Annotated in this window: 35 protein-coding genes and 1 tRNA gene (1 of these 36 running past the window's edge); 9 read left to right on the top strand and 27 right to left on the bottom strand. The window is 48.7% G+C overall.

Features of this window, described 5'->3' with window-relative positions:
• Positions 1 to 411 precede the first annotated feature (411 nt).
• Complete coding sequence (locus McpCs1_RS07925) at positions 412 to 2,769, top strand: U32 family peptidase (protein ID WP_338096722.1); 2,358 nt, start codon at positions 412 to 414, stop codon at positions 2,767 to 2,769.
• An 8-nt stretch (positions 2,770 to 2,777) separates the two neighbouring features.
• Here McpCs1_RS07925 and McpCs1_RS07920 read toward each other — a convergent pair whose 3' ends face one another.
• Positions 2,778 to 4,430, bottom strand: a complete 1,653-nt coding sequence (locus McpCs1_RS07920) for a cache domain-containing protein (protein WP_338096721.1) — start codon at positions 4,428 to 4,430, stop codon at positions 2,778 to 2,780.
• A gap of 285 nt (positions 4,431 to 4,715) precedes the next feature.
• Here McpCs1_RS07920 and McpCs1_RS07915 point away from each other — a divergent pair, with 285 nt between their 5' ends.
• The 3 genes from McpCs1_RS07915 (at position 4,716) to McpCs1_RS07905 (ending at position 8,187) form a co-directional block, all read left to right on the top strand.
• Positions 4,716 to 6,110 (top strand): MFS transporter, encoded by a 1,395-nt coding sequence (locus McpCs1_RS07915; RefSeq protein WP_338096720.1) that lies wholly within the window; start codon positions 4,716 to 4,718, stop codon positions 6,108 to 6,110.
• A gap of 241 nt (positions 6,111 to 6,351) precedes the next feature.
• Positions 6,352 to 7,749, top strand: a complete 1,398-nt coding sequence (locus McpCs1_RS07910; protein WP_338096719.1) for an MFS transporter — start codon at positions 6,352 to 6,354, stop codon at positions 7,747 to 7,749.
• Positions 7,750 to 7,779: 30 nt separating this feature from the next.
• Entirely contained in the window at positions 7,780 to 8,187 is a 408-nt protein-coding gene (locus McpCs1_RS07905) for a hypothetical protein (protein ID WP_338096718.1), read from the top strand.
• 49 nt (positions 8,188 to 8,236) lie between these two features.
• Here the strand turns inward: McpCs1_RS07905 and McpCs1_RS07900 are convergent, their stop codons facing one another.
• From McpCs1_RS07900 to McpCs1_RS07790, 23 genes are all read right to left on the bottom strand, one after another.
• Positions 8,237 to 9,337, bottom strand: coding sequence for a TIGR04013 family B12-binding domain/radical SAM domain-containing protein (locus tag McpCs1_RS07900; RefSeq protein ID WP_338096717.1), 1,101 nt, complete (start codon positions 9,335 to 9,337; stop codon positions 8,237 to 8,239).
• Positions 9,334 to 9,726: a DUF126 domain-containing protein gene (locus tag McpCs1_RS07895; RefSeq protein WP_338096716.1), complete on the bottom strand. Its 393-nt coding sequence runs from the start codon at positions 9,724 to 9,726 to the stop codon at positions 9,334 to 9,336. Before McpCs1_RS07895 ends, McpCs1_RS07900 begins: the two co-directional genes overlap by 4 nt.
• Before the next feature lie 393 nt (positions 9,727 to 10,119).
• On the bottom strand, positions 10,120 to 11,853 hold the full coding sequence (locus McpCs1_RS07890) for a DUF2070 family protein (RefSeq protein ID WP_338096715.1): 1,734 nt from the start codon (positions 11,851 to 11,853) through the stop codon (positions 10,120 to 10,122).
• 8 nt (positions 11,854 to 11,861) lie between these two features.
• Positions 11,862 to 12,518 (bottom strand): diphthine--ammonia ligase, encoded by a 657-nt coding sequence (locus McpCs1_RS07885; RefSeq protein ID WP_338096714.1) that lies wholly within the window; start codon positions 12,516 to 12,518, stop codon positions 11,862 to 11,864.
• A 2-nt stretch (positions 12,519 to 12,520) separates the two neighbouring features.
• The gene (locus tag McpCs1_RS07880; RefSeq protein ID WP_338096713.1) at positions 12,521 to 13,420 is read right to left on the bottom strand and encodes a carbohydrate kinase family protein; all 900 of its coding nucleotides are present in this window, start codon (positions 13,418 to 13,420) and stop codon (positions 12,521 to 12,523) included.
• Positions 13,413 to 13,769 carry a DUF555 domain-containing protein gene (locus tag McpCs1_RS07875; RefSeq protein WP_338096712.1) on the bottom strand — a complete coding sequence of 119 codons (357 nt, stop codon included), beginning with the start codon at positions 13,767 to 13,769 and terminating at the stop codon, positions 13,413 to 13,415. The genes McpCs1_RS07880 and McpCs1_RS07875 overlap by 8 nt, the downstream gene beginning before the upstream one ends.
• A 5-nt stretch (positions 13,770 to 13,774) precedes the next feature.
• The gene (locus McpCs1_RS07870; RefSeq protein ID WP_338096711.1) at positions 13,775 to 14,320 is read right to left on the bottom strand and encodes a nitroreductase family protein; all 546 of its coding nucleotides are present in this window, start codon (positions 14,318 to 14,320) and stop codon (positions 13,775 to 13,777) included.
• Positions 14,307 to 14,669, bottom strand: coding sequence for a hypothetical protein (locus tag McpCs1_RS07865; RefSeq protein WP_338096710.1), 363 nt, complete (start codon positions 14,667 to 14,669; stop codon positions 14,307 to 14,309). The genes McpCs1_RS07870 and McpCs1_RS07865 overlap by 14 nt, the downstream gene beginning before the upstream one ends.
• A gap of 158 nt (positions 14,670 to 14,827) precedes the next feature.
• Positions 14,828 to 14,899 (bottom strand) — tRNA-Arg (locus McpCs1_RS07860).
• Positions 14,900 to 14,981: 82 nt separating this feature from the next.
• Positions 14,982 to 16,391 (bottom strand): aldehyde dehydrogenase family protein, encoded by a 1,410-nt coding sequence (locus tag McpCs1_RS07855; RefSeq protein WP_338096709.1) that lies wholly within the window; start codon positions 16,389 to 16,391, stop codon positions 14,982 to 14,984.
• A 58-nt stretch (positions 16,392 to 16,449) separates the two neighbouring features.
• A complete protein-coding gene (locus McpCs1_RS07850) occupies positions 16,450 to 16,983 on the bottom strand; it encodes a hypothetical protein (protein ID WP_338096708.1) in 534 nt (177 codons plus the stop codon).
• Between the two features lie 53 nt (positions 16,984 to 17,036).
• The gene (gene ade, locus McpCs1_RS07845) at positions 17,037 to 18,644 is read right to left on the bottom strand and encodes an adenine deaminase (RefSeq protein ID WP_338096707.1); all 1,608 of its coding nucleotides are present in this window, start codon (positions 18,642 to 18,644) and stop codon (positions 17,037 to 17,039) included.
• Complete coding sequence (locus McpCs1_RS07840; RefSeq protein WP_338096706.1) at positions 18,641 to 19,018, bottom strand: hypothetical protein; 378 nt, start codon at positions 19,016 to 19,018, stop codon at positions 18,641 to 18,643. The genes ade and McpCs1_RS07840 overlap by 4 nt, the downstream gene beginning before the upstream one ends.
• Positions 19,019 to 19,039: 21 nt before the next feature.
• The gene (locus McpCs1_RS07835) at positions 19,040 to 19,219 is read right to left on the bottom strand and encodes a hypothetical protein (RefSeq protein ID WP_338096705.1); all 180 of its coding nucleotides are present in this window, start codon (positions 19,217 to 19,219) and stop codon (positions 19,040 to 19,042) included.
• Between the two features lie 22 nt (positions 19,220 to 19,241).
• A complete protein-coding gene (locus McpCs1_RS07830) occupies positions 19,242 to 19,502 on the bottom strand; it encodes a DUF7123 family protein (RefSeq protein WP_338096704.1) in 261 nt (86 codons plus the stop codon).
• Between the two features lie 166 nt (positions 19,503 to 19,668).
• Positions 19,669 to 19,923, bottom strand: coding sequence for a DUF7123 family protein (locus McpCs1_RS07825; protein ID WP_338096703.1), 255 nt, complete (start codon positions 19,921 to 19,923; stop codon positions 19,669 to 19,671).
• A 131-nt stretch (positions 19,924 to 20,054) separates the two neighbouring features.
• Positions 20,055 to 21,899 (bottom strand): DHH family phosphoesterase, encoded by a 1,845-nt coding sequence (locus tag McpCs1_RS07820; RefSeq protein ID WP_338096702.1) that lies wholly within the window; start codon positions 21,897 to 21,899, stop codon positions 20,055 to 20,057.
• Between the two features lie 7 nt (positions 21,900 to 21,906).
• Positions 21,907 to 23,121: a potassium channel family protein gene (locus McpCs1_RS07815; protein ID WP_338096701.1), complete on the bottom strand. Its 1,215-nt coding sequence runs from the start codon at positions 23,119 to 23,121 to the stop codon at positions 21,907 to 21,909.
• Positions 23,122 to 23,966: 845 nt separating this feature from the next.
• Positions 23,967 to 25,655, bottom strand: coding sequence for a dihydroxy-acid dehydratase (ilvD, locus tag McpCs1_RS07810; protein WP_338096700.1), 1,689 nt, complete (start codon positions 25,653 to 25,655; stop codon positions 23,967 to 23,969).
• Positions 25,637 to 26,632, bottom strand: a complete 996-nt coding sequence (ilvC, locus tag McpCs1_RS07805; RefSeq protein ID WP_338096699.1) for a ketol-acid reductoisomerase — start codon at positions 26,630 to 26,632, stop codon at positions 25,637 to 25,639. The genes ilvD and ilvC overlap by 19 nt, the downstream gene beginning before the upstream one ends.
• 10 nt (positions 26,633 to 26,642) lie before the next feature.
• Positions 26,643 to 27,131 (bottom strand): acetolactate synthase small subunit, encoded by a 489-nt coding sequence (ilvN, locus tag McpCs1_RS07800; RefSeq protein WP_338096698.1) that lies wholly within the window; start codon positions 27,129 to 27,131, stop codon positions 26,643 to 26,645.
• A gap of 5 nt (positions 27,132 to 27,136) precedes the next feature.
• Complete coding sequence (ilvB, locus tag McpCs1_RS07795) at positions 27,137 to 28,798, bottom strand: biosynthetic-type acetolactate synthase large subunit (protein WP_338096697.1); 1,662 nt, start codon at positions 28,796 to 28,798, stop codon at positions 27,137 to 27,139.
• A gap of 189 nt (positions 28,799 to 28,987) precedes the next feature.
• Positions 28,988 to 30,163: an ATP-binding protein gene (locus McpCs1_RS07790; protein ID WP_338096696.1), complete on the bottom strand. Its 1,176-nt coding sequence runs from the start codon at positions 30,161 to 30,163 to the stop codon at positions 28,988 to 28,990.
• Positions 30,164 to 30,261: 98 nt separating this feature from the next.
• Here McpCs1_RS07790 and ilvA point away from each other — a divergent pair, with 98 nt between their 5' ends.
• From ilvA to McpCs1_RS07765, 5 genes are all read left to right on the top strand, one after another.
• Positions 30,262 to 31,455: a threonine ammonia-lyase gene (gene ilvA, locus McpCs1_RS07785; protein ID WP_338096695.1), complete on the top strand. Its 1,194-nt coding sequence runs from the start codon at positions 30,262 to 30,264 to the stop codon at positions 31,453 to 31,455.
• A 393-nt stretch (positions 31,456 to 31,848) separates the two neighbouring features.
• On the top strand, positions 31,849 to 32,367 hold the full coding sequence (locus McpCs1_RS07780) for a hypothetical protein (RefSeq protein WP_338096694.1): 519 nt from the start codon (positions 31,849 to 31,851) through the stop codon (positions 32,365 to 32,367).
• A 675-nt stretch (positions 32,368 to 33,042) separates the two neighbouring features.
• Positions 33,043 to 34,083, top strand: a complete 1,041-nt coding sequence (locus McpCs1_RS07775; RefSeq protein WP_338096693.1) for a DNA cytosine methyltransferase — start codon at positions 33,043 to 33,045, stop codon at positions 34,081 to 34,083.
• On the top strand, positions 34,073 to 35,293 hold the full coding sequence (locus tag McpCs1_RS07770; protein ID WP_338096692.1) for a hypothetical protein: 1,221 nt from the start codon (positions 34,073 to 34,075) through the stop codon (positions 35,291 to 35,293). Before McpCs1_RS07775 ends, McpCs1_RS07770 begins: the two co-directional genes overlap by 11 nt.
• Positions 35,286 to 39,119, top strand: coding sequence for an ORC-CDC6 family AAA ATPase (locus tag McpCs1_RS07765; RefSeq protein WP_338096691.1), 3,834 nt, complete (start codon positions 35,286 to 35,288; stop codon positions 39,117 to 39,119). Before McpCs1_RS07770 ends, McpCs1_RS07765 begins: the two co-directional genes overlap by 8 nt.
• Positions 39,120 to 39,206: 87 nt before the next feature.
• Here the strand turns inward: McpCs1_RS07765 and McpCs1_RS07760 are convergent, their stop codons facing one another.
• The 3 genes from McpCs1_RS07760 to McpCs1_RS07750 all read right to left on the bottom strand — a co-directional run.
• Positions 39,207 to 40,004: a tyrosine-type recombinase/integrase gene (locus tag McpCs1_RS07760; RefSeq protein WP_338096690.1), complete on the bottom strand. Its 798-nt coding sequence runs from the start codon at positions 40,002 to 40,004 to the stop codon at positions 39,207 to 39,209.
• Between the two features lie 385 nt (positions 40,005 to 40,389).
• Positions 40,390 to 41,571: a DUF373 family protein gene (locus McpCs1_RS07755; protein WP_338096689.1), complete on the bottom strand. Its 1,182-nt coding sequence runs from the start codon at positions 41,569 to 41,571 to the stop codon at positions 40,390 to 40,392.
• A 78-nt stretch (positions 41,572 to 41,649) separates the two neighbouring features.
• Positions 41,650 to 41,914, bottom strand: the final stretch of a protein-coding gene (locus McpCs1_RS07750; protein WP_338096688.1) for a coiled-coil protein. Its footprint extends 617 nt past the window's final position; only the last 265 of its 882 coding nucleotides appear in the window; its start codon lies off the right edge, out of view — the gene reads right to left on this strand; the stop codon is at positions 41,650 to 41,652.

Raw genomic sequence — 41,914 nt, 5'->3', positions numbered from 1 at the left:
TCCGGCGGGATGAGAGCGACGAAATAGCAAACGCGATTTGCGGAGCGAGCATCAGCGAGCGAGATTTGCGTGGATTTGCGGTTTTTTTTCAAGCGAAGCCACGCTCACCACTGATCCGCTTACTTTTCCCAAAAAAAGCGGCTAAATCTTTTCGTGGAATTCCGTGTGTTCAGTGTGTTCCCGCGAAGCGGTGAGCAGGCCAAAGGCATGCGATACGTGGTTACTCCAAACGAGACCACCTACAAAAAATTCCTTTTCCTTATGCTAGTTCATACCGCGTAACTTCTATCATAATGCAAAACATTCGCTACCGCGTAACTTCGATTAGAAAAAATAACTAAATCTTTTTCAGGTATCATACAACCCCGGCAGAGTCCTTAACCTCTCGCACAACCAATATATCTGTCATCTATGCCCCATGTCCCTGAACTTCTTGCCCCCGCGGGTTCTCCCGCTGCCCTCAGAGCCGCAGTCTCCGCAGGAGCGGACGCCGTATATCTCGGAGGCAAGACATTTGGGGCACGCCAGTACGCAGCAAACTTCTCCCGCGAGGAACTTACTGACGCCGTCACCTATGCACACCAGAACGGTGTGAAAATCTATGTCACCGTCAACACACTCGCAGACGATGAGGAACTTCCGGGAGTCGCCGAGTATCTGATCTTTCTCTCGAAAATCGGTGTTGACGCAGTCCTTGTGCAGGATCAGGGAGTGCTTGCAGCAGCATGCGAGGTTGCCCCGGACCTTCCGCTGCACGCATCAACCCAGATGACCATTCACAACACCGCAGGCATCAGGTTCGCAGCAGAACACGGCATCTCCCGCGTGGTGCTCGCCCGGGAACTGCCGATCGAAGACATCAAAGCTATCGGAGAAGTGGCAAAAGAGTACGGCGTTGAGCTTGAAGTCTTCTGTCACGGCGCAATCTGTTACGCATACTCAGGCCAGTGTCTCTTCTCTTCTGTCATCGGCGGTAGAAGCGGCAACCGCGGCATGTGTGCGCAGCCGTGCAGAAAACCCTACACACTTCTTGCAGACGGAGACGTCATCGCTGCACAGGGAAACTATCCGCTCTCGCCCCGCGACCTCTGCCTCTACCCGTACTTAGAACAACTCTGCGACGCCCCGATCGCCGCACTCAAAATTGAAGGACGGATGAAAACCCCTGAGTATGTTGCGCTCGTCACCGACGCATACCGCCATGCGCTTGACACCATCGCCGCAGGAGAAGAGTTTCATCCCGAGACCGAGGTCATGGAAGACCTCGCTTTCGCCTTCAACCGCGGCTTCACCAAAGGCTACCTGCTTGGCGACAAAGGACCGGCGTTCATCAACACCAAAAAGCCGGACAACCGCGGAGTGTATGCCGGAGTCGTCAACGGTATTGACGACAGCCGCGGCAAAGTTATCGTAAAAATCGACGGCCCGATTCCTGACACCGGCGACGGTCTCGTCTTCCGGTTCGCCGGCCGCGACATAGGATTTGCCTTAAACAAAGAGCCGTACATTTTTCCGGAAGGAGATGCCTACAAAATTCCGGCACCGCCGGATGTGGTCGTCGGCAGCGAGCTGTGGATCACGCGCCGCATGAGGACCGAACGAAGGGCGGCCTCGATCATCTCCCGCCAGCGACAGGGACGAATACCGCTCGACATCACGGTCGGCATCAATGACGAAGGACACCTCGCGATCATCGGCCACGGCGCTGCTGCGGTCAGCGAAACTCCGATGCAGGATGCACAGACGCGGCCGGTCACGGCTGATGCCCTCGCGCAACAATTGGAGAAGACCGGCGGCACACCGTTTGTCATCCGCAGCATTGCAATGAACTATGACGGGTCAAAGTTCCTGCCGATGGGAGCAATCAACGATCTCCGGAGGAGATACCTCGCCGCATGTGAAAGTCTGCTTGCAGCACCGCCGGCCCGCAACCACCGACCCTTCACCGACAAAGGAGCCGCGGTTGTTTCAAAGACTACACCGATTCTTCAGGTGTACACCGACAGCGTTGTCGGCGCAAAAACCGCCTGCTCAGCAGGGGCTGCCCAAGTGGTCTACGAAGGATTTGATGAGATCTATGATCATGCGATCATCTACAAACTTCCGCGAATCCTTCACGAGGAACAGCTGGCAAAAGCCCTGGCAAAAATTCCTGCGTCAGCCGCAGGGGTCATGGTTGACGGCATCGGTATTGCCGAAGAGATCAAAGGGATGCAAAAGTACGGCGGTGCCGGACTCAACATCACCAACGCCCGTGCAGCAATGGTCTACGGCAAAACCTGCCGACAGCTCTGCCTCTCCCCTGAACTTTCAGGAAAACAGATCAAAACCCTCATTGAACATCTCGCCGCGTACTCCCATCCGCCCAAGACCGAAGTGATTGTGCAGGGCAATCTCGAAGTGATGATTACTCAGAACTGTATCCCGGCGACCGCTCTCGGGTGTCGGAGCTGCAACCAGTCATGGGCGCTCAAGGACAGCACCGGTCGTATTTTCCGTGCCCGGACTGATGCAGACTGCCGCGGACATATTCTGAACGCAGTAGAAATCTGTCTGATCGATCATGTCGGAAGACTCGCAGCAGCTGGAGTGGACGTCATCTCAATCGATGCCCGCGGCAGATCACCTGAGTACATCAGGAGAATGGTCGCAGTCTACACCGCAGTGATGGAAGGGGAAAATCCGAAAGATCTCAAAGAACAGATCAAAGAGATAGCTTCCGGCGGCGTGACCGCTGCCCACTATCTCCGTGGTGTCGAAAAACAGTAAAAGAAAGGTTACGCGATCGTAACCGCACCAAGAATCAGCCAGTCGTCACCAGCAGGAAGAATATACTCCAGCCTGAGTTCATATGCTCCTCCAGTGGTCTCTTTGGGCGTGTAGACATACTGTTTGCCTCCCCCATCCTTTGCAAGAATAATTGCGTCTCTAGTGATGGAGCCGCCGAGAATATCTGTCATACCCAGATAATTTTCACCGACAAACTGGGGATATTGGGGATCTGCAAGAGTGGTTCCGTTATAATCCATCGCAAAAAACCTCATGTTGTTCCTCGGAGCATACGAACCGACAGGATCATTGAGCGTTGCAATCGCCGTATCTTTATCGACCGACTGAGCATAGGTCTGAACCGACCGGAGATAACTGGTGATGTTTTCCCGGACCTCGGCTGGGACGTGCAGGTTGGAGTAGTTGCCAAAGGAACCTGCTGCGATGTACCAGTCATCATCCACTTGTACAATATAACTCAGCTTCAGCTGCTCAGTCATGTTCTCGGCAGGATTTGGATACAGATACGCAACGTATCCTCCGCCCTGCATCGCCCGTTTGTGGATGAGATCTCCTGCTTCAACGCCGTTGCTGTCAACAGCATAGCTGATCGGATTTCCGAGGAGAGAGTGATCATAGGCATCGGCAAGCATGGTTTTGTTGCGGTCAAAGGCGAAGATGCTGTACTCCTGTGTCGTGAACCGACCGTTCGGATCGGAAAATTCGGCGAGAGCTGCGTCTTTACCGACTTCATCGACAAAAATCAGTGCTGAGTGGACAAACTCTTCCAGCGTCTGATCGGTTGACGGCACCGCACGGACCAAGTTTTGCCTGCTGTTCTGTTTGGCAGTGATCATCACAAGCAATTTCTGATCGCCGGTGTGACCGATTGGAACCGTATCCCAAGTGACCACATAGTTCATCGGTTTGAGATCACTGTAGCTGTAGCCGGTGTAAACAGCCATGCCCGAGGTGTTTCCAAGAGCTTGTCCAAACACACGATACAGCCCTGCCCTGTCGGGCGTGTTCAGATCACGCATGTTTTTGCCGGACAACTCCGAGTACGGACTGTGGAGGATAAATCCGTCATCAGCGACCAGCCAGTACTGCCAGTCAGCCGCGTCCGCATACTCAGATCTGACCTCTCCAAAGTAATGGGAAGTATCAATCAGTGCGGTGACATAGCCCGTGGTTTCCGGCCCTGAATGAATCACAATTCCCGGCACCGAATGATTTCTGAGATTGAATTTATCAAATGTGATTGTCTGGTCGGTATGGTACCTGTTCAAATGATCTGTCCAGTTGCCAATCACGATGTCGCGGTAGTTTGCCGGAAAAACCGTGGTCACATGACCGGTCTCGTTCACGAACGCCACAACGCTGAAAGAAGGCATGGATGAGTAAATTTCTGAAAGAATAGCAGTTGTCTGAGTCGTGTTATCCGGGTCGCCTGCAATGCGCTCGGCACCCGGTTGGATCATATCCAGATACGACAGCTGAATTTTTGTCATGGAGTCGGCAAGAGAACGGGTAGCTTCCATCTGCTTCGCATACTTTTGTTCGAATGCCTCATCACTCTCCGGCAGAATGCAGGCGGCAGAAAATACCGCGACAACTGCGAGGAGGGCAACTTCAAGTCCAATAACAATTTTCCGATTCATGTATCTCTTTGCACCTCACTCCACAGACAACTTTTATCATAAATATCGTTTTGAGGATTTATAATATAACCCATACAGTACTCTATAATTGGCTATCGAAATACTATGATTATGATGAAAACTGCCGAATAAACAAAGATAATATGCCGCTAAAATTAAATTCAAAGCACAGAGCTAAAAGAAATACAGATATAACCAGAACAGAAATATAATACACAAATCGCAGATCAGTTTTGATCGCAGTCTAAAACACAGCATCACCGGATTTTTTTCACCCTTTTCGCTGTGCGGCAGGCAAAGGATGTGATAATGATGCACAAAAATACCCATACCAGCTATGAACTTGCGGTTATTCTTCTTGCCGTAACCCTTGCATCGTTTCTGATTCCGATATTTGTGGCGATGGTGAACATCGCGCTTCCGGCGATAGGGGCAGCGTTTGCTGTTCCCTCAGAGACGCTCGCGATACTTTCGACTACGTATCTCGTCAGCTCGGTGATTTTTCTTGTGCCGGCAGCACGGCTCGCCGACATTGTGGGTCTGAAGAAGATATGCGTCACCGGTCTTTGTATTACGGCTCTGGCGACGGTTGTTGCGCCGTTTTCGTCATCGATCGGTATGCTGCTGGTCTGCCATGCAGTGGCAGGCATCGGACTTGCATGCGTTATCAGCAACACGATTGCGATTCTTTCGGTTGCCTATCCGCCGATGAGGAGAGGGGCTGCGATCGGTATCGCAGTTGCCGGAGTCTATCTCGGACTTACCGCAGGACCGCTGATTGGAGGGGCGCTGACGCAAGTGTTCGGTTGGACAAGCATCTACTTCTTTGTCTTTGCTCTGTGCCTCGCGACTGCGGTGATGATCAAAGTGTCGGTAAAATCTGAAATAGTTACAACACCGGGCCAGCCGTTTGATCTCCGCGGATCGATTCTCTACGGAGTAACGATTCTGTTTCTGATGTCAGGTCTCATCAGAATCCCGGATCCCGCGGCAATTGTAAGTCTGGTGATCGGGGCAGTCCTTCTGGTGATGTTTGTTTGGTTCGAGAAGAAAACTCCGTATCCGGTGTTTGCGATCCGACTGTTTACCGAGAACAAGGTGTTCGCCAGAGCGAATCTGACGACGATGATTAACTATGGCGCAACCTTTGCCGTGAGCTTTTTCATGAGTCTCTACCTGCAGCAGATCGGTGCGTTAACACCGATGGAGGCAGGTTTTGTTATGATGGCAATGCCGATTGTGCAGATGATATTCTCCCCGATCACGGGAAAACTCTCTGACAAAATCGATGGCAGAATCATTATGACCGCAGGTCTTATTGTGACCGGTATCGGAATGGCGCTGTTCGGATTTATCGGGACTGATTACAATCAGACCGCCATCATCATCAATCTGGCAGTGGTCGGCTTTGGTATTGCACTGTTTGGCGCACCAAACACGAATCTTATTCTCGGTTCGGTGGAGAGAAAGGACAACGGCAGTGCGAACAGTATTCTTGCGACCACGCGTCAGATGGGAATGGTGGTCTCAATGGCAATTGCAACCTGCATTATTCTGCTGTTCTACAGCAACACCTCGGGCGCAGGACTGGTTGCTGCAATGCATGCGACGTTTGCCGTGAGTGCGGTTCTGTCGTTTGCGGCGGCAGTGGTCGGGTGGACGGCGAAGAAGAGTTCGTGAGAACGATTTGGATCTGAAACGCGAAGAACGCGAATAAAAAATCGCCAATGGCGATTTTTCAAAAAATATTTCTGAGCAAAGAGAGTTGTCCAAAAATAATCAATATAAATAATATTTTTATTCGCGCTATTCCGCGAAGCTGCGAAGCAGTGAGCATGCCTTCGGCATGCGACTCGCGTTTCGGACATTTCCTTTCATGCCCATTCATAACTATTATACGAGCCCGCGTCGATAACAAAGTATGCAGGCGGCTTACCAGTACACCATTCGGGAGATGCGAATGGTGCTGATTGCTGCTGCGCTTGCCTCGTTCCTCAGTCCGTTTCTTGGTTCGATGGTGAACGTCGCAATCCCTGCGATAGGAATAACCTACACCGCAACCGCTGAGTCGCTCGCGATGCTCTCAACAGCGTACCTGATAAGTTCCGTCGTGTTCATGGTGCCTGCCGCCCGGGTTGCAGATCTCATCGGTCGCAAAAAAATATTTCTCGCAGGAATTTTTATTCTCGCCGTCTCCTCAATCCTCGCGCCTCACTCACCGACCATTGAAGTCCTGATCCTTTGCAGAATATTGGAGGGAATCGGCGTTGCCGCGATCACCAGCAACTCAATAGCCCTTCTCTCTGCAGTCTACCCGCCGCAGAAACGCGGAGCGGTAATCGGGTATGCGGTATCCGCCGTGTTCCTCGGCCTGTCCGCAGGCCCGATCCTCGGCGGCTTTATGACACAGATGTTTGACTGGCACAGCATCTTTTACTTTGTTGTCGTGCTCTGCATAGTTGCGTTTATCGCGGTCTGGTTCTCCATCTCGCATGATATCAGAGAAAGTGCCGGCGAGCCGTATGACTATCTGGGCACGTTTGTTTACATGCTTTTGATCATCTCAATCGTGCTCGGTTTGATCAATCTGCCTGAGCTTTGGGCAGTCGGATTGTTTGCCGTAGGCGTGTGCATTTTCCTGCCGCTGTTTTTCTTCACAGAGAAGAGAACCGCATATCCGGTGTTTGCAATCCGGCTGTTCGACAAAAATCCGGTGTTCACCCGCGGCAACATTGCAACGGTGATAAACTTCGGAGCAACATATGCGATCAGTTTTTTCCTGAGCATGTATCTCCAGTTCGCAGGACTTTTAACACCGGTTCAGGCAGGGGTTGTGCTTGTTGCGATGCCGTTTACCCAGATGATCTTTTCCCCGCTGGCAGGAAAAATCTCTGATAAGATAGAACCGCGATATCTCACGACCGCAGGAATGCTGGTGATGTCGGTTGGCTTATGTGTTCTTCTCCAGCTTGGAGAGGTACCCAACCTGCCAGCACTTATTGCAACGCTTATGGTGATGGGCTTTGCCGTGGCGCTTTTTGCATCCCCGAACAACAATATGATCTTAGGGTCGGTGCAGCGTCATGATTACGGCAGTGCAAACAGCATTATCGGAACGATGCGGCAAATGGGCATGGTTCTCTCCATGGGTCTTGCGACCTGTTTCATCTCGATTTATCTGGGAACCACCACCAACATGGCGGGAAATCTTGATGCGTTTCTTGATGCGATGCACTGGTCGTTCTTCTGCGGAATGATTTTTTGTCTGATCGCTGCCGTATTGTCGTTCACCTGTAAGACAGGGACCGCATCCAAATAATTATCCGTGCAAAAATCAATCTGATTCGTAATGAAGAGACTGTGGATTGTAGTTCTGATTGTATGTGCGGGGCTGGTGTTTTCTGCCGGATGCGTTTCAACGCCTGAGACAACGAATCCAACGGCGACTCCTACCCCCACAGCGACGCCGACGTTTTCACCGACCGGTATGACCGATGACGATACACTGAACGCCGCAGGATATGGGACGCACGAATACCAGCGAGTACTGATGAAAAAGGGACCAACAACGTTCCATGCAACCTTTGATGGTCCCGGAACGTTTACGATGGACATCACGCTGCATGGTGCGGATGTGGTGCAACCGTTCTACAAACGCGGGGCGTTTGATGAGACGGTGACGGTGGATATCGGTTCAACGCAGTACTATTATGTGACCGTGACCGGTCTTGGCAACTGGACGCTTGTCCAGAGCTGAGAATATTTTTCTTTTTTAGGTTTGATGGTGCTCTTTACAGAGCAAAAATTCACGCATCACCAAACTTATCATGCCATGTTCCCGTGACGCGGCCGCCAAGCGCAAGTTTCCCGAGCGCCCGGTCAACCGCAGGAAGTACGCCGCGTGGCTGAACACCGGAAAAAGGCGTTCCCGGCAGCGGTGTTAAGTAATGAACATGGACTTTGCCGAATCTGACAACATCCTTCACGAGCGAAAGTGTTGCCTCCTCATCCTCATCCGTCTCAAAAGGAAACCCGAAGATAACATCGACGACCGGCTCAAGACCAACACTCCTGCACACATCAAGCGCCGCATACACGTCGGCAAGTGTGTGGCCGCGTCCCATTTTTTCGAGGACCGCGTTTGAGCCAGACTGGGCACCGAAGTGAAGCTTCGTATTCGCACAGTACCGGACCACGAGCTCAGCAGTCTCGCGGCTCACAAACTCAGGCCGCACCTCGCAGGGAAACGTTCCGAAGTAGAGATGATTCTTCGGCATCGAAGAGAGCAGCCGTTCCAGCTTCTCCACGTCAGGCGTTCTGCCGTCGGGTGATCCGTAGGCAAACGCGTTCGGCGTTACAAATCGTGCGTCGCGGTAATGGCTCGCCGCCTCCACAATAGATTCGCGGGACCGGTGCCGCATTTTTGCTCCGTGAAGGCGTGGCGTCTGGCAGTAGCCGCAGTGGAACGGACAGCCGCGGGAGATCTCCATGTAACCTTTCATCCGAGTAAAGCAGGGAAACCCGTCAAGACGAACTGAGTGATCGATAGGAGTGAGGCCCGCCCTCGTCGCAACGCCCGGAATTCCTGCACCGGAATTTCCTGAAAAAAGTGCCGAGAGCAGACGCGACAGCGTCCGTTCTCCTTCGCCGACTATGACATAGTCGGCGACTTCGGCAACCTCCTCCCACTCAGCAGAAGCATGAGGACCGCCTGCAATCGTAATCTGATCAGCAGACGCGATTTCATCCCGACAGCGGGAAAACTCCACACTGTTCAGACTGTAGCAGACGATGTCGCCTTCCGGCGCATCGACCGGCTCAAGAATGAAACCGTACTGTTCGCAGGCCGCATACAAAGCCGCGTAGCTGTTTCGTGACGCAGGAATATATCGCCAGACCGCAATCATTGTGCAGCAGACACTTCGCCTGTGTCGCCGTTAACCGTAACGACTCCGGAAAGTTGTGCTGCATCACCGTTCAGCCGGTCAACCATCGGAATGCCGGAGATGATTGCACCAATCGCAATGATCGTCTCGCACTCGGTGTTGATGATCGCTGCCGGCGCGACATTATTTTTCGCCAGACCATACATCACATACGATCCAACCGTCGAACCTTTTCCGTACGGGAAGGCAAGAACTTTTCCTGCGACGGTTTTGCCGTGCAGAGGATGTTTCTGATCGATGATAACACCGGTTTTTGCATCGACACCGCCAAGGAAGGAGATCGGCGTATCAGTATAGAGAAGTTCGCCGGTACCGACACCTTTGGAAATGCTGCGGCCTGTAAGAGTCATACTCTACTATTGGTAATAATCCAACATAAAGCCCCGCAAAATCTTTATTCATAGCTGCCTGAGAAAAACACTGAACATCCATGCGGCATCACAAAATATCACGAAATTTTGTGTGCCCAGTGTTTTGGTGTGGAAATCAAATACCGATTCCATTTTCATTGGGGAGTTAAGATTTCTGTGGTTACTTCAAGCGAAGTCGCACACAAAAAATTCCCACTAACGAAAATTATTTTTTTCATGCGAAAGCCAGAACATTTTTTCAAATAGAAAGTACGCGGTGAATATTTTCAAACACGAGCCGCATGCCTTTGGTCTGTTGTTCGTGTTTCAAAAAAATTCTTGATCAAAATCTGTACCGCGCAAAGTACCAAGAAAAAAATTTCAAAAAAAATATCAGATGCAGATCATAAAGATCAGCAGCGTCACCAGAAACGAAACCAACAACAGCAGCACTGAGAGCGGCAGAAGATTCGTCACCATCGCATTCACTGTTGAAGACAACTGAACAGTTCTGGTCGTGCCGAACACCTCCACATCGCGGCAGAGACCGGTTGCAACCGCGGCCTCAGCAGGAGAAAGATCCGCGATCGCCTCAAGAACCGCCTCCAGCAGATGGGGAAGAATCTGTTCCGGAGATACCGCCATGCCGACCGGGTTTCTGCCGGAGATCGTATTCACCACATGCGAGTCGGTCGTAAGAATCTCAGCTTCATTGAGGCCCAGGCCAATCACAGCATTTCGCAGCACTTCCCGGACACCCATGTGAACATTGTTCCCGTCAAACAACACATACGCAGTCTTTGCACCGAGAACTTCGGTGACCATCACTAAAACACCCATGTCCCCAAAACCCTCCTCGCGGGAGAACGGCAGAATCTTATGGGACACGCCGACCGAAAACTCCGCAAGCTCAGCATCAGACTGAAGCTCCATCGCATTTCGCGACGCAGTGATGTACTCAGCCCCGGTTTTGGAAGCAGGCAGCACGACAGATGTCACCTCAACCATACAGTTGTGCGCATCCACAAACCCGATATTCTCATACCAGTGATGACCCTCTGCCATCACAATCGCCCCGACCGAGTAATCAAGATCCTCGGTCATCTCAGGAGACCGGGTGGTGACCAGAAGAATTGAGTTGCCAAACCGCTGGGAAAGAACCGACACCGTTCCAAAGTTCGTCCGCATCGGCAGAGTTGCGACAGGAGTGTAGGCAAGACTCTTTCGCGTCTCATTAATCGCGTCGGCAATTTTTTCGCACTCGTCTTCAGAGACCAAGTTAAAATCATGCGTCGCACAGCCGTGCGAGATGAACACCGTCTCGTTCTCGGAAAACTCATCATGAAGATGTTTTGGATAGTTGCCGCCGCCAACCTCAGACAAGGGTCCAGGGTGAAGATTTGGAACAACAAACAAAATATCCTTCTTGCCCTGACGGCGGAAGAAGAAACTTGTCTCCGGCACTGTTACTGCCTCGCCGATTGTGCGGAAGTAATCCTCTAAAGATTTTGAACCGTCCGTCAGATGCGCAAGAAATGCATTGATGAACTGCATCGCAGAAATGCCATGGGCTTTTCTGAGTGGTCGGTCGAACAGGATCAAGAAACTGATAATGCCGATCGAAAAGATCACAATCGAAAGAACCGCAGGAAGAAGATACGAAGTCCCAAACAGATACACCCCGAGAATTACGCCGGCAATTGTCTGAACGGCCGCTGGCAGATACATTCGCACAATCCGGTAATCTGAAATTGCGGTTAGGACCAGCAGACGAATCGCAAGAATAAATCCGAGGCCGAACACATAGGCAAGCGCTGCGTCCAGCACAAGACCGATCAGCATCCAGAACAGGGAAAAGATCATGCCGGCAAGAGCTACAAGAGCCGACCGGTTCCAGGTAAGCTTCTCGGTTCCCAGCAGATCCACCAGAGGTTTCGTGAGAAACAGTGCAATAACTGCGGCAACCGCAAAGACCGTACCGTACATCATCCCTCCCGGGACACGGACGAGATAGCCGACCGCGTCCACAAGAGCGCCGATCACGAGAATTATTATCAGCGACTGCCACCAGACCGGCGCTGAGAAAAGATATTTTGAAAGATTTTCCGTTTTTGCTTCAGTAGCCATGTGTAGTTTCACCAGAATTTTTCTATATGGACGATTCCTCTGCCGCAGGAGAGTTCGGTTGTACATCCTGCATACAGAACAGGCGAGGAGAAACAGGGTGCCGCAAGAGTCAGCGACTCATACTCCCCGCCTTCCCCTGCAATGTGAATTCTCCGCTTCGCAGAAATTTTGCAGAGCACATCGATCAAATCATCGTCGATGCGTTTGCCAAGAACATTTTCTCCAAGACCGTCAGCCGCGGTTACCACAATCCGCACATCCATACGGTCGGCAACCTCGCGGAGAAGAGCGAGAGGATCCATCTTCCACAGCGGAGCAAAGAGAGCGATCCCAAGTTCATCACAGATTGCCGCAACCCGTGATCTCTGGTACTCAGACTCAATTGCCCCGACAATCACTCCCTCGATCTGAAGAGCGGCAAGGCCGTTCTTCAGATCCAGCAGCTCGGCCTCCTTCTCGCCGTCACTCGGGATGCCGACATAGGTAAGGCCGCACCGTTCGGCAATTACCGGAACCGCAGAAAGGTTTGCCGAGTGAAACATATAGGAGTCAGGATTTTTCGGGACGACCGTGACCATGTAGGTGACATCCATCCCGGCATCGAGTGCTTTCTGCAAAGCAAGTATGGAATCTTTTCCTCCGGATGTCAGCGCTGCCCAGGTCATGGTTACTCATTCTTTTTCAGTGTGCCGAAATGCTCGGCATACCGCTGTTCCATTTCTGTCCAGTCAGGAAGATTGGTCTGTGTTCCAACTTTTTCCACCGCAAACGAGGAAGTGACAGCACCAATCTTACAGCATACCGGAAGGGCGAAGCCCTTGCGGTATGCGGTGAGAAGTCCGGCACGATATGCGTCTCCTGCTCCGGTCGGGTCCACCAGCGTCACCGGACACGCAGGGATTGCAATCGCATCACCGTTTCGGTGAAGGACACTGCCATCCTTTCCCTTCGTGAGAATCGCGGTGGGGACTGCTGCGATCAGATCACTTTCGGTCCAGCCGAGTTTTTCACACATGATCTCAACCTCGAAGTTGTTGCAGATGAGAATATCAATCGACGCAAACAGCGATTCAAGATGATCTGCTTCATAATATTTGACGTCCTGGCCCGGATCAAAGGTGGCAAACTCTGCCTGCTCGGCAATTCTCACATTGAACGCTGCGTCTCCTGTCGCCATGTGAACGAAAGAAAGAGCAGGAGCAACCGCTGTCCCGAACAGTTCGCCGGCCCCCCACTCAAAGTAGGTGATCTGGTTGCCGTCGCAGTCATTGACCATGAAGGCGGTTGAACAGTTCTGGGAATCGGTTGCAAAAAGTCTGGTCGCAACACCGATCTCTTTGAGATGGCGTTCGTAGCTGCTGCCCGGATAATCCCTGCCGACCGCTGCGATCAGTTCAGAAGAGCCGCCGAGTTTTGCAATGCCGACCGCGATGTTTGCGGCCCCTCCGCCATAGTAGTTTCTGCGGTCGAGGACTCTGCATGAAGTGCCGAGCTTTGGATACTCGGCAATGGAGAGAATATAGTCATTGCAGAGATGGCCGGTGACGGAGATGAGCTGGTCAGGCATGGTTTTCTCCTTCGATTGCATCGATACAGTAGGTCGCAAGCGGAATGTCGCGGACAGCTTTGCCGATGACGGATTTTGCAATCCGCTCTGCATGGTCCTCGCCTTCTGCGTTGAAGACTTTCATGGACAAAAGAAGTCCGACCATTCCGGTCCGGGCAACAACTAAGGCACTGTTGATCTCATCTCCGCAGTAAGGACACGGCATGACCATGACGTCAACATCCACAAACTTTGCCGAAGGGTGCAGACGTTTTCCTGCTTCACTCACGGCAATGCCGATGACGTCCTGTGTGGTCGTCACATCCTTTACCGTCCAGGCTGCTTCCAGTGTCACTCGATAGTCCGGCATAATTATTATGGTACTATTGGTGCCTGCCAGATATCATAGTGAGTATGACCCGAGGGGGCCATCCGCTCTGGTCCGCGAGCCGGAGCTTCACCTTTTCCGACGCAGAGGAGAGTGACCGGGCGGATGTGTGCAGGGAGATCAAGGATTCCTTTGACTTCGTTGTCATCGAATGCTCCGATCCAGCAGGTGTGAAGACGCCTGGCGTGGGCTGCGAGCATCATGTAGGTCGCGGCAATTGTTGCGTCTTCGACGGCAAACATAATTCCCCGGTCGCCATACCGCGACATGGAGCGGACATAGTTTGCACATACGCAGAATACGCAGCCTGAGTCTCTGATCTGATGCTGGTTTCCTGCGGCATCGGAGAGCATCTCAAGTTGGCCCGGGTCAGTTACGATCACGACATCCCATGCTTCGAGGTTTCCTGCTGACGGGGCTTTGGATGCGGCAGTGAGGAGATACTCTGCGTCTTCTTCGCTGATGCAGTCTCCGTCGTACTCGCGGACCGAGACGCGGGTTGCGAGGAAGTGGAGGAACTCAGAGGAGTCCATGGCTGTGGAGTACTTCCCATGCGGTGGCGGCGGCAGTGGTGATGGGGACCATTGCTTCTCCCGCTTTTTCAGATGCAAGACCGAACTGGTTGGACTCGGCAAGGCTGATGACTTCGTACAGGACATCAGCGGCTTTGCCGAACTCTTCGCTGCCGGTGAAGGAGGCGGCAGCTTTTGAGTCTGCTGCGAGTGCTTCGGTGATATTGATGAGCATGCGTTTTGCGCCGGCTTTTTCTTCTTTTTTGAGGGAGGGGATGGTGAGGAACTGGTGGGCAAGCATCATGATGTCGAGCTTGAGCCGCTCGGCAAAGTGATACTGGGTCAGGGCGTCCTTCGCTTGAAGTGTCATGCCATATAGTTAGGAGGGGCGATTCAATAAAAATGTGGTATTGGATAGGGTGTGTATGAGCTGAGATTTTTCGAGTAATGAAAATGATTTTCGTTAATTGGGGATTCAGGATATGCGGCTTAAGTTTGATATTTTTGTGAACAGAAAAAAAACAACGACGTCCCGGCTGGGACTTGAACCCAGGTCAAAAGCTCCGCAGGCTTCTAGGATATCCTCTACCCTACCGGGACATTACACCTTTGTGCTCTAATACATTAGAGCAGCAGTGATATAAACCCACCGTTTCGCATTCTAACCCCGTCTAAGAAAAAATTAGATGCCGATCAGGATACTCTTCGGCTCGGTAAATTCGTAGATAAAATCAGTACCATTTTCCCGACCATAGCCGGAATCTTTGGTGCCGCCGAAGGGAATTTCCGGCGGAAGGATCAGATGCTTGTTCACCCAGACCACGCCTGATCGGATCATGTCAGCCGCGGTGTAGGCGGTCGTAATATCCTTGGTCCATATCGACGCGCCAAGTCCGTAAGGAGTACTGTTGGCAATCTCCACAGCATCATCCAGCGTCTCAAACAAAATCACCGGCATTACAGGACCAAAGATCTCTTCACGCACCGCATCATGAGCTACATTCGTGAGCAGTGTTGGAGCATAGAAATTTCCTGCTCCATCCATCTTTCTTCCGCCGCACACGAGCGTTCCACTCTGATCTTCAACAATTTTGTCCACCGCAGACGCGACTGCATCACGTTGAATTGGATTATTCAGCGGCCCCATGTTCACCTTTTCAAGTCCGTTGCCGACTGACAGTTTCTCAATTGCTGCCTTCGCTTTCCTCACAAACTCGTCCGCAACTTTTGCATCAACCAGAACCCGCTTCGCCGATGTACATACCTGACCGCAGTTGTAGAACCGGTTGCGAACGGCGCCGGTAACAGCCGCGTCGATGTCTGCGTCAGCAGCAACGATGAACGCATCATTTCCTCCAAGCTCAAGCGTCAGCCTCTTGAGTTTCGGCGCTGCCGCAAGAGCGACCGAACGACCCGTCGCAACAGAGCCGGTGAAAGAAACATGCCTGATGTCAGGATTTCGGACAATTGCATCGCCGACGACTGAGCCGGGACCGGTCACCACATTCATCGCACCGCCGAAAACTCCGGCACGAACCAAAATCTCGGCGAGCCTGAGAATGGTCAGCGGAGCAGTATCTGACGGCTTTGCCACAACCGCATTACCGCAGGCAAGAGCGGCTCCCGCTTTCCATGCAAAAATCATCGCCGGCATGTTCCAGGGAACGATCGCACCACAGATGCCGATCGGTTTTCTGACAACATTCATGTACCCGTACTTCGGAAGAACCGCTGCATCACCGCGAACGCTGCCGGTCATCGACGCATAATACTCAAACACATGAGCGGTGCCAAGGATCTCATCCTTGGATTCGCGAAGCGGCTTTCCCTGCTCGGTGGTCAGAAGTGTTGCAAGCGAATCAGCCTCGGCACGGATTTGTGCTCCGGCATTTATCAGAACGCGGGCTTTGTCCGCGGGACTGATGCTTGCCCATTTCAGCTGATCAACTCCCGCCACATCAACCACTGCGGCAACATCGTCTGCGGTTCCGGCAGGAATGGTGTCAATAACGCTTCCCGTCGCCGGATTAACAACCTGAACACTTTTGCCCGAGAGACTCTCGGTCGCCCTGCCGCCTACAAACATCTGCATAGTACTGGTAATGTATTACGGGAAGATGTTTAGAGGTGATCATCACGGCAAAAAAGTATTAGTAATACCCAAATCCGCGCTGGATAATGCGGGTATCATTGAATGTTTTGGTGAAGGATGAGTGGAACTCGATTTTGGGAACCGTCACCGCAAACTCATGCTCAGGATACCAGTAGGTTTTGTCGCCATAGCTCATGCCAACGTTCGAGACAGAAATTTTCGCCATATCATTGTCCACGTACTGAAAGACTATCTCCTGAGTCTGTCCGCTGCCTGATGCAGGCGGGTTCAGAATTTTGAGCAGCCGGCTTTTGAGATCCTGTTTACCGAACAAAAACACGAGAAACGCAATCCAGGGATCGATCGAGTAGTTGATGGTATAGACTGCGTCCACTCCTTTACTCAGGTCCACATCAACCGAGTCCACAGTGATGTATCCATAGTGGTTGGTGAGGGCGGCATTCTGCAGCAGGATGAGTTTTGGCCCTGCATCCTCCGTATCATTGTCTGCCGCAGCTGCAGCGCCCGCAAATAACGGCAAAAGCAAAAATGCCGCAATTAAACAGATGGCAACACTACGCTGTAGCTTCATGATAATTCTTTATTGCACTCTTTCTCAATATCTTTTCCTATACAAATAAAATTTCAGAGAAAGAGAGAAACATCTCTGAAAGCATCAACATCGAAGAGTCCACGCGGAGTTATCTTCAGATGAGGAGCTACCGTCAGCGACAGGAACGACAGATGCGCAAAAGCGCGGGGAAAAGTACCGGTGTGTGTCAGATGTGAGGTGAGTGCATCGAGTTTTTCGAGGAGAACCTCAACCGGCTCGGCCGTCATCAGCCCTGCAATCGGAAGAGGAAGAACGGTTGCTTCATCTCCGGTCACAACAGCCATTCCGCCGCCGGCATCTGCAACCGCATGAATGGCTGCGAGAATCTCTTCGTCGGTTGCGCCAACCGCGATGATGTTGTGGGCGTCATGGGAGATGGAGGCAGCGATTGCTCCGGTCTGAATCTCAAATCCCTTCACGAGTCCCACGGAAAATCCGCGGGATGCATACCGGTCGACACAGACGACCTTCTGAACGCCGTCAGCTCCTACTTGTGCATGGATGTTCTGCGTCACAATCTCACCAAGGATCAGACCGATGACTCTGGCAACTCCTGAGGTTGGCAGAATAAGGTCTGCCGGAATTGGGAACCGGCAGTCAAACTTTGGCGAGACAAACGCTGATGATGCCTGTGGGGTCAGGATCTCGGATGATAAGACGCCGCGCTTGTAGACTGCGGCGATGCTAAACTCATCAGAGTCAGCAAGCACACAAAAGTCGGCGATACGGCCCGGTGCTATTAGACCGCGGTCGGTTAAGCCGAAGCATTCCGCGGCAGAAAGCGTTGCCATCCTGAGCGCCAGCTCAAGCGGCATGCCGGACGCTACTGCAACGCGGATGCAGTGATCGATCGAGCCTTCCCGGACAAGGGAGTCCACATGACGATCATCGGTACAGAAACAGCAGCGGGAAACCGTGAGCGGGGTCACAACAGACGACAGGACCGCCACATCCTTCGCCGCATCGCCTTCGCGCAGGAAAATGTACATGCCGTGTCTGAGTTTTTCCCGCGCTTCTTCAGCAGCGGTGCACTCGTGATCGGTTTTGATGCCGTGCGAGACGTACTTACAGAGATCAGCTCCGGTCACGCCAGGAGCATGGCCGTCAACATGGTCGAAGAGTTTGAGTTTTGCGAGAACCTCAGGGTCGTCATGAATAACTCCCGGGAAGTTCATCATCTCGCCAAGCCCGAGGATGCGGGGGCTGCCCACATATTTTTTCAGATCTGCTGCGGTTATTACCGCTCCGCCAATGTCAGCAGGAGTTGCCGGAACACAGGAAGGGGCCATGAAAAAAATATCACTCGGCGCGCCTTCGGCGTCATGAATCATGAAGTCAATGCCAGCGCAGCCAGCGACGTTTGCAATCTCATGCGGGTCGGCGATGACGGTCGTCACTCCATGGGAGAGAACCGCACGACCGAACTCGCGGGGAACAAGCAGCGTGCTCTCAATATGTGCATGCGCATCGATGAGGCCGGGAACCACCCGCGCGCCTTTCAGATCAGTGATTTTATCACCGGTGAGCTGGTTGCGGACGCCAACCATTGCCACAACACCGTTTTCAACGGAAAAAGAAACAGACTGCCACTCTCCTGTGGAGGGTTTGAACAGGAGAGCGTTGTCAAAGATATGGATCATATTACCTCAAAATTTTTGATAAATGCCGCAAGCCGTGCGGATCCTTCGTCCCGTTCCCTGACATAGAGCCGGACCGAGTAGGAGCCGGGTGGAAGATCTATTGGAAACTCACAGACCTCGCGGCCTTTGGAGAAGGTGTCAGGGAGTGAGAGAACATCTCCTACCTGTTCAGACGAGAGGATATCGCTCACGCGAAAGATCACACACTGAACCCAGACATCCTTGGTCTCGCCGCTGTACTGAAATGCTGTTACCAGATATCCGTTCTGATAGACCGGATCCTCGGCGTCGACAGAGACTGCTCCCGCTGTGAAAATAATGACGGCGATGAAGCACACAATTATTGCCGCAAGAATCAGTACAAGCTTTCTCATGACAAATGCCTGATACAAAAATTATTCATCGGCACGTTCGAGGATGACCCGTATTTTATCGCCGGTTTTCAGGCCATGACCCTTGGGGACATCAATGTTGAACCAGAGTTCGCCCTGCTGGGACATGAGGCAGTCTTTGGTCCCTTCGATGTCTGCAACGAACTCTATGGTTTCAATGATCTCAGCAATCTTTTTTCCCATAGATAAAAATGAGAAGGGGAACTTAATTAAGGTATTGCCTCGCCTTGACCATCCATGTGGTGCTGGTGGAGTAGCCCCACTGGACAATCTCAAGCTCCAGACATTTTTCTGCAAGAAGGGCAAGGTTCGTACCTACTGCACGCGAGGAGATGCCAAGCTCTTTGGCGATATATTTTGCTTTGAAAAACCGGGTGCCGGAGGATACACCGGCTTTGAGATAGTTGATAATCCGCTGCTGTGTGGAGTTGTATGCAGTCGTCTGTAGCTCCAAGTCACTTACCATAAGTAAGTCTTTGGTTTGATGACATATAAATTCTCCCTGGCGTTGCGTGAGGGTGACAGATGCCCCGACAGGCGCAGATATCAGATTACCGAGGAATAGCAGAGATATTCTCGCGTCTGCGGGAGGTTACCATGCGTAAAGATTCAAAAAAGAAAGTGGGGAAATATTAGGCTATTATTTTGCTCGTTACCATCCAGGTGGTACTATTTGAGTAGCTCCAGCGCTGAATATCCAGTTCATCGCAGATCTCGGAAAGGATGGCAAGGTTAGTTCCGACTTCCTTGGAGGAGAGTCCAAGGTCTTTGGCAATGTACTTTGCCTTGAAGAAGCGGCTTCCTTTTGCCACGCCGGCAGTCAGATATCCGAGAATCCGAGACTGGGTGTCATTATATCTTTCACGAATTGTTTTAGGTTCGGTCATAGTGACTTACCTCATGTAAGTATAGGATGTTTTACATAATAAAGGTAGTGCTTGGTACACAAAATTTGTGCAGAAAAATGGCCATACGAAGTTAGTTACGAAAAAAGTTGCAGATATTGTCTCTGAACAACTCAGAGCTGATCTACAGGGAACTCAGAGATCTTTTCGATCATCTTAGCGATGACCTGAGACCGCATGCCTTCGACAAACTTGATACTGCCGACGACCAAGTGACCCCCGCCGGAGATTCCTGCGCCCGGCATTTCATCACGCATGGACCGAACCATCTGCGGGATGTTCATTTTCACGCCGCGGGAGCGAATGACGGCAAAGTCCGGGCCAAGGCCGAGGGTTACAACTGGCTGGTTCACATAGCGTTTGCAGAGGATATCATGGACTTCGCCCGAGGATTTACCTGGAGGCGGGAAGGTGAACCGGTGAGCAAACATCTCCACATCAGCAAGGAAGAGGTTGGCGTTTGAGGAAAGCACCTGATGCTGAACATGCGGCATCATGGTGCTCATCTGATCCTCGATTGCGGCGTTTGCCTCAGTGACGAGGAGAGTTACCAGACGGCTGTGGCGTTCTGGTGCATTGTTGAGGTTCAGAATATCTTTGACGATCTCGCGACCGTCGTTGAATCTGAGCCAGTACTGCTCATAGTCTAAGGCAAGAGCCATGTCCTTGCACTCGTCGCGGGTGTACTTTCCTTCGATTAAGGCAAGGTATGAGTTAAGCTCCGGAGCCTCACTGCGGTCGGCAACACCTGCGACGCTTGGCAGGTGAAGAATTTTCTGTTCAACGGACGGGTTGATCAGACGGGCAATTTCGGTTCCGAGCATTCCTGCGGTCACGCCGAAGTCGCCGCCGACATGATACGGGTTGACATGGGCAAGCAGGTACTTGTCGATGGTGTCGTCAGGGTGGTGGTGGTCAGCGACGACGACGTCAAGCTGATAGACCTCGGTCATCTTGTAGGACGGCATGTCCTCTTCGGTCGAGCCGTTGTCCATCAGCAGAATTAACGGAAGCTTCTGGCCGAATCTGACGTTGTCCTTCAGCATCATGTCAAGGTCGCGGGTGACATCCTCAATCTCATAGAACGGAGCTTTGGAGGGTGAGCGGCGGAACAGGAAGTTGTCCTGATCAGGGTCGCCGCCGTTGTCGCGGATGAACTGGAGGACAGCGGTCTCAACAGAGACTGCGGCACAGATGCCGTCGGCATCTGCATGGTGGCGGAGAATGATCGGCTGCTGGGTAAGTACAGAGCGGCGGATTATTTTTGCGAGTTTGCGCATCTCAGGCCAGAGAGCGGTCAGGACATCGCTGTTGATGAGCGGAGCGACGTCTTCGGACGGCTCGGCACGTGCTTCAAGAGCTTTGTTGATGCGTGATCTGACATTGTCCGCCTCAGCACCCTTGAGTACCTGCATGTCGGAGACTTCGATCTGCATCTGGTTGTTTCTGCGGGTTGCTTCGCCAAAGACACGGACGATGTCACCGAGGTTTACTTCCGGATAGGAGCGAACGCCAGCTTCGGTGAATGCTGCGGCGTCTTCGACACCGGTGTCGTCGCAGATGGTGAAGATGGTGGGGCCTGAGGTCTGTTTGATCTGAACAATGTCTGCTTCGATGGTGACATTTCTGCCGACCTTGTTTTTGAGATCAGAGAGGCGGGAGAGCATGATCTTTTTGGTGACCAGCTGGGTCTCATAGCTTCCTTCGGGAATATCAACCTCACGGAGGTCGATGTTGCCGTTCGGGCGGATCTGATTGACCTGTACGAGGATTTGATCCCGCTCCTGCTTCTCGCTTTTGATGTTGCTTTTATGCAGCAGTCCTTTGACGCGGTCGTTTAAGAGAACAAAGGTGCCGAATGTTGCAAATCCCTGAACTTTTCCCAGATAGACCTGGCCTTCTACGATATCATCCACTTCACAACCGGGTCCAAGCCGGTATACCATGTTATTGACCATTTTTGTGTTACTCCGAATCTTCAAAGTCATCTATTTCGTCGGTGTCTGCTCCGCAGAGGCCGTACAGTTTTTCTTCTCCGTCACGTCTGCCGCGGGCGACAAGGAGGTCGCCTGCATACAGGCGTACGTTGCGTCCCGGGCGATACGTCCAGTGGTTGCCGTGCTTGACGGCAAAAATCACCATGCCGGTGACGGTTCCAACATATGATTCTGCGAGGGATTTTCCCTCAAGAGGGGAACCCTCGTGAATTGATACCCAGGAGATAATTTCGTCCGACTCGCGGACGATTCTCTTGATGATTGGCGGGACGTCGATCTCACGGAGAACAACGTCAGCGATGGAACCTGCGGCGTCGGAGATGGATTCGGCAAACGAGGACATGTAGAGCATTCCGCGAAGGCTTGCAACATCGTCTGTTCGTTTTGCTGCTTCGAGTGTCCAGAGGTCCAGTTTGAGCCGCATCTCATCAAGCTCTTCTTCGAGCGCCATGACTTCGTTGGCGAGGTCCATGTTTTCGTGAAGAAGGGCGGTATAGGCAAGTCCGACTGAGAGTTCGCTGATGTTTTTCATCTCGATCATGAGGGCCGCCGCCCGGTCGAGATCGCTGATCGCGGCTGCATTGCAGTCGTCGTCGTCAGGGACAGGCTGGCCTGAGAGCTCACAGAGAGCAGGGAAGCCGTAGTCAGGTCCTCTGCCGACGAGGACGTCACCGACACGAAGAACGGTGTGTTTGTCAGGATCATAGATTCTCTGGCGCATGCGCCGGATCATGATGATCCGAATGCCGGTTACGGACTGGAGTTTGATGTCTCCGAGCCGTGCGCCGTCAAGAGGACAGCCGGCGGCAACGACCACGCGGTGGGTGGCTTCTTCTGCTTCCGGCAGGGCTTTTCTAAGATTTGCCGGAAAAGATACGTTGCGCATAATGCTTTTGGCAATGTCTGCGGCCTGGTTGGAGATGCGTTGAGATGCTTCTGCAAGCTGCAGGAGGCCGCTCATTGGTTCGGTCTCTTCCAGACGGCGGACACTCATCATGCTGGTGATCCGTGCCTGATAGACAAGGTCGTTCATCCGTTCTTCGAGTTCGATGACTTCGTCTGCAATGGCGTTGCTTTCATACAGCACCGCAGAATAAGCCAGATCAACCATCAGTTCCGAGATGTCCTTCATTTCAATGAGGACGTCCTTGAGGTTGATGGGTTGATAGTCGCGATCCATCATGCCTTACTCATATAATGAGGTTTTCTGACTACTTAAGTCATGGTTTTGAAGAGAGTCATTTTTCTTTCAGTGTCGATCGCTGTGGTATGGCAACGGTAACACAGCACCCGACTCCGGGTCGCCCACGATTCACACGCCGTCCCGTCGTGCTCACTGTTTCGCAGGAAAAACGGAACACGCGGAAATTTCACGGAAAAAATATCTCGGAGCAGACGTGAACAGCACGGAATTTAATAGGAATTACGCGGTGATGAGTTTCATTGTTTGGAATTTTCCTGTAGGTGGTCTCGCTTGGAGTAACCACGTATCGCATGCCTTTGGCATGCGATACGTGGTTGCCCCAAATAAAACCAAGGACAGAGAATCCCTTTTCCTTATGCTATTTCACACTCGCGGTAGTGAATCTCAATGTTTTAGATTTATCTCTCCTGATTTCGTTCTAGGAATATCGGTGGTCATCAATCATCAATCATCAGATGATCACACCATACCAAAAAATCAGATTGACCGCCCGCGTCTCTCCTCTCGCACGAGAAGTGACGCTCTCCCACTGTCTTGTTGTTTATTTATGGAACTGATATATTATAATCTTGCACAATTTCCTGATTGAGAAAAAAAGAAAAAAAATACTGGTCTCACCCATCCTCCGGAACAGTGATCAATTGATGATTGATGATTGATGACCACCGATATTCCTCAAACGAAATCTGGAGAGAAAAATCTAAAACTTTGAGAAACACTTCCGGAAAAACTCATAATATTTTTAAATTCCGTGAAATTTCAGTTTATCCTGCGAATCGTGAACAACAGGGCATCCCAGACAACAAGTCGATGAAAAAAAAAGATTATTTCATCACCGCACCGACATTGGCACCGTCCACGCCCCGGGCGTACCGTGCCAGCCAGCCGCTGGTGATGGTTGGTTTTGGCATTACCTGAGCCTGACGACGCTTCGCAAACTCCTCATCGCTCACGAGAACATTGATCTTACCGGATGGGATATCAATCAGGATAGTGTCGCCTTCCGCAACAAGACCAATCTCTCCACCTGCCGCAGCCTCAGGGCACACGTGACCGATCGAAGCTCCGCGGCTTGCACCGCTGAACCGGCCGTCAGTAATCAGCGCAACAGACCGATCAAGACCCATGCCCGCAAGAGCAGACGTCGGATTCAGCATCTCACGCATACCGGGTCCGCCCTTCGGGCCCTCATACCGGATAACAACCACATCGCCTGAGACAATTTTGCCTGCATAAATCGCAGCAATTGCCGAATCTTCCGAATCAAACACCCGTGCTGATCCGCTGTGAACAAGCATCTCATCAGCAACAGCACTGCGCTTTACCACACAGCCTTCCTTTGCAATGTTGCCCCAGAGAATCGCAATACCGCCTGTTTTACTGTACGGACTATCGATCGGACGGATAACGTTTGGATTCTTGTTTGTGACTCCGGCAATATTCTCGCCAAGCGTCTTGCCGGTTGCGGTCATTACGGACGTATCGATAAACCCGCCTTTCGCAAGCTCAGCAAGAACCGCAGGAATACCGCCCGCAGCATCCAGATCCTGAATATGCGTAGGGCCTGCCGGAGCCAAGTGACAGAGATTCGGCGTTACCGCACTCACGGAACTGATCACTGAGAGATCCAGCGGAACACCAGCCTCATGAGCAATTGCCAAGAGGTGCAGCACACTGTTCGTACTGCATCCAAGCGCCATATCACTCGCAAGAGCATTCTTGAACGCCGCAGGAGTCAGGATTTTTCGTGCCGTGATATTTTTCTCCACAAGCTCCATGACTCGCATACCCGCATGCTTTGCCAGCTGAATTCGTGCAGCCATCACCGCAGGAATCGTACCATTGCCGGGGAGAGCAATACCGATCGCCTCAGCAAGACAGTTCATACTGTTCGCCGTGTACATCCCTGCACACGACCCGCAGCCCGGACATGCATTGTGCTCAATCCGGTTCAGATCAGCGTCCGTGATAGCATTCACTTTTCGTGCGCCGACCGCCTCGAAAAGTTTCGACAAACTGATCTCATCCCCGCCTTCAACACCCGCAAGCATCGGGCCGCCGCTGCACATCACCGCAGGAATGTCAAGACGTGCCGCAGCCATGATCATGCCCGGCACAATCTTGTCGCAGTTTGGCACAAGCACAAGACCGTCAAAGCAGTGCGCCATCGTCATCGTCTCAACACTGTCGGCAATCAGTTCGCGGCTTGCAAGCGAGTACTTCATGCCTGAGTGTCCCATCGCAATGCCATCGCAGACGCCGATTGACGGAATCAGAACAGGTGTTCCGCCTGCCATGCGGACACCGGCCTTCACTGCTTCGGCAATTTTGTCTAGATGAATGTGACCCGGCACAATCTCGCTGTACGCAGACACCACACCGATCAGCGGACGGGACAGCTCCTCCTCCGTATATCCCATTGCGTAAAACAATGAGCGGTTCGGTGCCCGCTCAACACCGCGGGTCACCGTATGGCTTCGAAGTTCCATCGCACTCACTTCTTTAACCAGCACATCATCTTTCTGAGTTTTGCGCCGACTTTCTCCACCTGATGCTCGGACTCGAGCTGGCGGGTTGCAAGGAATTTTGCACGGCGGCCTGCACGGTTCTCCGTGACCCACTCGCTGGCAAACGTTCCATCCTGAATCTCGCGGAGAACTTTTTCCATCTCCTTTCTCGTCTCATCAGTGATGATGCGGCGTCCGGTACGGTAGTCGCCGTACTCGGCAGTGTCAGAGATCGAGTAGCGCATGAACGAAAATCCGCCTGAGTTGATCAGATCCACAATCAGTTTCATCTCGTGAACACACTCAAAGTATGCCATCTCAGGTGCGTAGCCTGCTTTAACGAGCGTATCAAATCCGGCCTTCATCAGTTCCGTCACACCGCCGCAGAGAACAGCCTGCTCACCGAACAGATCAGTCTCGGTCTCTTCGCGGAAACTGGTCTCAATGATGCCTGCTCTGCCTGCACCAATTCCGCAGGCATACGCAAGAGCGTACTCGCGGGCCTTGCCGGATGCATCCTGATGGATAGCAATTAAACCAGGAACACCGCGTCCTTCGGTGTACTGGCTGCGGACAGTGTGTCCCGGTCCCTTTGGGGCAACCATAATAACATCAACGTTTGTTGGCGGTGCAATCTGTTTGAAGTGGATGTTGAATCCGTGTGCGAACATCAGCACATTGCCTTCGGTTAAGTTCGGGGCAATCTGGGAGGTGTAGATGTCAGCCTGCTGCTCGTCAGGAACGAGCATCATAATGAGATCAGCTGCCTTTGCAGCGTCTGCGACTTCCATTACTTTCAGGCCTGCTGCCTCTGCTTTTGCTCTGGATGCTGAGTCCTTGCGAAGACCAACCACCACGTTTACGCCGCTGTCTTTGAGGTTCTGAGCGTGTGCGTGTCCCTGGCTGCCGTAACCGATAACGGCCACGGTCTTTTTGTCGAGGAGTCCTAAGTTGCAGTCTGTGTCATAGTACATTGTTACCATAATATTCACCTTATTTTTTAATTCCGCGTTCGAGGGCGGTAATGCCCGTGCGGCACATCTCAACGATGTCGTATTCGCCAATCACTCCAAGAAATGCGTCGATCTTACTCGGCGCACCGGTCAGTTCTACAATCATGCTGTCAACCGAAAGGTCGACAATGGTAGCCCCGTAAACTTCGGCAACCTCACGGATCGCACTGCGTTTTGATTCGTTTGCCGAAAGTTTCACGAGCAGCAGTTCACGCAGAAGGGAACGGCAGTCGTTGAGTGCGAAGATGTCGCGGGTCTCTTCAAGTTTGCGGGTCTGGCTGATGATTTGGTTGATGACCGCCTCGTCGCCAGAGACGACGATGGTGATCCGCGAGATATCAGGATCGTTTGTCGCAGATACCGTGAGTGAGTCAATGTTGTAGCCGCGTCTTCCAAAGAGGCTTGCCACGCGGGCAAGAACTCCGGAATGGTTGTCCACGAGAACGGAGAGTACTTCTTTTTTCGTCATCGTAATCACTTCGTTATCATGTCCCGGACAGTGCCGCCTGCAGGAATCATCGGCAGAACTTTTTCATCTTTGTCAATCAGGCACTCTATCCAGACCGGTTTGTTGTCGGCAAGCGCTTTGGTAAACACTTCCTCAAACTCGGCAGGGGTTCTGACGCAAACGCCGGAGAGTCCGAAGCCTTCGGCAACCTTCGCGAAGTCAGTCTTTCTGTTCGGCGAGGTGCTTGAGTAGCGGCCGCCGTAGAAGGTGGTCTGCCACTGCCTGACCATGCCGAGAACCGTGTTATTGACGATCACAGTAATGATCGGCAGGTCATAGCTCACAACCGTACATGCTTCGTTCAGATTCATATGGAAACTGCCGTCACCGGTGATGTGAATCACGCGACGGTCCGGGTTCGCAATTTTTGCGCCGATTGCAGCACCGTATCCAAATCCCATGGTTCCCAGTCCGCCGCTGGTTAAGAACGAGCGTGGAAGGGTTCGCTCACAGTACTGGGCTGCCCACATCTGATGCTGACCAACGTCGGTGGCGATGATGGCGTCTTCCCCGGCAAGCCGTGCGATGGTTGAGACAAGCTGATGCGGACGGAGAACTTCACTGCTGTCTTCAGGGACATAGTCCTCGGTCTGCCATTTGGTAATCCGCTCCCGCCACTCGGTGTGTTGTGCTTCCTCAATCATCGGCAGTATGGCTGCGAGGATAGCGCCGACATCGCCGATGAGGCTTGCGTGTGCGATCACGTTTTTGCTGATCTCACTTGGATCGATGTCGATGTGGATGATTTTTGCATGTTTTGCAAATGCATTGGTGTTGAGGGCGACGCGGTCGCTGAATCTTGTACCGATCGCAATCACGAGATCACTTTCGTCAATGGCTTTGTTGGTTGTAAAGCAGCCGTGCATTCCGACCATGCCGAGGTTCAAGGGGTCGGAGTCTCCGATGACGCCTGTTCCCATAATCGTGTGGCATGCCGGAATGTTTGCGGTATGGATGAGGTCAGCAAGGACCAAATCAGCGCCGCTGCTGACAACGCCGCCGCCGAAGTAGATGATCGGGCGAGCAGCCTTATTGATGTCGTCAGCCGCGCGACGGATGTCTTCTGCTGCTGGCAGGGCAGGTTGTGTAATTACCACCGGACCAAGCGGTTCGAACTCGGTTTTTGCCGCAGTGACGTCTTTTGGGATGTCGACGAGAACCGGACCGCACCGTCCGGTCTGAGCGATTCTGAATGCATCCCGCAGAACATCTGCCAGCTGTGTTACGTCCCGCACAACAAAGTTGTGTTTGGTTATGGGCATGGTGATTCCGGCGATATATACCTCCTGAAAACTGTCACGCCCGATAAGACTGGTTCCAACATTGCCGGTTAGTGCAACTAGGGGGACGCTGTCCATGTATGCGGTAGCAATTCCTGTAACAAGGTTGGTTGCTCCGGGCCCGGATGTTGCAAGTACGACGCCGGTTTTGCCGGTTGAACGTGCGTATCCGTCAGCCGCGTGAGAGGCTCCTTCCTCGTGGGCTGTCATGATGTGACGGATTTTGTCACGGTATTCGTAGAGGGCATCGTAGATGTTGAGAACCGCTCCTCCAGGATATCCGAAGATAGTGGTGGCTCCCTGTTCGATGAGAACTTCTGCGATAATCTCTGCACCAGTTAGTAACATGTTCTTTTCCACTGTTTAGTCCCGGGTACCGTCCCGGACTAATTTTTCCATTAACGCAAATGGCCTTAGGCGTTAATTCTTATAGATATCTGAGTATTTGCTGAAATAGCTTTGGAAGATGGTACGAAAATCAGAAGGATATCCTGAGAAATACGTCGAAATTCCAAGTAAAAAAAAAGAAGAGATCATCTATTGAATAGTGTTTGCGGCAAGCAGTTCGATGTAATGTTTTGCGGCACGCGGAGTCCTGCCGCTGCTGCGAAGTGCATGCATTTCCGCTCCTTTGAAAAGAACATCCTGTGGAATGGTAAGCCCGTGCTCCTTGGCAAGTGAGGAGACGATTGCAAGATATGCGTCGCGGTCAGGTTTTTGGAAGGTGATAACGAGGCCGAACCGTGCGGAGAGGCTGATGGTCTCTTCGAGCGTTTCATTCACATGGATGTCGTCGCCGGCTCGGCTACTGAAGGTGACACGAACAAGATGACGACGGTTGCTGGTTGCATAGATGACGATGTTTTTGGTGCGGGCTGCAGCACTTCCTTCAAGGATTGCTTTGAGTGCGGTGAAGTCTCCGTCGCCTTCGGAGAAGGAGAGGTCGTCGATGAAGAGGATGAACTTGAGGGGGTTGGATGCAAGCTCTTCGATAACCGAAGGGATGGATTCAAGCTGGGACTTTTTGACTTCAATGAGCCGCAGACCCTTTGAAGAATATTCGTTGACGATGGCTTTGACGGTGGAGCTTTTGCCAGTTCCTGCATCACCATACAGAAGAACATTCACAGCAGGTTTTCCCTCAAGGAGAGCAAGGGTATTGGCTATCACTTTTTCCCGTTCTGCTTCGTAACCGTAGAGGTCGGCAAGTGCCTGCGGGTCAGGATACCGGAGAGGCAGGATATGATCGTCTTTGACGATGAACATGTGATGAGCGGCATAGATGCCGTAACCGACTTGGTGAATGTTTGCAGCATGTTCTGCGTAGCCTCTGACGAGGTCAATCTCTGTGGTGTTCCACTGCGGCAGAAATCCAGTGTTGGGCGGAGTGATATCGCCAGGAGTTATGCAGCTGATCTGTTCAAGAATTCTGAGTTCTTCCTCGAGGGCGGACGCAATATGCGGGGAGACTGGTTTTTTTTCGGCAACCAGTCGGATATGGAGGTTGTCACTTTCGTAGACGGTTTTTCTGATATATTCGCTGAGATTGTCAGTATAATAGTAGAGTTCTGCGACAAATTCGGTATAATAATCAGTAAATCGCGCGGTGTCTGTTCCATCATCAGCAAGTAAGAGTGAGAGTTTGTGATAGACTGGCAGATCAAGGAGACTGCGGAATAGTACGAGTCGATGAAGGAGTACGGAGCGCTGCATAGTACAATGTTTGGGGCACCGACCAAATTTAATCTTTTGACGTGTCGATGGTGAAGAATTATTTCCTGAGCGTGTGTATAGTATAGCGATATTCTCCGATGCTTACTCTCGACAAGATCTATCATGCCGCCTACATCCTGCGGCCGGTCATCAGAAAGACCGATATCATCTATGCCCCCAATCTCAGTAAGGACGGGTATGTGTATCTGAAGACGGAAAATCTTCAGATTACGGGTTCATTCAAGGTTCGCGGTGCCTACTATAAGATATCGCAACTCAGTCCCGAAGAAAAATCGCGGGGAGTCATTGCGTGCTCGGCAGGAAACCATGCCCAGGGTGTTGCTCTTGCGGCGGCAAAGAACGGTATTAACTCTCTGATCTGTATTCCGGACAGCGCGCCGATCTCAAAGATTGAGGCGACAAAGTCGTATGGTGCAGAAGTGGAGCTGGTGGCAGGTGCATATGACGATGCGTATGCCAGGGCGTGCGAGCTGCAGAAGGAGCAGAGCAGGACATTTATTCATCCGTTCGATGACGACGACGTGATCGCTGGCCAGGGGACGATTGGTCTGGAGATTTTGGATCAGCTGCCGAACGCTGATGCGGTCGTGGTTCCGATCGGCGGCGGCGGACTTATCTCAGGCATTGCGTTTGTGATGAAGCATCTGAAACCGGATTGTAAGATCTACGGCGTGCAGACCGAAGGAGCCCCTTCGATGAAGCGGTCTGTTGATCTGCAGAAGAAGTCTCCGCTTGCGGCAGTCTCAACGTTCGCGGACGGTATTGCGGTGAAGTGTCCGGGCGATATTACGTTTGATATGGTCAGCAAGTATGTTGATGAGATCGTGACAGTAACGGATGACGAGGTTGCGAGTGCGGTTCTTGAGCTGATCGAGCATCAGAAACTGATCGCCGAAGGAGCGGGAGCGGTTTCTGTTGCTGCGGTGATGTTTGGCAAGATCGATGTCGCAGGCAAGAATGTGGTGTGTGTGCTTTCCGGCGGCAATATTGATGTGACGATTTTGAGCCGCGTTATCACCCGCGGTCTTCTGAAGTCAGGACGTGTTGCGAATCTGACGATTCCGCTGATCGATAAACCGGGGCAGCTGCAGGGAATTTCAGAGATCATTGCACAGCTTGGTGGCAATGTGGTGAGCGTGCATCATGATCGCGGTGAGGCAAACTCTGCGATCAACAGCTGCGTGATTAAGATCGGTATGGAGACCCGCGATCAGAAACAGATCGATGAGATCAAGAGTGCTCTCCAGGGTGCCGGTTACAAACTTATGTGAGTTCGTTTGATCAATTTTCTTTTTTGATTTCGTCGGAGTTTTTTGGAATAGGGGTTGTGCGGTCTGATTTCTGAAACACGAATAACGCGAATAAAAAATCGCCATTGGCGATTTTTAAGGAGTTTGCAAAATTATTTTTATCGGATATATCTATCCATTTAGAGATGCATGGAAGTTTATTATTCGTGTTATTCCGCGAGGCTGCGAAGCAGTGAGCACGACGGAACGGCATGCGAAGCGGTGAGCATACCGCAGGTATGCGATTCTCGTTTCGAAATATTCGCCATCCTGTAACTCTTATCGAAAAAAATATTTTCATAAAATCAGGGAGCATCTAAACACTAATAATAGTACAGGGTTAACGTAGTATTCTACAGGGAGTTGTAACCCACCATGGCCTCAGAGAAATCAAAAGGCAGTAATAATGTCATTAAACTCAACGGCGAGAAGAAAATCGTTATTGTAACTGCTCAAAATAAGGGAAAGAGCCAAGCTGACAGCGACAGCAGCAAGCAGAAGGCAAAGGTGCCGAAGAAAGCAACCGAGTCTCACAAGAAACTTGCGAAGCAGACGAAGGCTGCGAAGAAAACGCTGAAGGAGCTGAAGAAGGAGAAACAGGCGGCAGAGATTCTGATGAATTACTGCAACTCGATGGGGAAGTACTTTGCAGACCAGACTGCGATCAATGCGCTGATGGATGTGGCGGTGGATTCGCAGAATGTTGTTGATGAGCAGGCTGCGGAGATTATTCCGGATCTTGCGGAAGAGGCGAGCGCGGTTATGGGGGAGACGACGGATGAGTTCCTGAAAGGATTCCATGAGTCAGAAGAGTATGCGGTGGCACTTGTTGCGTACCGCGATCGGCTGGAGACGGAGAGCCGGATTTTAGGAGAGATGGGCGAAGAGGAGTAAAAGGGGCTGCCTGATGGGACGCTAATCTTTTTTTTAATTGGGTGATTTCTGGAGAGCAGTTTTAGATAAATAAAATGGCCGGAATATACATCATGATATTTGCTCACAATTATGGGAGATTGGGATCGCATCATGATGGGTGATGTTGAGAGAATCTGTTGTAAAAGGTCTCAATCCCGATTGCGTCCTCTTCGTCAGCTGATATGGAAGTGTTGAAAATCCTCACCGTGTTCGATGATCGGGTTGGTACTTCCTTATCAGATTGATAAAATCGTCAGGTAAATTCTGATAAACTTGGTGGTAACAAACAAATTCGTGATATTTCCATACCGAGTGGGGGATGGAAATGGAGTTCGGTTTTGGACAATGGATATTTTGGATTTAGAGGAGAAAAACTAGACAAATATATGCGTAATTACCTAATAAATAAGTTAAATATGGAATGTACAATATCAAAAGAAGTATTTAATAAGTAAATATCTCTGAACGGCAAGTTCAAATTATTTGTGAACAAGGCCGTATAAAAGAAAGGTGTTCAATGTCTTGGAAAAGCGTGGGCTATTCCAATATCAACCCAAAAATTGGAGGATAAACGAAAACATAATTAAGGTGTATGATACAGAATAACGTAGTAGAGATAGTATCGACAAATTCCATTTATTAAGGAATGATCTTATGAAAAAATATAATGCTATAGACTTATTTGCTGGTTGTGGAGGCATGTCAGAAGGAATTAAACAAGCTGGCTTTTCTGTTGTTGCTGCTGTTGAAATAAACAAAAATGCCGCGAGTGTATATAAATTAAATCATTTAGAAACCAATGTGTTTGAATGTGATATACGGACTTTGGATTCCAATAAAATAAGGGAATTATTGCATGGTGAACCGCTTCATCTTCTTGCCGGATGCCCTCCATGCCAAGGATTTTCTTCCGTAAGGTGCAAAAATAAAAGAGAAGCTGTTGTAGATGGACGAAATAATTTAATTGATGAGTTTTTAAGATTGATAGTGGATCTCCACCCACAATGTATTATGTTGGAAAATGTACCTGGAATAATTAAATACGAAAGATTTTTACATTTTTATGATGAACTTATAAAAATTGGATACAATATCTCGCATTTAATTGTTGATTTTTCAAAATATGGTGTGCCACAACGCAGAAAAAGATTAGTGCTTTTGGGCGCTCTTGGAGATGCCTTGGAAATAGATACAGTTGAAAGAAAAAAATGTACTGTCCGTGAAGCAATTGGCAAGCTAGAGAAAACATCAAATACAAAAGATGATATGCACAAAATGTTACCTAATCACTCTAATCGCATAAAAAAGATGATTTCTGTAATTCCTAAAGAGGGAGGGAGCCAAAAAGATTTACCCGAAATATACCGTCTGAATTGCCACAAAAAATCTAATATTGGATTTTCAGATGTTTATGGTAGGATGAAATGGGATGATGTCGCACCTACTATTACTGGAGGTTGCCTTAATCCTTCAAAGGGACGCTTTCTACATCCTGAGGAAGACAGATGTATTTCGGCAAGGGAAGCCTCTCTCTTACAAACATTTCCTTATGATTACATATTTCCTACAAATATTCCTAAAGAATCTATAGCTAGTATGATTGGAAATGCTTTGCCGCCACTGTTTAGCCAAATACAATGCACAGTAATATATAATTATCTTTTAACTAAAGGTGAGGGTGCATATGCTCGATGATATATTATGTGATTTTGCAAATAATCAATCATTAGAATCGATGGAGAGGCTTGTTTCATATTTCGAACAAGATGACGTAGCAATAAGCGATATAAAAAAACTTGCCGAAACATTGGCCTCTTCTGGATGTCGTCTACCCTTTAAAGATCACAGGGCGGACATTGCATCGACAGGTGGACCATCCTCGCTTTCCACCTTATTGTGTCCATTATACTTGGACGTACTCGGATTTGATGTTGTTAAGCTCGGTATTCCGGGTAGGCCAGCTGGTGCTATTGATGCTCTATTCCAAATAAATAATTATAAAATAAATTACACCCTTAGCAACTTAGAAAAAGAAGTGGCAACCGGTGGATATATTCATTTTATTGCTGATCAGTCTTTTACGCCACTTGATGCGATTTTATATTCGTATCGTAAGCAGAATCAGAAAGTGGATGTCCCTTTTTTAGCAATTGCAAGTCTTCTTTCAAAAAAAATAGCAGTTGGTCTTTCACTTGTGGGGCTCGATATACGAGTGTCAAAATATGCAAATTTAGGTCATAATAATATAGAAGCTTCAAAATATGCAAAAATATTTTGTGAAACTGCAACGAACTTAGGCATAAAAGCAGTTTGTTACATCAGTGATGCATCTACTCCATATCAACCATATATTGGAAGGGGCGAATCTTTACTCGCACTTTATAACATATTCTTGAATGAATCGTCTCCTTGGCTAGAGCATCATAAAGAATATTGCAAGAATATATCCCGGAATTTAGTTATTTACGATACATATAGTGATAGTATAACAGACATCTCTAACGAAGATTTGCATTTGGCTTTCAAGCGAAATTTAGCAAAACAAGAAGGTGTATATTCAAAGTTTGTTGAATATTGCGACCTAATAAAATGTAGTCACGATATAGAGATATATGCACCAACATCAGGATATTGTAAGTATAATCTTGAGAAAATACGAGACTTAATTGTGGAAATCCAAAACTTGGAAGTGGCATCTGATAATAAATACCCAGACCCCTGTGGGTTAATTCTTCAAGCTTTACCAGACATTCCGGTGGATAAGAATCAGCTAATAGCAACTTTACGTCTATGTCCCAAATATCGTGATAAATATATATCTATTTTTAATAACACCATCGCAACAATTATGTCGCATCCCCCGAATATACAGTATAATAATTATGAGGTGGTAATCAATGGGTAAATATTGTTGTTTCAATTGTATTAAGAAAGATTATTCTGAAAAACAGCTTACGGATTTATGCTCTATCTGTAACATGCCATATGATTTTCCATTAAAAGAAATTCCTACAACCATTGTGTCTGAAGACAATATAAGTTACAATGTCGTTATGCCAAAGGGACGTGGTTTTTATGCAGTTACTTATCTTTGTACAAGCGGCAAATTTGATGAAGAAACTATTCTCAAAGTAACACCTGCGAGAATATATGATGAGTTAAAGAATTTTAACCGCAAAGAAGAAACTTCATATGGTGTTTTTGCGAAGGAATGCGTAGAGCATAGTGATATATCAAAAGGTACGGATCACATAGTAAAGATAAAGAATTATTTTCGCGCTGATGTTACCTTTGGAAATCACATCATACCCTGTTTTGTTTCAGAATTGGAGTATATCAACGGAACAACCTTTAATGAGTTTATTAACGAGGATAGCAATATTAATGCAAGAAACTTCGCTCAGCTTGCAATTGATCTTATTAGAATTTGGAGTGAATTGCAAAACAAACAAAAGTATCATAATGACTTGCATGGTGATAATTTAATTGTCGAACAATTAGGTCAAAATATCCGAAGAATTGACGAATTAAATAGCTCAATTCGCCTTATGGTTATTGACCTAAATTCTTCAAAAGAAGAAAGCTTAAGTAATACAGACAGATTTGGAGATCAAACTCAGATATATAATCATCTTAAAAGAATGTCGGAACTTATAAATAATAAAGTAACGACTAAGGCAACTGACTCGGATTTTCGGATAAAAGAAACATTAGAAAAAATTACGAATTTGATTGCTCCATTGTCAGAACGCAGCAGGGTACCTACCCCTGATGAACTAATTCATATTGTGAAAGAAGACTTTAACAGCAATTTGAGCTATGCTCCATGGGAGCGAAATTTTGTCCTCACCAGATTAGACGACGGATATAATGCTCAAACTATTCACAAATGCTATATCCCATTTTTATTGGTCGATCCAGATAATAAATGGCTAAAGGGTATTTCGGTTTCTGGACCTCAACTAATTACAGGAATGAGGGGATGTGGCAAAACAACCTTACTAGGCGCATTAGATTTTCATGCAAGAGCGAATTTTGAACACAATGATACGCACAATCGGATAGATATTTTAAAAGATGATGTTTATGTTGGGCTGTCCGCGTCATGCTCGAATTTGATCGATAATCGTGGGAGGGCTTCCTCAGATAATTTTGCTAAATTAATTTGGATATATACTATTGAGTTACTAGGGATCATTAGACACTTAAAATCTTTGGATTCGGACTTAATAAATCCGAATTACAAGAAAAAAGTAGTAGAATTTCTACAATGTATTGTTACAATAAACTTGTTAGATGATCCAACTCAATTGGGGGATTCAGACCTAGAACATTATCTCTCTATGAAAATTACTTGTTTCTCTGATGCGGATGGTCCCAAATTAAAAGATTCTCCCAAAAATGCCTTTGAATCTTTGGCATTGCTTATTATGGGTATGTCCGAACTTTGGAATAATAAAAAAGTATTTTTCCTTCTTGACGATGCAAGTATACGTTATTTAAAAGTCGACACCATTATTGATTTGTTTTCAAATTTGTTGTTTCAAAGTAGCCTATGTTCCTTTAAAATAACTACCGAGATGCAATCAGTAGAGTTAATGGAACTAACTTCACCCGGAAATGTTGCTCTAGCACGCGAAGGTAGAGATTTCACAATGTATGACTTTGGCGCAAAGGTTTTAGAAAAAATTAAAGAAAAGAATAAAAATAGTAATGGAAAAACCTTTTTGTTAAAAATATTGGAAAAACGTTTGAGTTATTATGTAAATCATCCTGATCATCCCCCGTCAAAAATATTGGGTAATAGTCCTTTATCAGTTATTGCATTGAATATTGCTTCTGCATCTAAATCTATTGAGTTGAATACAGCTTACTATGGCATTAGTGCTCTTGCAGGATGTTGCGTTGGAGATATTGGTGATGTTATTCTTTTATATGATCGTATCGTGCAAAAGTATAAGAATGAAACTCCAGTAAGCAAAAAAGATCAATCAGATTGTTTTCAGGATTTATGTAGTGGCCGTTTATACAATTTAAATAGACGCGACAATAAATTGCAACAATATGCAATATCATTTGCAGAAGCGTCAAATTATTTATTAGTTAAATCTAAAAAAGATTATGATAAAAAAATGAAAGAATATAATGATGGAGCGCGGAAAGTGAAACCATCCCTAAGATTAAGACAATATACAAGCATGCACGTTAGAGTTACTAGTGACGAAGATAAAAAGAATGAACAACTCAAAAAATTAATAGAATTGGTTGATGCAGGAATTTTCATCTTTGCTAGTGGTGCGCCTAGGTCGAAAAATCCAGGAGCGAATCCAATATTACAGTTCAAACTCGCATATAGAAAATTATACGGAATTGCTAGTCTAATTGGCCTGTCAGATCGTGACCGCTTTGAATTGTCAGGCGAACAATTAGATGATTGGCTCAACAATCCGAGCAAGGAAATATTGATAAAGAATCTTAAAGGCGATGATGATGATAACTTGGAATACACGGAGGATGATAAGTCGCCAGACAGACTGTTTGATGAATTAGAGGATAATCCAAATGATAAATCATTGATAAAAAATCTTAAAGGCGATGACGATGATAACTTGGAATATACGGAAGTTAAAGCTGAACAAAGCGAAAAGAAAGAACTTCCTCAAATGCAATTAAGTTTTTTTGACCATTTTTCTGTTGATGAAAACCGGAAAAATGATGAAACCCTAAATACAGATTTGTTGTATCTTCACGAAAAAATAAAAATAGATAAAATTGATTTGAGTAGTGGAATTAGTAAAAAAATAGATTTGGTCATTATAGCTTTAGGATTTGAAGAGAGAGCTAGTGAATCAGCCAAAAATATCCTTAATATATGGAATCCCAAAAAAATTTGCTTGATTAAATATCCTGAAGAAGGGAAAACGAATGAAATCGTTTCATCAATCCAAAAAAAGGGATATGGCGGCTTAATAGAGAAAATTGATCACGATAATTTAGTAGAAATATATAATCAAATCGATAACGTGGAGAGTTGTTTGTTAGATATTACAGGGCTATCAAAACCATTAATCTTTTCAATTGCTGAAAAAATATTATCGAGTGATAAAAAAACCATTATTTCATACACCGAAGCTGAAGAATATTATCCGCTTGAAAAAACTATTTTTGAAAAATTTGAAGAAACGAAAAAAATGCCGAAATACAAACGATTCAGAAAAATTATGGATGGGTTATTGATAGGTGAAAAACCAGAATATGAGATTAGACCACTTTTGGAGACATCCGATTGTTATAGTACGAGACCCTCAACATTATTAGGATTTGTTGTTTCAAAAAATCAACGCATACTTACATTATTGGAAAACAGAGATTATTCATGGGCTGAATTATTTGTTTCTTCGGGAAAGAGCTATCGCTCACAACTTGCGCAAATGGCAGCAGATATAGTGAAGAGTAATTATAACAATATAGAAACTATTTTGAGTGATCGAAAGAACCCAGAAGAAATATTAAAACAATTATTGAATAAATATTATGCATTGTATGTCAATCAAGGAACTAATATTGAAATAGGGCTTACGGGAACAAAATTACAGACCCTTGCATGTGCTGCTCTAAGTTCTATAGGAAAAATATCTCAATGCTGGTATGTCCATCCAGCTGAATTTGATAAAGATCAATTCTCAATAGGGGCTAAAGAAACAGTTTATTATCAGTTTGAAAAAAAGTAACAATACTATTATTGGTGACAAGCTATTTTATACAAAGGCAAGTAGTTTGCAATAAAATTGCTTTCCTTTGTAGTTCCAGTCAACAAATTATTGCAAAATATTTTTTGTCATGCGCTTGACATAAATGTGCCGGAACATGTGCGGAGTTATATGAAGAGGAAGAGAGGCCTTCTCGGTGTACTTGTTGATCATGAGTCTCACAGACTGCTCAGATAGGCGATGATGGACACGGTTCACGAAAAAAGCACCACCTGATTCAATATCCTGAGTGAATGCATCACGATACCGGATGAGTGCGGCCAGTACCTCAGCATGGCCGATCTGAACAATTCGCTCCCTGGCACCCTTTCCATAGATCTTGACAACGCCGCGATCAAGATCAATGTCCATTTGATTAAGTCCGCACAATTCAGATACACGGATCCCGGTGGCGAAGAGAAGTTCCAAAACTGCAATATCCCGCAGACAGGTGTGATAATGATTGGTATCTGCATGATGTTTTGCCTCTGCATAGGCGGTAATCAGAAGAGTTTCGATGTTTACGAAAGGGATGGTGCGAGGCAAAAGGAGAGGTTCCTGAAATTTTGTTTTGATTCGTTCGAAGGGGTTCTCAGGAAATATTTCTTCATACTGCAGGTATGCGCAGAATGCTTTGAGGCTGGCAATTTTTCGTTTGGAGCTTCGTGGTTTGTAGTTTTTGTGGAGATGGGTGATGTAGTGAATGAGGTTATTCCGGGAGAGGACTTCGGGGATGGGACAGCCAGAATAGTAGGAGTGATACTGTAAGAGATCAATTTTGTAGGCTTGGAGGGTTTTTTCGTTGAGGCCTTTCTGATACCTGCAGTATTCAAGATAGGTGTGTATGAGTATTTCGAGATCATGCATGCGTGGTTCGGTAAGAGTGTTTGCAGCGGATGCTATGAATAGCAGAACGTATTGATCCTGATATGCGATGAGAGAGGTTAGATTGTCAAATAAGGTTTGGAAATTATGATTTTCTTGTTCGAGATATGTTGTGTGCGGCAAACGAAAGATTGTCATGTTGATATGTTTGAGAGAGATGAGCTACAGATAGGGATGATCATACGAAGAAGAACAAAAATGATGTTTTCATCGAAAAATAGGTGTGATTATCCACCGGTTACGACTTACATCATCCGACGCGTGTGCTGATTATGATGAACAAAATGCCCCAGATTCATCATCACTGTTCTTCATAAATCAGCGCCTAAGCAGAAGGTATCCACCATCACCCAAAAAAATAAAAAAATCAGTATTTAATCTTCTTATACACCGGAGCGTGCGTCTTCTCCTCCTCTTCCTTATCCTGACGCATCTTTCGATCAATCCACGCAAGCACATACCGCTGCACAAGCGGGCGGTAATAAATGCCCGTAAACGCCACAATCAGCCCCGCAAGCGTCAGGAGGATAATAGCCACAACACCCTCAGTCGTCGTAAACGGGAACGGCTCAATCGGTGAAATCGACAGGAAATAAATCACCGCCCCATACACAATCATCCCCAGCGCAACAATAAAGAACGGCACCACAAACATCCGTGCAAGAGCCGCCCGCTCATTCTGCACACAGTCCGCAATCTTACCAGCCACCGCAACAAGACCGCCCACAACCACCCAGATAACCGCACCATACAGGAACGTCATCACATTATAGAGCAGCCCGGGATCCCCCGTCACCGGATAGTACGTCACAATACTCATCAGACCAGCAATCACACCGCAGAGCGTCAGAATTCCGGCAATCGCATACGCCACGAACGAAATCCGCCCTTTATGGAATGAATCAACAAACCCGTAGTAAATATAACCCACATACTCATCCAGATCGAAACCCTTAATCAGCAGATACACACCGATAATACCGATCACCACCAGCATCGCCGGAATCTCTGGAGACAGCAGGGACGCCGCCACATACAAAATCATCGCAAGCGCAATCGGCACCAGAACGCTTCGCGCAATCTTCGGATCATTAAACAGTTTTTTAATAATATAGTACGTACCCTCGATATTCGGCAGCTGCTTAATCACCACACGCACAACACCCGACACCTTCAGATACGACTGGATAATCGGCAGAACAAACTCATCCTCCGCACCATCCGAAATCAGCACACACTTCTCAACCCCGGTCTGTGCAACCAGATCCTCCAAAAGTTCAGCAATCCGGCGGTCACCCTCCAGCATATTCATATGATTGCCGCCGATAACCGCAACCTCCACATCCTCGCCCTTGCCCTTCAGCTCATCATACGTCTTAACTGCCTGAAAAATCGCATTCGTATCCGAATCCTCCGGATCTGCAATACCAAGACGCGTCGCAGCATCCAGACACGCCTCTCTCCCCACAACAGGACTCGTCACGCCTGCCTTATATCCGATATCATCGTCCCGATCGACGCTGAGAATCAGAATTCGTCCCGCAGTCATTCATTATACCTTGCGAGTTAATCGATAATATACCTGTGGTCAACAAACCACCCGCAAAACAGAAAAAAAATATGGAATTTAGATAAGCTTCGACCGCTGGAGCTTTAACAGATCCTCGGTCGTCAGCTTCTCGCCGCTCTTGAAAGCATTGAAGATGGTCTCTGCTTCCTTGCGTGCGGACTTGTTCTCCTTCACAGTCTTGACCTTCTTCTGCTTGCTGCGCATACCGGTCAGAACCTTATCATAATCGCGGAGGTTCTTCTGGCACTCAAGGAATGCCTTGTGCTCGGAATCTGCTGCTTCCTGGGCCTCGACAAACTGCTTGTGCTTTGCATCTGCACCC

This window comes from Methanorbis rubei (assembly GCF_032714495.1).
Classification (GTDB): Archaea; Halobacteriota; Methanomicrobia; order Methanomicrobiales; family Methanocorpusculaceae; genus Methanocorpusculum; species Methanocorpusculum rubei.
This window is presented reverse-complemented; position numbering and strand designations above follow the sequence as displayed.

Bases quoted from the DNA above. Each gene is read 5' to 3' on its own strand.
- McpCs1_RS07925 (WP_338096722.1), top strand. From the start codon at position 412: ATGCCCCATGTCCCTGAACTTCTTGCCCCCGCGGGTTCTCCCGCTGCC.
- McpCs1_RS07920 (WP_338096721.1), bottom strand. From the start codon at position 4,430: ATGAATCGGAAAATTGTTATTGGACTTGAAGTTGCCCTCCTCGCAGTT.
- McpCs1_RS07910 (WP_338096719.1), top strand. From the start codon at position 6,352: ATGCAGGCGGCTTACCAGTACACCATTCGGGAGATGCGAATGGTGCTG.
- McpCs1_RS07905 (WP_338096718.1), top strand. From the start codon at position 7,780: ATGAAGAGACTGTGGATTGTAGTTCTGATTGTATGTGCGGGGCTGGTG.
- McpCs1_RS07900 (WP_338096717.1), bottom strand. From the start codon at position 9,337: ATGATTGCGGTCTGGCGATATATTCCTGCGTCACGAAACAGCTACGCG.
- McpCs1_RS07895 (WP_338096716.1), bottom strand. From the start codon at position 9,726: ATGACTCTTACAGGCCGCAGCATTTCCAAAGGTGTCGGTACCGGCGAA.
- McpCs1_RS07890 (WP_338096715.1), bottom strand. From the start codon at position 11,853: ATGGCTACTGAAGCAAAAACGGAAAATCTTTCAAAATATCTTTTCTCA.
- McpCs1_RS07885 (WP_338096714.1), bottom strand. From the start codon at position 12,518: ATGACCTGGGCAGCGCTGACATCCGGAGGAAAAGATTCCATACTTGCT.
- McpCs1_RS07880 (WP_338096713.1), bottom strand. From the start codon at position 13,420: ATGCCTGACCAGCTCATCTCCGTCACCGGCCATCTCTGCAATGACTAT.
- McpCs1_RS07875 (WP_338096712.1), bottom strand. From the start codon at position 13,769: ATGCCGGACTATCGAGTGACACTGGAAGCAGCCTGGACGGTAAAGGAT.
- McpCs1_RS07870 (WP_338096711.1), bottom strand. From the start codon at position 14,320: ATGGACTCCTCTGAGTTCCTCCACTTCCTCGCAACCCGCGTCTCGGTC.
- McpCs1_RS07865 (WP_338096710.1), bottom strand. From the start codon at position 14,669: ATGACACTTCAAGCGAAGGACGCCCTGACCCAGTATCACTTTGCCGAG.
- McpCs1_RS07855 (WP_338096709.1), bottom strand. From the start codon at position 16,391: ATGCAGATGTTTGTAGGCGGCAGGGCGACCGAGAGTCTCTCGGGCAAA.
- McpCs1_RS07850 (WP_338096708.1), bottom strand. From the start codon at position 16,983: ATGAAGCTACAGCGTAGTGTTGCCATCTGTTTAATTGCGGCATTTTTG.
- ade (WP_338096707.1), bottom strand. From the start codon at position 18,644: ATGATCCATATCTTTGACAACGCTCTCCTGTTCAAACCCTCCACAGGA.
- McpCs1_RS07840 (WP_338096706.1), bottom strand. From the start codon at position 19,018: ATGAGAAAGCTTGTACTGATTCTTGCGGCAATAATTGTGTGCTTCATC.
- McpCs1_RS07835 (WP_338096705.1), bottom strand. From the start codon at position 19,219: ATGGGAAAAAAGATTGCTGAGATCATTGAAACCATAGAGTTCGTTGCA.
- McpCs1_RS07830 (WP_338096704.1), bottom strand. From the start codon at position 19,502: ATGGTAAGTGACTTGGAGCTACAGACGACTGCATACAACTCCACACAG.
- McpCs1_RS07825 (WP_338096703.1), bottom strand. From the start codon at position 19,923: ATGACCGAACCTAAAACAATTCGTGAAAGATATAATGACACCCAGTCT.
- McpCs1_RS07820 (WP_338096702.1), bottom strand. From the start codon at position 21,899: ATGGTCAATAACATGGTATACCGGCTTGGACCCGGTTGTGAAGTGGAT.
- McpCs1_RS07815 (WP_338096701.1), bottom strand. From the start codon at position 23,121: ATGATGGATCGCGACTATCAACCCATCAACCTCAAGGACGTCCTCATT.
- ilvC (WP_338096699.1), bottom strand. From the start codon at position 26,632: ATGGTAACAATGTACTATGACACAGACTGCAACTTAGGACTCCTCGAC.
- ilvN (WP_338096698.1), bottom strand. From the start codon at position 27,131: ATGACGAAAAAAGAAGTACTCTCCGTTCTCGTGGACAACCATTCCGGA.
- ilvB (WP_338096697.1), bottom strand. From the start codon at position 28,798: ATGTTACTAACTGGTGCAGAGATTATCGCAGAAGTTCTCATCGAACAG.
- McpCs1_RS07790 (WP_338096696.1), bottom strand. From the start codon at position 30,163: ATGCAGCGCTCCGTACTCCTTCATCGACTCGTACTATTCCGCAGTCTC.
- ilvA (WP_338096695.1), top strand. From the start codon at position 30,262: ATGCTTACTCTCGACAAGATCTATCATGCCGCCTACATCCTGCGGCCG.
- McpCs1_RS07780 (WP_338096694.1), top strand. From the start codon at position 31,849: ATGGCCTCAGAGAAATCAAAAGGCAGTAATAATGTCATTAAACTCAAC.
- McpCs1_RS07775 (WP_338096693.1), top strand. From the start codon at position 33,043: ATGAAAAAATATAATGCTATAGACTTATTTGCTGGTTGTGGAGGCATG.
- McpCs1_RS07770 (WP_338096692.1), top strand. From the start codon at position 34,073: ATGCTCGATGATATATTATGTGATTTTGCAAATAATCAATCATTAGAA.
- McpCs1_RS07765 (WP_338096691.1), top strand. From the start codon at position 35,286: ATGGGTAAATATTGTTGTTTCAATTGTATTAAGAAAGATTATTCTGAA.
- McpCs1_RS07760 (WP_338096690.1), bottom strand. From the start codon at position 40,004: ATGCATGATCTCGAAATACTCATACACACCTATCTTGAATACTGCAGG.
- McpCs1_RS07755 (WP_338096689.1), bottom strand. From the start codon at position 41,571: ATGACTGCGGGACGAATTCTGATTCTCAGCGTCGATCGGGACGATGAT.